Origin of the sequence: Butyrivibrio sp. XPD2002 (assembly GCF_000423945.1) — a bacterium.
In the GTDB taxonomy this organism is placed as follows: Bacteria; Bacillota; Clostridia; order Lachnospirales; family Lachnospiraceae; genus Butyrivibrio.
The window spans coordinates 173,014-230,684 of sequence record NZ_AUIY01000005.1 but is presented as its reverse complement, the minus strand read 5'-3'; the positions used below and the strand labels follow the sequence as shown (position 1 = coordinate 230,684).

47 protein-coding genes (2 of these 47 only partly in view) are annotated in these 57,671 nt (G+C 38.6%); 44 read left to right on the top strand and 3 right to left on the bottom strand.

Annotation, left to right across the window (positions count from 1 at the left end):
* The 20 genes from G587_RS0105090 to G587_RS0104995 all read left to right on the top strand — a co-directional run.
* Nucleotides 1-2,049, top strand: partial view of a hypothetical protein gene (locus G587_RS0105090; RefSeq protein WP_026491365.1) — the 3' portion only. The gene continues 72 nt to the left of window position 1, outside the view; the window shows 2,049 of its 2,121 coding nt (coding positions 73-2,121); the start codon falls outside the window, past its left edge; its stop codon occupies nt 2,047-2,049.
* A 46-nt stretch (nt 2,050-2,095) separates the two neighbouring features.
* The gene (locus tag G587_RS24195) at nt 2,096-3,322 is read left to right on the top strand and encodes a glycosyltransferase (protein ID WP_051200757.1); all 1,227 of its coding nucleotides are present in this window, start codon (nt 2,096-2,098) and stop codon (nt 3,320-3,322) included.
* Nucleotides 3,323-3,448: 126 nt separating this feature from the next.
* Nucleotides 3,449-5,812 (top strand): PEP/pyruvate-binding domain-containing protein, encoded by a 2,364-nt coding sequence (locus G587_RS0105080; protein WP_035785733.1) that lies wholly within the window; start codon nt 3,449-3,451, stop codon nt 5,810-5,812.
* The gene (locus G587_RS0105075) at nt 5,799-6,560 is read left to right on the top strand and encodes a class I SAM-dependent methyltransferase (protein ID WP_026491363.1); all 762 of its coding nucleotides are present in this window, start codon (nt 5,799-5,801) and stop codon (nt 6,558-6,560) included. Before G587_RS0105080 ends, G587_RS0105075 begins: the two co-directional genes overlap by 14 nt.
* Before the next feature lie 20 nt (nt 6,561-6,580).
* Nucleotides 6,581-7,189: a gamma-glutamyl-gamma-aminobutyrate hydrolase family protein gene (locus G587_RS0105070; RefSeq protein ID WP_026491362.1), complete on the top strand. Its 609-nt coding sequence runs from the start codon at nt 6,581-6,583 to the stop codon at nt 7,187-7,189.
* Between the two features lie 19 nt (nt 7,190-7,208).
* On the top strand, nt 7,209-7,988 hold the full coding sequence (locus G587_RS0105065; RefSeq protein ID WP_026491361.1) for a phosphocholine cytidylyltransferase family protein: 780 nt from the start codon (nt 7,209-7,211) through the stop codon (nt 7,986-7,988).
* Complete coding sequence (locus G587_RS0105060) at nt 7,989-8,510, top strand: adenylyl-sulfate kinase (RefSeq protein ID WP_026491360.1); 522 nt, start codon at nt 7,989-7,991, stop codon at nt 8,508-8,510.
* Nucleotides 8,511-8,595: 85 nt separating this feature from the next.
* Entirely contained in the window at nt 8,596-10,050 is a 1,455-nt protein-coding gene (locus G587_RS0105055) for a CDP-glycerol glycerophosphotransferase family protein (protein WP_026491359.1), read from the top strand.
* A gap of 39 nt (nt 10,051-10,089) precedes the next feature.
* On the top strand, nt 10,090-13,209 hold the full coding sequence (locus G587_RS0105050) for a glycosyltransferase (RefSeq protein ID WP_026491358.1): 3,120 nt from the start codon (nt 10,090-10,092) through the stop codon (nt 13,207-13,209).
* Nucleotides 13,196-14,590 (top strand): glycosyltransferase, encoded by a 1,395-nt coding sequence (locus G587_RS24190; RefSeq protein ID WP_051200754.1) that lies wholly within the window; start codon nt 13,196-13,198, stop codon nt 14,588-14,590. Before G587_RS0105050 ends, G587_RS24190 begins: the two co-directional genes overlap by 14 nt.
* A 40-nt stretch (nt 14,591-14,630) precedes the next feature.
* Entirely contained in the window at nt 14,631-16,127 is a 1,497-nt protein-coding gene (locus G587_RS24185; protein WP_051200752.1) for a glycosyltransferase family 2 protein, read from the top strand.
* 49 nt (nt 16,128-16,176) lie between these two features.
* On the top strand, nt 16,177-19,323 hold the full coding sequence (locus tag G587_RS24180; RefSeq protein WP_051200750.1) for a glycosyltransferase: 3,147 nt from the start codon (nt 16,177-16,179) through the stop codon (nt 19,321-19,323).
* Nucleotides 19,324-19,347: 24 nt separating this feature from the next.
* A complete protein-coding gene (locus G587_RS0105030; RefSeq protein ID WP_026491357.1) occupies nt 19,348-20,001 on the top strand; it encodes a class I SAM-dependent methyltransferase in 654 nt (217 codons plus the stop codon).
* Nucleotides 20,002-20,022: 21 nt separating this feature from the next.
* Nucleotides 20,023-21,033, top strand: coding sequence for a LicD family protein (locus tag G587_RS24175; RefSeq protein ID WP_026491356.1), 1,011 nt, complete (start codon nt 20,023-20,025; stop codon nt 21,031-21,033).
* A 6-nt stretch (nt 21,034-21,039) separates the two neighbouring features.
* Entirely contained in the window at nt 21,040-21,900 is an 861-nt protein-coding gene (locus G587_RS0105020; protein ID WP_026491355.1) for a DUF6270 domain-containing protein, read from the top strand.
* 75 nt (nt 21,901-21,975) lie between these two features.
* Nucleotides 21,976-22,701: a LicD family protein gene (locus G587_RS0105015; protein ID WP_196812514.1), complete on the top strand. Its 726-nt coding sequence runs from the start codon at nt 21,976-21,978 to the stop codon at nt 22,699-22,701.
* A 36-nt stretch (nt 22,702-22,737) separates the two neighbouring features.
* Nucleotides 22,738-23,577 carry an acyltransferase gene (locus G587_RS0105010; protein ID WP_026491353.1) on the top strand — a complete coding sequence of 280 codons (840 nt, stop codon included), beginning with the start codon at nt 22,738-22,740 and terminating at the stop codon, nt 23,575-23,577.
* 213 nt (nt 23,578-23,790) lie between these two features.
* Nucleotides 23,791-25,584 (top strand): AAA family ATPase, encoded by a 1,794-nt coding sequence (locus tag G587_RS0105005; protein ID WP_026491352.1) that lies wholly within the window; start codon nt 23,791-23,793, stop codon nt 25,582-25,584.
* Between the two features lie 30 nt (nt 25,585-25,614).
* Nucleotides 25,615-26,604 (top strand): metallophosphoesterase family protein, encoded by a 990-nt coding sequence (locus G587_RS0105000; protein WP_026491351.1) that lies wholly within the window; start codon nt 25,615-25,617, stop codon nt 26,602-26,604.
* Nucleotides 26,604-27,350 (top strand): glycerophosphodiester phosphodiesterase family protein, encoded by a 747-nt coding sequence (locus G587_RS0104995; RefSeq protein ID WP_026491350.1) that lies wholly within the window; start codon nt 26,604-26,606, stop codon nt 27,348-27,350. The genes G587_RS0105000 and G587_RS0104995 overlap by 1 nt, the downstream gene beginning before the upstream one ends.
* Nucleotides 27,351-27,369: 19 nt before the next feature.
* On the opposite strand, the gene G587_RS0104990 is transcribed toward G587_RS0104995, so the two are convergent.
* The gene (locus G587_RS0104990; RefSeq protein ID WP_026491349.1) at nt 27,370-28,914 is read right to left on the bottom strand and encodes a hypothetical protein; all 1,545 of its coding nucleotides are present in this window, start codon (nt 28,912-28,914) and stop codon (nt 27,370-27,372) included.
* Between the two features lie 184 nt (nt 28,915-29,098).
* Between G587_RS0104990 and G587_RS0104985 the strand changes: the two genes are divergently transcribed.
* The 4 genes from G587_RS0104985 to G587_RS0104970 all read left to right on the top strand — a co-directional run bounded on the left by G587_RS0104985 (nt 29,099) and on the right by G587_RS0104970 (nt 33,505).
* Complete coding sequence (locus G587_RS0104985) at nt 29,099-29,947, top strand: Uma2 family endonuclease (protein WP_026491348.1); 849 nt, start codon at nt 29,099-29,101, stop codon at nt 29,945-29,947.
* 100 nt (nt 29,948-30,047) lie between these two features.
* Nucleotides 30,048-31,331: an ATP-grasp domain-containing protein gene (locus G587_RS0104980; RefSeq protein WP_026491347.1), complete on the top strand. Its 1,284-nt coding sequence runs from the start codon at nt 30,048-30,050 to the stop codon at nt 31,329-31,331.
* Nucleotide 31,332: 1 nt separating this feature from the next.
* Nucleotides 31,333-32,562, top strand: coding sequence for an N-acylneuraminate cytidylyltransferase (locus tag G587_RS0104975; protein ID WP_026491346.1), 1,230 nt, complete (start codon nt 31,333-31,335; stop codon nt 32,560-32,562).
* Between the two features lie 70 nt (nt 32,563-32,632).
* Nucleotides 32,633-33,505 (top strand): N-acetylneuraminate synthase family protein, encoded by an 873-nt coding sequence (locus tag G587_RS0104970; protein ID WP_026491345.1) that lies wholly within the window; start codon nt 32,633-32,635, stop codon nt 33,503-33,505.
* A 111-nt stretch (nt 33,506-33,616) separates the two neighbouring features.
* Here the strand turns inward: G587_RS0104970 and G587_RS0104965 are convergent, their stop codons facing one another.
* Nucleotides 33,617-34,756, bottom strand: a complete 1,140-nt coding sequence (locus G587_RS0104965) for a DegT/DnrJ/EryC1/StrS family aminotransferase (protein WP_026491344.1) — start codon at nt 34,754-34,756, stop codon at nt 33,617-33,619.
* Between the two features lie 234 nt (nt 34,757-34,990).
* On the opposite strand from G587_RS0104965, the gene G587_RS26110 reads away from it, so the two are divergent.
* The 4 genes from G587_RS26110 (at nt 34,991) to G587_RS0104945 (ending at nt 40,511) form a co-directional block, all read left to right on the top strand.
* Entirely contained in the window at nt 34,991-36,568 is a 1,578-nt protein-coding gene (locus tag G587_RS26110; RefSeq protein WP_242830035.1) for a flagellin N-terminal helical domain-containing protein, read from the top strand.
* A gap of 92 nt (nt 36,569-36,660) precedes the next feature.
* Nucleotides 36,661-38,367, top strand: coding sequence for a glycosyltransferase family 2 protein (locus G587_RS0104955; protein ID WP_026491342.1), 1,707 nt, complete (start codon nt 36,661-36,663; stop codon nt 38,365-38,367).
* A 433-nt stretch (nt 38,368-38,800) separates the two neighbouring features.
* Nucleotides 38,801-39,133, top strand: coding sequence for a hypothetical protein (locus G587_RS0104950; RefSeq protein WP_022760825.1), 333 nt, complete (start codon nt 38,801-38,803; stop codon nt 39,131-39,133).
* A gap of 106 nt (nt 39,134-39,239) precedes the next feature.
* Nucleotides 39,240-40,511 carry a UDP-galactopyranose/dTDP-fucopyranose mutase family protein gene (locus tag G587_RS0104945; RefSeq protein WP_026491341.1) on the top strand — a complete coding sequence of 424 codons (1,272 nt, stop codon included), beginning with the start codon at nt 39,240-39,242 and terminating at the stop codon, nt 40,509-40,511.
* On the opposite strand, the gene fliD is transcribed toward G587_RS0104945, so the two are convergent.
* The gene (gene fliD / locus G587_RS0104940; protein ID WP_026491340.1) at nt 40,495-41,790 is read right to left on the bottom strand and encodes a flagellar filament capping protein FliD; all 1,296 of its coding nucleotides are present in this window, start codon (nt 41,788-41,790) and stop codon (nt 40,495-40,497) included. The two genes, G587_RS0104945 and fliD, sit on opposite strands and share 17 nt — an antisense overlap.
* A gap of 344 nt (nt 41,791-42,134) precedes the next feature.
* Here fliD and rpmG point away from each other — a divergent pair, with 344 nt between their 5' ends.
* The 16 genes from rpmG to G587_RS0104860 all read left to right on the top strand — a co-directional run.
* Nucleotides 42,135-42,284, top strand: a complete 150-nt coding sequence (gene rpmG, locus G587_RS0104935; RefSeq protein WP_026491339.1) for a 50S ribosomal protein L33 — start codon at nt 42,135-42,137, stop codon at nt 42,282-42,284.
* A gap of 50 nt (nt 42,285-42,334) precedes the next feature.
* Nucleotides 42,335-42,553 carry a preprotein translocase subunit SecE gene (secE, locus tag G587_RS0104930; protein ID WP_026491338.1) on the top strand — a complete coding sequence of 73 codons (219 nt, stop codon included), beginning with the start codon at nt 42,335-42,337 and terminating at the stop codon, nt 42,551-42,553.
* 126 nt (nt 42,554-42,679) lie between these two features.
* Complete coding sequence (gene nusG, locus G587_RS0104925; RefSeq protein ID WP_256379302.1) at nt 42,680-43,237, top strand: transcription termination/antitermination protein NusG; 558 nt, start codon at nt 42,680-42,682, stop codon at nt 43,235-43,237.
* A 174-nt stretch (nt 43,238-43,411) separates the two neighbouring features.
* Complete coding sequence (rplK, locus tag G587_RS0104920) at nt 43,412-43,837, top strand: 50S ribosomal protein L11 (protein ID WP_022760831.1); 426 nt, start codon at nt 43,412-43,414, stop codon at nt 43,835-43,837.
* Between the two features lie 14 nt (nt 43,838-43,851).
* A complete protein-coding gene (gene rplA, locus G587_RS0104915; RefSeq protein ID WP_026491336.1) occupies nt 43,852-44,541 on the top strand; it encodes a 50S ribosomal protein L1 in 690 nt (229 codons plus the stop codon).
* Between the two features lie 143 nt (nt 44,542-44,684).
* Nucleotides 44,685-46,139 carry a CapA family protein gene (locus tag G587_RS21450; protein ID WP_051200748.1) on the top strand — a complete coding sequence of 485 codons (1,455 nt, stop codon included), beginning with the start codon at nt 44,685-44,687 and terminating at the stop codon, nt 46,137-46,139.
* A 90-nt stretch (nt 46,140-46,229) separates the two neighbouring features.
* Nucleotides 46,230-47,276: a glycosyltransferase gene (locus tag G587_RS0104905; protein ID WP_026491335.1), complete on the top strand. Its 1,047-nt coding sequence runs from the start codon at nt 46,230-46,232 to the stop codon at nt 47,274-47,276.
* A gap of 21 nt (nt 47,277-47,297) precedes the next feature.
* Entirely contained in the window at nt 47,298-48,368 is a 1,071-nt protein-coding gene (locus G587_RS21445) for a hypothetical protein (RefSeq protein WP_196812512.1), read from the top strand.
* 140 nt (nt 48,369-48,508) lie between these two features.
* On the top strand, nt 48,509-49,570 hold the full coding sequence (gene hisC / locus G587_RS0104895) for a histidinol-phosphate transaminase (RefSeq protein WP_026491334.1): 1,062 nt from the start codon (nt 48,509-48,511) through the stop codon (nt 49,568-49,570).
* A gap of 226 nt (nt 49,571-49,796) precedes the next feature.
* The gene (locus tag G587_RS0104890) at nt 49,797-50,255 is read left to right on the top strand and encodes a COG2426 family protein (RefSeq protein WP_051200761.1); all 459 of its coding nucleotides are present in this window, start codon (nt 49,797-49,799) and stop codon (nt 50,253-50,255) included.
* A gap of 103 nt (nt 50,256-50,358) precedes the next feature.
* Complete coding sequence (locus G587_RS0104885) at nt 50,359-51,267, top strand: class I SAM-dependent DNA methyltransferase (RefSeq protein WP_026491332.1); 909 nt, start codon at nt 50,359-50,361, stop codon at nt 51,265-51,267.
* A gap of 89 nt (nt 51,268-51,356) precedes the next feature.
* Entirely contained in the window at nt 51,357-53,366 is a 2,010-nt protein-coding gene (locus G587_RS0104880; RefSeq protein WP_026491331.1) for an NAD(+) synthase, read from the top strand.
* 166 nt (nt 53,367-53,532) lie between these two features.
* The gene (locus G587_RS0104875) at nt 53,533-54,891 is read left to right on the top strand and encodes a hypothetical protein (RefSeq protein WP_026491330.1); all 1,359 of its coding nucleotides are present in this window, start codon (nt 53,533-53,535) and stop codon (nt 54,889-54,891) included.
* Nucleotides 54,892-55,056: 165 nt separating this feature from the next.
* Nucleotides 55,057-55,923, top strand: a complete 867-nt coding sequence (dapF, locus tag G587_RS0104870; RefSeq protein WP_026491329.1) for a diaminopimelate epimerase — start codon at nt 55,057-55,059, stop codon at nt 55,921-55,923.
* A 159-nt stretch (nt 55,924-56,082) separates the two neighbouring features.
* Nucleotides 56,083-56,535, top strand: a complete 453-nt coding sequence (locus tag G587_RS0104865; protein ID WP_026491328.1) for an ACT domain-containing protein — start codon at nt 56,083-56,085, stop codon at nt 56,533-56,535.
* A gap of 80 nt (nt 56,536-56,615) precedes the next feature.
* Nucleotides 56,616-57,671 carry the 5' portion of a homoserine dehydrogenase gene (locus tag G587_RS0104860; RefSeq protein ID WP_026491327.1) on the top strand. Its footprint extends 150 nt past the window's final position, so only the first 1,056 of its 1,206 coding nucleotides appear in the window; it begins with the start codon at nt 56,616-56,618; its stop codon lies off the right edge, out of view.

Below are 57,671 nucleotides of genomic sequence, written 5' to 3'. Positions count from 1 at the left end.
ATAGCCTTATATGGTATTGGACGAATGACTTCTGTGATATTGACAGAGCTTGGTATGCAATATAACTTTGTTGCTTTATTGGACAAGGATCCTGAGAATATCGGAAGGAATATTAGAGGAGTACCAATAGTTAGTGTAGAAAATGCTGAAAAAGTTGCAGATATTATAATAATCAATACTCATAGAAATTATTGGAATATTATTTTTCATAGGATAAGAGATGTAAAAATACCAGTTTACTATTTAGATGGGACGATAGCGAGAACAGAAGTGTTAGAGGAATCATCAGGAAATGAGTATTGGCAAAAGGACGTCAAAGATCTCGAGAGGGAAGTTGAAAACTACGATATCGTTACATTTGATCTTTTTGATACGCTTATAGCTAGAAGCATATTGATTCCTGATGACGTCCAAAATTTGTCTTCTGATAGATTAAATGACATAACTGATTCTTTGGGCAACTTTTATGATGAAAGGAAAAGAGCAGATTCTCTCTTGTCAAATAAATATATAAATATTGATGAGATTTATGACATTATATGGAATAAGAATTCCTATAGTGAAGAACTTAAAGAAATGGCCAAAAGAATAGAGCTTGATGTAGAAAGAGTTGTTTCATATCCACGGGCGGATATGGTTAAGCTGTGTAATAGAATCTCTGAGGAAAAAGAAGTGTATATTATTAGCGATATGTATTTGCCAACTTCTTTTTTAAAGGAATTGTGTTACAAAGCAGGTATAAGCGAAAATATTCCATTGATGATATCAAATGAATTGAAACATAGTAAAAAAGATGGGAGTTTATGGGAACAATTTGTAAAAGAGCATGAGAAATCTCAAATAATTCATATAGGAGATGATGTTATTGGAGACATAGAACAACCTAAAAGATATGGGATAGCTACAGCTTATGTAGCATCACCCAATAAAATTTGGGAAATGTCATCCATGAAGGAACTTCTGGTAAGCGTACAAACAAAAGCAGAATCCGTGTTTGCAGGTCTGTTGTGTAAACGTTTATTCGCAGATGCATTTGGGCTAGTCGCCACTCGAGGTAAAGTAATTCTTAAATCGTACGAAGACATTGGATATGTACTTTTTGGCAGTATGATATACACATTTTTGGAATGGATAGACGAGCAGACAAAAAAACAGAATATTAACAGAATTTTTTTTATGGCTCGAGATGGGTATTGGCTAATAGAGGATTACAATTATCTGAAAAGTGTCGCATGTAAAAAAATATATACTCAAGCACAGTATTTGCCAGTTTCGCGTGAGCTTTTACTAATAGCAGATTGTGATAGCGACAAGGAATGGAGTCCCCTATTAGAGCATCCATATTCTGGTCGTTTCTGTGATTATGTCAAGTCTAGGTTGCATTATTCTTTGCCTGAAAATGATGAACATAGTGATGAATGGATAGTACTTCCAAGTGAAATTAGTAAGATTAAAGAATGGTTAAGACCATATATTGACATGATTTTTCCTGGTTTGTCTAAGGAAGCTAATGAGTTTAAAGAGTATTTGAATGAATTACATTTATGCAAGGATGATGCATTGGTGGATTTATGGTATGCAGGCAGTAGTCAAAAACTACTATCGAAAATTTTGGGAATAGATTTACAAGGGTTTTATATGGTTGTAAGAAAACAAGCAAGTGATAATGATATGCATGCTTGTTTCCAAAAGAATAATGACTATAAGGGCGAAGATAGTTATATACGAAAACAAAGCATATTTGTTGAATCTTTTTTGACAGCTCCTTATGGGATGATTAAGTCCATAAAGCAAGATGGGACATTCATGACAGAACCTAAAATGACTAATCAGAAAGAATGGAATGCAAGAATAAGAATAAATAATGGAATTAAAGAGTTTATTAAGGATTATGAAAAGCTTGGTAATAGATGGATTGATACAGATTTTATTAATGAACTGTGGAAGCAATTTTACCTAGGTAATATAGAAATTGAAGAACAGTTAAAGTGTGCTTTTTATTATGATAACATCTTATCTAAAGTCCAGGAATATCCGGTATTCGAGTAGTTGCAAAGATTTTTTTAGAATCATTAAAAAAGATATGCAGGTGTCAATGAAGAACAATACTCCTTTTTTTTCAATTATAGTTCCGATTTATAATGTAGAAGACTATTTAGCTGATTGTTTAGACAGTATACAAAAACAGAGCTTTAAGGATTTTGAGATAATTTGTGTTGAAGATGAATCAACTGATAATTCAAAGAATATTTTGTATTTGTATGCGGATCGTTCTGATCTAGAAATAAGAATATATGAAAATACACATAATGTTGGGTTATCAGCAAGTAGAAATAATGGAATATTCAAAGCAAGAGGAAGATACCTAGTTTTTGTTGATTCTGATGATAAGATCGACATATCCATGTTAGATACTTTATATAATATTTTAAAAATAGATGATATGGATATCATCTATTTTAATAAAGAAAATTTAGGGAATGATGATTTTTCTATCAAGCTTGATTTGAGTAAATATTCTAAAGTTTATGCAGGCAATGAATTATTTTGCATTTTTGAAAAAGATAATATAACAAATATTACTGCGTATACAGCGGTTTATAATAAAGATTATGTTTTAAATAATAACATTTTATTTTATGAAGGTATTGTACATGAGGATTACTTATATTATGTTAAGGCAATATTAGGAGCTAAAAAGGTTCGAGTGATAGATGATGTTCTTTATTACTACAGACGACGAAAAGATTCTATAATGAGCGAAATAACTGAAGCAAGGCGCCAGTCTATTTTTGTTGTTATGATGGAAATAGCAAGGATATGGAGCGCGTATGCGACAAATAAGGAATTAGACGAAGCTTTTTACTCATATTTAAAGAAGAGATACCGAGTATATGAATATTACAATAGTGTACTTCCTAAGGAGAAATCACTTCATGTTGGAAGAGCGGTAGATGAATTTTTCTATGATATTATTCAATGTAAAGAGAATCTGGAGTATAAGATTATACCGTTAACGTATTCAGAGCAAGAACTTATAAAAAATGCTGCTAGAGTGTGGATATATGGGGCGGGAATGGTTGCTAGTGTAGCACTCGATTATTTGGATAATAATAAAATTAAGGTAGCAGGATTATTAGTTACAAATCTTGATAGAGATAAAGAAGTTGTTAAGGGGATAAAGGTGTTCAAATACAACAAACAAGATATATTACCGACGGATGTGGTAATAATAGCGATGAGAGAACATTTAATTCCTGAGATAGATGAAGTGCTAAAAAAAGATGGGATTACTAAAAAAATTATTTTACGTGCTCGATAAAGGAATATACGTAGTGATATTTAAAACTTATAAAAGAATTATTAGTTCGTGTAGTTAATGACTTGTACTGCTTTTGATTATATTTATAGGAAGTATTATAGAATAGACAAAGGGGGCAACTTCTGTATGATACATGGGTCTAAAGCTGATACTCTAAAGATGCTAGAAGGCATTATTCATAATGCCAAAATATTTCCTCAAGTATCTTTTACTGTTAAAGAATGGCTACAAGATAGTAAATGCATTATGGATAATATTATGAATGAATTTAATTCTACTGTAATTATTCGATCAAGTTGTCATGATGAAGATACTTCTGAAAATAGTAATGCTGGCAGATTTCTCTCAATTCCCAATGTGAAATTGAATATAGATGACCTTCATAATGCGATTGAAAAAGTAATAGGTTCGTACAATCGTACTGATTATTCGGATCAAGTGTTAGTACAGACTATGCTGAATTCTCCAGTTATGTGTGGGGTTGCTTTTACGTTAGATCCTAATACAGGAGGGGATTACTATGTTGTAAATTATGATACAACAGGTTCTACCGAAAGCGTGACGTCTGGGGATGGGAATGAAAACCACTTATTCTATTTTCATAAAAGCAAAAATTTTAATAATATTTGTGCATACTCAGATGATACACAGAACAAAAGGCTAAGTAAATTGTGCTCATGTCTTGCAGAACTTGAGGGATTATTTGAGGAAAATAATCTTGACGTTGAATTTGCATTTGATAAAAATGAAAATCTATATATTTTGCAAGTTAGACCCTTGGTTATGAGGAATAAATTATCAAATAGCGAATTACAAAAAAAGGAACTAGAAAGGATTTCAGAATATATAAATAATGCTCAGAAGAAAAGACCGTTTTTGTGTGGTAAAAACACGATATATAGTGTAATGACTGATTGGAATCCAGCAGAAATGATAGGCATAAGACCTAAGCCTCTTGCTTTGTCTTTATATAGAGAACTTATCACTGATAATGTTTGGGCGTATCAAAGAGACAATTATGGTTATAGAAACTTGAGAAGTTTTCCTTTATTGGTTGACTTTGGAGGATGCCCCTACATCGATGTAAGGGTAAGTTTTAACTCTTTTATACCAGCTACATTGAGCGATAGTTTAAGCGAGAAATTAGTAAATTATTATATCGATTTACTAAAAAAGAATCCTAAAGCACATGATAAAGCGGAGTTTGATATAGTTTTTTCATGTTATACATTTGACCTCGAGGAACGCATAAAAGTACTAAGAGAATATGGATTTTCTAAAGATGAGCTTTCGCAGATTGTGGATTCACTATGTCTCGTGACAAAGAATATTACAGATTTCGAGCGTGGATTATGGAGAAAAGATGAAAAGAAGATTGAAATATTGGAGAAAAGATATTATGAGCTAATGGATAGCAATTTGAATGATATTGATAGAATTTATTGGCTTCTTGAAGATTGTAAAAGATATGGAACGCTTCCATTTGCTGGATTGGCGAGAGGTGCATTCATTGCTGTGCAGATTCTAAAGTCAATGGTATCTGTGGGAATTATATCAGAAGATGAGTACTCAGCATTTATGAATAGTGTTAATACAGTTAGTTCTCGTATGAATGATGATTTTATAATGCTCTCAAAGGAGGGATTTTTAAAAAAATATGGGCATCTTCGACCAGGTACATATGACATATCTTCAAAAAGATATGATGAAGCCCCTGACATGTATTTCGATTGGATTCATGAAAAAGAGCAAAAACATGATAGAAAGATGTTTAAGCTATCACTTTCCCAAATGAAAGAACTGAGGAAGAGATTGCAAGAAAGTGGGCTTTCGACAGATGTAATTGAATTATTGGAATTTATTAAATGTGTTATTGAAGGACGAGAATTTGGAAAATTTGTATTTACGAGAAATGTTTCAGAGGCACTTCGAATTTTAAAACATGTTGGGAAAGAGTATGGAATATCTGAGGAAGAGATGTCTTATGCAAATATTCATGTGATTCAGGAACTATATTCTTCTACTAAAAATGCTAAGGAAATAATACATAAATATATTGAGGAGGGCAGAGCTTATTATGATGTTACTAAGCAGATTACCCTACCACCAGTAGTGACGTCAAATATTGATATTTGGCAATTCGAATATCCAGATACAGAACCAAATTATATAACTACAAAAAAAGCTTGTGCTGAGGTGGTGTGCCTAGATGATGATATTAATTCGGATATAGAAGGAAGAATAGTATTAATAAAAAGTGCTGATCCTGGTTATGATTGGATCTTTTCACATGATATTAAAGGATTTATCACTATGTATGGGGGAGCTAATTCTCATATGGCAATACGTGCTGGTGAATTGGAAATACCAGCTGCCGTAGGGGTAGGAGAAAAGTCATTTTTTAGATTAAAACAGGCAAGTATTGTTGCGTTAAATGCACTTGAGAAAAACATACAAATAATAAGGAGAGATAAAAATGAAGCAAGGTGATTTTACAGAATTAGCTAAATACTATGTGGACAGACCTGGTTATTCAAAAGAACTTTTACGCTATGTAAGTAATAGAGTTATGGTGGAATTTGGAGATGATATAGTTGTTGCTGATGTAGGTGCCGGTACTGGCAAGTTAACAAGTAACTTATATGAAATTGGAATGCGAGGATATGCGGTTGAACCTAACGATGCGATGAGAAATGAAGGAATAAAAATCTTTTCTAAAATCCCTGAATTTCAATGGAAAAAGGGGGCAGCGGAGGCTACGGGATTAGATGAACATTCAGTCAATTGGTTATTGATGGGATCTTCATTTCATTGGGCTGATGCAACGAAGGCATCTATAGAATTTAAGCGAGTATTAAAAGCCAATGGTTATTTTACTGCTATTTGGAATCCAAGAGATGTTCAGAGGAATGAGCTGTTTGTCGATATAGAAGAAATGATCCATCGGATTGTACCTGAATTGAAGAGAGTATCATCAGGGGCTTCTGTTACGACGGAGATTATCAAAAATAAGTTAGGTGGAAACTTTAAAAATATAGTTTTTATGGAAGCTGAGCATGAAGAAATCATGTCTAAGGAACGGTACATCAATATATGGAGATCGGTAAATGATATTCAATCCCAGGCAGGACCCGAGCGGTTTGAAATGATCTTAAATAATATAGATAAAATGTTAACTGGTATGAAAGAGATAGCAGTGCCTTATAAATCAAGAGCATGGACAGCTCAAGTATGTTAATTGAGAATGATGGGTGAATAATGAAAAAAGTGATTTTTACGCAGAGAGTTGAGATTATTGAATCTTATAATGAGCGGAGAGATTGTGCGGATCAAAATATTGCAAATTTTATTTTGAAGTGTGGATATTGTCCAATACCTATTCCAAATCTTCCAGAACTTGTTGAAGATTATTTACATGAAGTGAAACCGATAGGAATAATCCTTTCCGGAGGGAGTAATCTCGCAAAATATGGGGGAGATACAATAGAGCGTGATGAGACTGAGAAAAGACTTGTGGATTTCGCTCTAAATAATAGTATTCCAGTTTATGGTTTCTGTAGAGGTATGCAATTTATTCTAGATTATTATAAATGCTCATTAAATAAGATATCTGGTCATGTGGCTGTTAAACATAATGTATCTGGTGAAATAGGTAATCGTATTGTAAATAGTTATCATAATTATGCATGCACAGATATAGATGAATGTATGCGTAACGGAGTTAATGTTGTGGCAGTTTCTGATGATAAGATTGTGGAAGCAATAAAAGTGAAAGATGCTAATATTGTGGGAACGATGTGGCATCCAGAAAGAAATATACCATTTGAAGAGAGTGATATAGAAATGCTTAGATGTTTATTTAAATAGCGAAGGAGATTATAAAGGTATGAAAACAATTATTTTGGCTGCAGGTCAAGGTACAAGATTAAGACCACTAACTGATGATAAACCCAAATGTATGGTTGAAGTAGGTAAGAAAAGTATTATCAGAAGGCAATTGGATGTTATGAGAAATTGTGGTATTAAGGAAGAAGATACAATCATTGTATGCGGATATAAAGCTGATACTTTGATTGATGAATTAAAAGATACGAAGATAACATTAGTAAAAAACGATGAATATGAAAATACAAATATGGTTTATTCACTTATGTGTGCTAAAAACGTAATTGAAAAGGCAGAAGATATTTTAATATCTTATGGAGATATTATATATGAGAAGCATGTATTAGCCGAAGTGCTACAGTATAGAGGGGATATTGGAGTTGTAGTTGATGATGGGTGGTATTCATACTGGGCAGCTAGATGTGATAATCCACTAGATGATGCGGAGACATTAAAGTATGATGCCGGTGATTATCTAACAGAGATCGGACAAAAGACTACTGATTTAAAAGATGTAATGGCACAGTATATAGGACTTATGAGATTTGTTGGCAAAGGGATTAAAGATATGCTTGAAATAGTTGAAGAAGCATCCAGAAGATCTGAGGTAGGCGAATCACTTTGGAGAACAAAGCGAAACTATAGAAAAATGTATATGACAGATTTGCTTCAAGGGATGATAGATGAAGGCAAGAAACTTAAAGCTCTTCATATTGATAGGGGATGGTATGAAGTGGATGATAAGGATGATTTAAAGCTTGCTGAAGAAGGGATTATTTAAGTGGAGAATACTAAACAAAAGGGAATGGTATATTGGATAACAGGTCTGGCTGGTGCGGGTAAGACTACTATTGGTAGTTTGTTTTATGAAACATATCATGAGGAACATCTAAATAGTGTTTTTTTTGATGGGGATACATTAAGAAAGGTATTTGGAGATGATCTGGGCTATTCTAAAGAGGACAGAAAAAAGTGTGCAATGCGCTACTCTAAATTATGTAAGCTCTTGTCTGATCAAGGTATAAATGTTGTTATATGCACGATTTCAATGTTTGATAGTATAAGAGAATGGAATAGAGAAAATATTAGAAATTATAAAGAAATCTATATACGTGTTCCATTAGAAATATTAAAAGATCGTGATCAAAAGGGGTTATATAGTGGTAGTTCCTCTGAGGAAGATACTACTGTCGCTGGGGTGGATTTCATATTTGAGGAACCAAAATCTCCGGACTTGATATTAGATAATGATGGTCTCAAAAAACCTACAGAAATGGTATTAGAGATATTGCGCAACATTTGATCATAAGGTAATGCCATTTCAGTCCTTGTATGCAAAAAATGATTACAAGGAGCATTATGACATTTCAAATTTGAAGGAGTGATTAATGAGAAGGACTGTTATATACGGTGCTGGATTAATTGCAGAAAATATCGACTATACTGAACTAAGAAAGGTTTTTGATGTTTATGCCTTTTTTGATCGTGATGTCCAAAAACTTGGAAAGCAAATAAGTGGGTATACCATCTATTCTGATAAAGATTTAATTAAATATGTTTTGGAGAACAACATAGAGTGTGTATTAGTTGCAATCGGAAACATACAGATGCAGAATGAGATAATTGCTGAAATATCTGAAAAAATAAAAAAACATGCAAATGTATATGTGACAGGTTATCAAGAGGCTGTATTTTATAATTCATTGGAATGGGATGAGCTAAATGAATTGTTATCTTCGCAGAATATTGACGATTGTTTATTTGATGCAGGGTTCTTTTGGTCATCATATTCGTATTTTTATTATAGTAATTCAAAATTGGTTGAGATATTTCACCAAAGAGGTAGCAGGTGTATTATGGTTTTCCCTGAAAAGGACTCATTAGAATGGTCGTTTGCGGGAGTGGATAATTTAAGACGTATTATTAGAATAATCAACGATCTGAAGAAAAAAGATATTATTTGTATTTTTAAATCGAATCATATATTGGAGAAGTGTGAAATTAAATTGTGCTTCGGTTTGGGATATGATCATCATTACATTCCATTTGGGATGGATTTTGGGCCTGATCGTAAAAATGTACTGATACAGGTGACACCAATTAGAACACATTTATATCATTCAGGAATGTCGAAAAAGGAAACTAAAAATTCAAGTTATAATGAACAGGTATTACGTAGTATTGATTATTATATAGGGAGTGAATATTTTTGTGATTGGATATGTAAGAATAATGAATTATGGCAGAAAAAAGTTTTGAGATTTGGGTATCCTAGATTAGATAATTTGTATGAATCGATTAACGAGGATGTTGAACTGCCAGATAATTGGAAAGAAAGGTGTAAAGGGAAAACCGTTTTTTTATCTACAGTCATTGATCCAAGACCGTTATTTAAATTCTTTACCGCGGAGAATCCGGAAAGGGTTATGATATGGAGACCTCATCCACTTACGTTAAAGAGAGAGAATTACATTGATGAGATAATGAAATATGAGGAAGAATATTCAGTTATTATTGATATGTTGCCGAATTATTATGCGAGTTGCTCTATTTCAGATGCTTTGATTTCTAATCTTGAAGTGTCTTTAAATCTCAATTATTTGTTTTATAATAAGCCTATTTTATGCATATTACGAGGTACAGAAGATGGCGATTATGAGGAACAAGCATGGTATAAAGCTATGTATAAAGCAACTGGAATGCAAGAAATCGGCGATTTTATTAAAATGATAGGTGATGGTAAAGATTATCAAAAGGAGGAAATGCAAGTATATAGAGATTATATGACAACTGGTTTTGATGGTAAAGTTTGTGAAAGAATATACTATTTTTTCCAAAATTAGTAATTAGATATACCTTATTGCAATAAAGAAAGGTTGATGATGAAAAAGATTTCAGTAATTGTTCCTATATATAATGTTGAAAAGTACGTTTCCAGATGTATTAGTAGCATACTTAGTCAGACTTATAGAAATATCGAGTTAATTATTATTAATGATGGCTCAGTGCAAAATGAAGATAAACTGATTCAAGAATATTTGGAAAAGGGATGCGATTTTGATATTAAGTATATTAAGAAAATGCAAAACGAAGGTTTATTTAAAGCTAGAATAACAGGAGTAGAGAACGCAACAGGTGATTACATAGCATTTGTTGATGGAGATGATTATATCGATAATGATTTTTTTAGGAGCTTGGTGCGTAAAATTGAAGAAAGTGATGCGGATATTGTTTATTCGTATACTGCAATGTTTAGTGCTGAAGGGAAAAATACAGTATTTCCTATTATGAATACTGTTTTTGAAAAGTTTCCTTTATATGGAAATGATTTTAAACAAGAATATTATAAGCAAGAGGGTACTGCATACGTATGGCATACTATTTGGAACAAACTATATAAAAAAGAGTTATGGATGAAAGCTTTGCCCTTTTTTAAAACTGTTGATAAGCATTTGGTGATGCTTGAAGATTTCTTGTTTTCATCAATTCTTATTTACTATGCGCAGGGTGCTGAGTTTGAGCAGGATGCAGTATATTATTATTGTCAACATAATGATTCTTCTACTGGAGTTGGAAATCTTAGTTGTCAAAAATATATTAAAAATGTGCAGGATATTACCTGCGTATTTGATAAATTAGATGAGTTCTTTGATGAACGAGAGAAGTGGATTAGTGATCATATATATAGAGTAAGACAAATGTATTCTCGAATTTGGTTTAATTCAGTAAAAATGGTAGAAGAAAAAGATCGTAAAGAATGTCTGAAGATTTTAGACACTCTATGCGGTGACAGAGGGCTATCTTCAACTTTTGGGGATAGCTATTTTTATAGTGTTCATGCAGAATTTGACAATGTATTAAGTACAATAAAAAACAGATTATTAAACGGAAAAGAAGAATATGTCAGCTTTGATATTTTTGAAACCGCTGTAAAAAGACCATTTTATAATCCATGTGATTTATTTTATCTTTTGGATGAGACGTTTGAAAAATTATATCGTTGTAACAGTAGCTTTCACACATTGAGAATAGATGGTGAGAATGGATGTAGAGCAGTATCAGAAAAGGAAGATATCAATTTGGATGATATATATCATTATATATCAGTAACATATCGTATTCCTGAAGAAGTGTGCTTGTCACTAAGGAATGCGGAGATATGTTTGGAACAGAAATATAATTTAAAACGACGCTTTGTTTATTCAATTTATTCATACGCTTTAGATATTGGTAAAAAGGTAATTTTTACGTCGGATATGTATCTTGATGAAAACGATGTAGAAAATATTTTACAAAAAAATGGTTATACAAATTACGAAAGGATATTTGTATCATCTAAAACTGGTAAGCTTAAACGTACGGGAAGTTTATATAAAGAAATAGTTCGGCAATTAGCAACGGCTCCAGGTAAAATTATCCATTTTGGAGATAATTATTACAGTGATTATGATATGGCAATACAGTGCGGGTGGAATGCTTTTTATATACCCAATTGCATGGATGCCATGGAAAAGTATGTTTTGATCGATAAAGATAGAGCCGGAATAAATGGGTATGGTTGCATGATTCAAATGGTAGCAAATTATTATTTTGACAATCCATTTAGACCATTTAATCCACTCACAAAATATGGGGCAGATCCATATTTTATGGGATATTACGTTCTAGGAATGAACATTGTGGCTCAAATTATTAAATTGAACAAAGTTCTGAAAGCTTATAAAAAGAAGAGAGTTGTATTTACTTCAAGAGACGGATATCTGTTAAAGAAGGCTTACGATGAATATATGTCAATATGCAAGAATAAAGTGGTAACTGATTATAGATATACATCAAGAAAAGCAATGTTACCAATGATAGTAGCCTATAAATCTGATTTTTATAATCTGCCAATTGTCTATAGTAAATATACCCCACTAATGATTTGTGAATTACTTAGTTTTTGTTCGCGTAAGATAGGAGTTAATTATCTGAAAGCGAATGGATGGAATCCATATGAGAAATTCAGTTCAATTGACCAATATCATAACTTTATTAGTTTTTTCTTGGATAATTGCTATAGTAAGAATAAACACACAAAATCTCAAAATGTAATTCGTAAATATTATAAAGATATTTGCTCAGATGATCTTATTTATGATATGGGATATAGCGCGGCAATACATAGTGCAATCACCGATGCTTCCGGAAATAAGCCTATGGCTTTATTTGTCCACACTGATATTGATAAACATATGCATTTTATGCGTGCTAATCAATTTGATATTATCAGCATAATGGACACTATACCACCAGTATCAGGAGTTATTCGTGAATACTTTTTCTCGGAGCAGGCCCCATCTTGTATTCAATATAAAAACACCAATAATAATATTGAACTCGTTTTTGAGGAATATGAGAAATCATATACGGATTTATTTCCCCTTTTAATGATGCAAGAAGCTGCTTTAAGATTTAATAGAGAATTTTGGAGACTCTTTTCAGAATATGAAAACTATATTGATTTTAGAACTGATGATATTTTGTTTCCATTTGAGGATTATTTAGAAAAGATTACCAAGAATGATCTTAAGGCTTTCTGTGCCTCGTTTTATGAAGATAAATTATATGGAGCTGTTGATAGTATAAACGTAACACAGTTTTGGGAACAGAGATTGGCTTATATTGGTAAGGATGATAGGGGAAATGTAGAGTCGGAAATTGAGAGACTAAAACACAACCTTGGGAAGGATAAACTTGCATTTTGGGGGACTGGAAAAGTGTGCAGACGCTTAATTGCTCAACATGGAACTTTACAAGTGGATTACTTTTTTGATAATTCTGAGACTAAAGAAGGAATGATAATTAATGGGAAGAGAGTAATTAAACCAAAAGATTTCAGTAATTATGAAGATACTTTGATTATTGTTGCTTGTAAAGCAAATTTAGAAATAGAAGAGCAACTAGAAAAGAATGGATTAAAAAAGTATAAGGACTTTTTTGCATACTATGACGTATTCTAGAAGAGAAAATAAGATTTATAATAATAATCTAAATGCTGTATCAATCATTATGCCTACGTACAATAGAGCCAATACAATTGGTAGGGCTATTAACTCAGTATTGAGTCAAAGCTATAAGTATTTTGAACTTATAGTTGTAGACGACGGATCAAATGATGGCACGGAAGAATTAATCATGAAAATTCGTGATAAAAGGATTCGATATATAAAGAATAAAAAGAATAGTGGTGCTTGCTATGCCAGAAATGTAGGAATGGCAAATGCTTATTATAATTATATTGCATTTCTTGATTCGGACAATGTATGGAGGGAAGAATATCTATCAAGTAGAATGACTACATTGCTAGAATTGCCAGAGGACGTGGGCGGAGTATTTGGTGCAACAGCTTTGGTAGATGCAGGTAATGAAGAATGTTTTCCATCAAAAGAAATATGTGAAAGAATGGTTGGGTATTCTGATAATGAACAGTTTTTAAAAGAGATGCTATATGGGAATGTAATTGATACTAATACTATTGTTATTAAAAAGCAGGCAATAGAAGGATTAGGAGGGTTTAATGTAGCATTAAAGAGGTTTCAAGATTGGGATTTTTTTTTCCGTGTATTGTTGAAATCAAAATATAAAATCATATTTTCAAATGATTATTTAGTTAAAAATTTTTTACAAAGTGATTCATTAGGCAAAAATGATAAAGAATATTGGAAATCCTTAATATATTTTTATACTACATACAAACAAGAATACAAAAAAAGAAATTGTTGGTATGAGTGTATAATAAACCAGTTTGTTAATCAACGTGTTAAAGCAGATAAGCAAGATATTATGGATTTTATTGTGGTAATCGATGAAGATGAAAGAGAAGAAACTATCGTGTATTTAAGAAATGAGTTATTTAAAAAAGAGGAAAAAAATATTGGTTTATGGAAAGATAATTTAAAGCTTTGGGAAGACTACTCAAAACTTAGAGAGGATTATAATATTCTTTGTGACAGATTTGAGAGGAATAGAAGAATACGAAATGTACTGTTTAATTGGGTTTTACTACTTCAAAATGAAAAATTTTTAAATTCATTTCTTGATCAAAATAATTATCATAGATTAGTTATATATGGTTATGGTATTCTTGGAAAACTGCTAATATCTAAGCTTGAGAATGAAAAGTATGATATTATCGGTATTATAGATAAAAAATTGCATGAATCAACAGTTAATGGCTATAATGTCTTGAATAATTACCTGAGCATGCTGGATGAAGCTGATGTTGTTATTGTGACAGCGATATCGGATTTTGATGAGATAAAGAACTTGTTTAGTAGTGAAGTTAATATTATTTCGCTAGAAACAATTCTTGAAAGTTTGGTCAACGATATGAAAAAATGAATTATCCAATAATGGAATTTCAGAAAGTGAGATATTACAGATGACATTATTAGATGAAGTCAAAAGAATTTTTGTTGGACACCATCATATATATATGTATGGTGCAGGTGTGGTAGCTCATAATGTTTATACATATTTAAAACAACATCATTTGCAAATGAATATTGAGGGGATTATTGTTTCTGAGCTAGCCGATAATCCGCTTTTTTTTGATAATTATTTAATCAATTCTTTTGATCAGTTGGATAAAAAAAAAGATTTGTATATTTTGATAGCAGTAAGTAAAAATAAGCAGCAGGAAATTGTTAGCTACTTGAAGACGGAAGGAATAAGCAGTAATAATATATATATTTTTAATAATGATATCTACCGGAGAATCAGGGAAGAATTGGTTATCGATAATACACTTTCGGCAAATATACGTGATATAGAGAGGGTGGAGAATGAAATAAAAAATGGGTTGCATGAGATAAATAAAAAGTTAGGCAGACTTGATCCGGTTATTACGCTTTCTTTACAGAATTCAGATATGATTGGATATATTTATGAAAAGATTGAAAAAGGGGTTAATATACAAGTTAGACAAAATAATATCCAGTGCATATATACTGCATCAACAGTTTTATTGCCATGCATATCTGTAGTTATACCAGTATATAATTGTGAAAAATATATAGAATCAGCGCTTTGTTCTGTAATACAACAAACGTTATTTGAAATTGAAATAATATGTGTTGACGATGGTTCTACAGATAATTCATTATCCATTTTAAAAAAGTATGCTGAAGAAGATGGAAGAATCTCGATATATCATCAGGACAATAGAGGACAATCAGCTGCTAGAAATATTGGAATAAGTAAAGCAAAAGGAGAGTACATTTATTTTATGGATGGTGATGATTTGATTGATATTACAGCATTGTCAACTCTTTACAAGTATTCAATGCAACGGGGGCTTGATGTATTATATTTTGATGGAGAGACGTTTTATGATGATAGTTATATCCCGCTGGAAAATGAGTTTTATTTTTCACTTTATAAAAGAAATAATCATTATGATGAGGTGTATCTAGGAGAGGATTTACTTACGCTTTTTATTAATAATGGAGAATTTTTGGCTTCGCCGTGTTTGCAATTGATTAGACGAAGATTCTTAATTTCTCAAAGTATAGATTTTGTAGAAGGAATAATACATGAAGATAATATTTTCTCTGCCCGAGTAATTTTAGAAGCTGGAAGAGCAGGGTATCTTCCGGTTCCTCTGTTTAGAAGGAGAATAAGGAAAGCATCTACGGTCACTAAATCGGTTTCACATGAAAATGTTATTGGTTATTTTATGTGTTTTATTAAATTATTGGAGTTGGTAAGGAGTTTATCAATAAATGAAAAAAATCAAGTGACTGTATCTAAATTGGGTCGTCACTACTTAAACATGGCGAGGGAGAAATATTCAGAGCTAAATGAAGACGAAAAAAAGGAATGCTTGAATTTACCATATTACTATAGCCTTATATTTGAGGAGCTAGTTGCTAAATGATTAATTTGCAGAGCATCGGAAAAAGATCATTAAATAAGAGTGATAAATCATGAATTCAATCAAAATAGATATTTCAATTATTGTACCAATATATAATGTGGAAGGATATTTATATGAGTGTCTAACTAGTTTAAAAAATCAGTCTTTTTTTACAAGTATTGAATTCATTTGTATCAATGATGGTTCTACCGACAACTCAAATAACATTCTTCGTGAATATGAAGCAGATGACAGATTTGTTGTTATGGATAAAGTAAACGAGGGATATGGAAAAACAATGAATCGTGGGCTGAATATGGCACGGGGAAAATATATCGGCTTTTTGGAAAGTGATGATTTTGCCGATTCTGATGCGTATAAGAAATTATATGATGCCATAGAAGAAACGGGTGCGGATTTTGTTAAAGGCAATTTTCGAACGTTAATAAATAATACAGTAAGAGAGGAATCACTATATAGAGATGATTTGTATGATAAAGTAATCAATCCTAAGGCTTATCCTGAGTTTCTATATGAATATACAGCTATTTGGTCAGGCCTATACAGAAGAGATTTTCTTATTTCAAATAATATCAGGTTTAATGAGACACCGGGTGCGTCTTATCAAGACACTTCATTTTTGTTTCAGGTGTGGTTCCACGCTAAAAAGATATTCCTTATAAAAGACAGTTTAATAAATTATAGAAGAGATAATGAGTGCTCATCGGTAAATTCAAAAGGAAAGGTATTTTGTTTATGTGATGAGTTTAAAAAGATAGAAAATGTTCTGGAAGAGAATAAAGCTGACTTAAGCATCTATCAGACTGAAACCGTTATGAAGTTTAAGAAGTATGAGTGGAATTTAAAAAGACTTGCTGAATGTTATAAGGATGAATTCAAAAATCAGATGGAGAAAGAGCTGTTTTTTGCAGAACAAAGAGGATATATCGATAGGTGTAGATACTCAGAGAGTGAATATGATAGGCTGAATAGCTATTTATGGGAATATGCACGAAGAACTCATGAAGGCAATGGTAATGAATTATCAAGACAATTAGAGAGACAGTTATCACAAGGAATTCTAGCCTGGTACAAGTTTAAGGAGAAGGCAAATGTTCTTTATTTAGGTGCAAGTGGAGACTCTTTATTTGATTTACTAAAAACACGAAAGCTTGAAGTGGAAACAGATACATGGGAGCACATTTGTGATTGCAAATATAATGATATTGATGAAAAACAATATGATTATATGCTGCTCTCTTATGACGAGAAAAAGCAAGAGGAGTCAGAAAGGATATTAAAGTATTTAAAGGGGAGACTTAATCCTGAAGGAGTTCTCTTTATATATGCCAATAATCCTCTTGGAATTAGTATGATGTGTGGGGATTGGGTGCCTGAAGATTCTGTTTACAATGTTGATCCTGCAGATATCGAAGAGTGTCTTAAAATGCAAAAAATCTATTTTCAAAGATTTTCGGTATTCCCCAGAAAAAATGAAGCAATACATTTATATAGAGATGGTTATATTCCGGCAGAGGATTTATCTAATAGAATTATGCCAAGTTATTACCATCCGGATAGCGTTTTTGCATCGGAGCGTAGACTATATGACAGATATTTGAAGAATGATATTTTTCATCAACATGCAAATGCATATCTCTATATTTGTTCATTAAGGGCTGAATGCTTATCAAATGCTCTACAAATTACAACTTCTATGGAGAGAAGTAGAGAAAATGCTATGGTCACTACACTCTTTGAAGATGAGCATGTAGAGAAAAGAGCGGCTTTCATTGAAGGAGAATATAGAATTGACGCCATTAAGCTTTATGAGGAACAGCTAAGAGAACGAGGAATAAGAATTGTTCCGATGCAAATAAACAATGGTGTGTTATCTATGCCTTTTAGGAAGGCAAAAACCGGAGCAGCTGCTTTAAGAGATGTTTTACTTGCTGGTGATATAAGTAAATTCCTAGAAATGACAGATGCTTTTAGAGAATTGATTTATAAATCATCTGATTCAGAAATTGTTGAAGGTATAGGAAAGGTTTTGAAGAATGGCTATTTTGACCTAATTCCTATCAACAGTTTCTATGATGAGGAAGGTTTTGAAATATTTGATCAGGAGTTTTGCTTCTCGGACTATCCGGCTGATGTAATAGTTTCTAGGATGATTGAAAGTATCTATTCTGCTGATAAGAGACTGATGGATGCATTTCCTCAGGAAAAGCTGTATGAGAGATATGGCATTTTGCAGGACAGAAGCAGGCTGATGAGGCGTGCCGCAAGAGATCTTGCTGTAATACGGAATGAAGCAGAACTCCGAGATTACCATTTAAAAACTCGTGCTGATGTAAATGTAGTTGTTGAGAATGCATTTAGAAATCAGTTTGGATGCAGAGAACAAAAAAAAGTTTTTGATGAGCTCTTTGATGACATCATTGGTAAAAAGATATTTCTGTTTGGCTCAGGAAAATATGCGCAGCGTTTTATAGAGCGGTATGGTAATGTTATAAGAGTTGAAGGAATAGTAGATAATAATAATGAGAAATGGGGACAAAAGCTTCAGGAAATAACAATAATAAATCCTGAAGAAATGCCAGATAAGCAGATAGATAATATCAAAGTAATTATTTGCATCAAAGATTTTGAGGCACCATATAGACAGTTATGCAGGAGGGGAATAAGGAATATTGGAATATTTAATCCTTCCAGAACATATTTTATCCCTGAAGAGATGAAAAACGTCAATAAGGTTATTTCAAATGATAAAGGTTTTTCTGATGGTAAAAAGTATGGAATAGGTTATTTGGCTGGTGTTTTTGATATGTTTCATGTAGGTCACCTAAATGTAATACGAAGAGCTAAAGAACATTGTAATCATTTAATTGTTGGAGTTTGCTCAGATGAGTGGGTGAGAAATACAAAGAAAACGGAACCGATAATGTCATTTGAAGAACGAATAGAACTCGTTCGCGCCTGCAGATATGTTGATGAAGCTGTCAGGATTCCACCTGAAGCACCATCAACATGGGATGCATTTCAGAGGTATCATTTTGATGTTCAATTTTCGGGAAGCGATTATGAGCATAATCCTGGATGGTTAAGGGCAAAAGAGTATCTGGAGAAAAATGGATCAACTATGGTTTTCTTCCCATATACTGAATCGACTTCATCAAGTAAGCTTAAGGAAATGATAAGCAAAAGATTGATTTAGTTAATGCTTTAGGAGATTAGGTAAATGATAGAGAAGATAGGAACAGCGGATTATCTGGGAATTTCAAAGCCCTGTGAAGATGCGGTGAAAATTCTTGAAAAATACAGAACATCTGCAAATGGAAATATAGCAGTATGTGAGATTGGAGTAGGTATTGGGGCTACTGCCATTGAAATGGTAAAACTATTGGGAGAAGATGATAGTTATTATTTTTTTTCTTTTGAAGAAGAAGTAAATGCTTTATATGAGGATTTACAGAAGCTGGATTACTGCGTATGCAATTTGCATCCTATGGCAAATACCAAAAGGACTTATGATTCATATAGCTGGAATCTGGCAAAGATGATTCTAGATGAGAAAGAGAACAAAGATTTTTTTGATTTTGTATATTTAGATGGGGCACATACATTTATCCATGATGCCATAACAACGGTACTTCTTAAAAGGATGATTAAAGTTGGAGGGATTCTGCTATTTGATGATGTTGATTGGACGTTAGCAACGTCACCAACAATGAGTCCTTCGGTTAATTCTAATACAAGCATGAGATATAGTGATGAACAGATTGAAGCATGCCATATTTCCATGGTGACAGAATTATTCATGGAAGATGATGAAAAATGGGAGAGAATATCTGATGTATCAAAAGGACGTCTAGCATATAAGAGATTAGCTTGAAAATAAGTGTGAGGGAGACATATGATTGATAATGTTGCAAAATTAAGAGAAGTTCAGCTTGAATTATTAAGAGAGTTTTCAAGAGTTTGTGATGAGCATGGATTAAAGTGGTATGCCTTTTTTGGCACATTATTGGGAGCTGTTCGATATGAAGGATACCTGCCTTGGGATGATGATGTGGACGTTGCAATGCCCGAGGCTGATTATTTTGAGCTATGTCGGCATAAGGAGTGGTTTGGTGAGAGATATTTTCTGCAGACTCCACTGGATGAAGGATATGCTCATTTTGCAAAGCTTAGAAAAAATGGTACAACGGCATATAATTTAGGCCTTTGGTATGAACTTAGAAAAGGGGGGCATCAAGGGATTCCCATTGATATAATTCCACTTTCTGAGATGTTTGGGAGTGGTTGCTATCATACTCCGTGTCTTGGTTCAATTAAGAGAAATGCAGTTTATTTAAAGGAATGGTTCGAGCCTGCAGGACAGATTATGTTTGAAGGTTTGACATTAAGAAGACCAGCAAAACATAGGAAGATTCTTACTGAAGTATATGAGAATTGGGATTGGCCTCAGGGAGCTGAATACTGTCATCCTACGTTTTGGTTTTTTGATACTGAGACTGGATACGAAGTTTACAAGAAAAGATATACAGGGATGCTTGAGGGGATAGAAGGAAAGAAGCTTCTTCTTTTTGGCGCAGCAGATAGTCTCAGAGTTTGGCTGGAGAGATTTGGGCTTGGTGATCAGGTTGTATGTACATTTGATAATGATCCTGGGAAATGGGGAAAGAAATATTATGGGATTGATGTTAAGAATCCTGCAGATATTCCTAATATGCTTGATGACGATAGCAGGCTAATTATTGTTAGTTTGTGGCATCAGGAAATAGGACGACAATTAGAGAGCATGGGGATAAAAGATTACTATGTTTATATAAATACATACTATGATGAGAAGGTTGGAAATAAGGTTGTTTATAAGGAGGATATACCACAGGGACAATCAACTATACAGAGATGGGAAGGCTAACTTCATATGCTTGATAAAAATGTAAGTTTGAGCCTGATAGGATGCTGTGCCATAAGAGATATTTTTGGACTTCAGGAGAATGATGGTGACTATAAGATTAAGAAGTATGTTCAAAATGTTAGCCCTATTTCAGCTGTGATGAATTCTCCGCTTTTAAGAGAGCTGACAGATAATGATGCAGCTTTGTTTTCTGGGAAGCGAACCTTTATAACACGATGTCAGAGATTGGAACTTGAAAAGAGAGTATTCGAGTATATAGCTGAGGATATGGCTGATTATTTGGTTATTGATGCTGCGGAGTTTAGAAGAAAGCTTTTTGTTTTTCCGGAAAATAACGGATATTTTTCTGAAAACTATAATCTTAAGGCTTTGTATGACGGATATATAAACGCGGGAATAATACCGGGTGTTTATGATGTAGTAGATCCGATGTTGATTGAGAAGAATGGTAGGGAAGCACTACTACAGAAATATTGTGATAGACTATGTGATTTATATGAGCCAGATAAAATTATTCTTGTTGAGATAAAAGCAGGGGGGCATCATGTTATAGATGATGAAAGGCTTTGTGCTGCTGAAGATGTAACGGCAGATATTTTTAATGAACGTATTTCTTATGCGTATGATTATTTTAAGAAGCACTTAATAGGAACGCATATTATAGAATTTCCTGATTATGTTTCAATTGATCCCAACCATAAATGGGGCAGAAATCTTCTTCATTTTGTGAAGGAGTATTATGATTATGCCTTATCCTCAATGAATATCATTACGTCTCAATCAATTAGTAGGAATGAGGAAAAGAATGCTATGGCTGAGCTGAAATCGGAATGTGAAAATAAGTTATTAGATATATATTTTGGTTAAAGATTTATATGAAGTGAGTACGATATGGTCAATTCAAATAATAATGTTAAAAGATCTCAGGAAAGACTTTTATATATGGCAAAAATAATTGCCAGAATAATGGAAAGGAACCATATACCATATTCTATGGTATATGGTTCCTTTTTAGGAGCTGTACGTCATAAAGGATTTATTCCATGGGATGATGATTTTGATTTCTGCATATTTGATGAATATTATGATGATGTAATTAGGAGCATGAAAGAAGAGCTACCTGATGATTTGTTCTTGGAATATGATGAGACAGAACCACTTTATTTTCATGCATGGCCTCATGTGAAGGATCTAAGGACAGAGACTGCATGCAGTAAATATCCGCAGGATAATGCATATGCTCATAAAGGGCTGTCAGTCGATTTATACAGGTTCAAAAGGGTCAGGCTTGTAGATGTGACCGATGAAGTTATTTTTCAAGGGCATCAGTATATGGAAAGGCGGAGAAGTAAAGGGCTAATTTCGGATAGTGATTACAACAGGTATGCAGCAAGATTTGAAGCAATGCATAGCTGGTTCAAGAATATGTATCCTAATGAGACAGAGGATTCTGTGAAAAGAGAAGTATATGCAAATGTGTATACGTCCTTATTTAGTGTTGATGTGGATGATATGTTTCCATTAGAGAAATACAAGTTTGAAGATACAGAGTTTTATGGACCTAATAAGGCAGATAAGGTTTTGAAACATTGGTATGGTGATTATATGAAATTGCCACCTGAGGAGAAGAGAGTTAGTCATTTTGATTTTGTGAAGTTCTTGGAATGACTTTTACTAAGACACATTTTCTATGGCAGAGGGAATATGAATAATATAACTGAGATAGATGAAAAAGGAAATAAAATAGTTGGATACTTTCCTGGAGTGTATCAGTCAGCAATTGTATGGGGTGGAAGCAATAATGTCCTTTATTGCGAGAAGGGCGTTAACCTCAAGAACTCTAAGCTAACTTTTAATGGGGACAATTCTCTAATATACCTTCATTCTAATATGCCAACATTTAATTCCTTAGACTTAAGCATATTTAGTGATTCTGTGATACATATCGGCAATAGATGTGGAGCTATGCAAACAGTGAAAGCAATAATAGGGGAAAAGAAACATTTATTTATAGGTAATGATTGTCTTTTTTCATATGGAATCACAATTAGAAATGCAGATGGACATCTGATTTATAGCACAAATGATTATAATAGGACAAATAGGGCAAAAAGCATTTTTATTGGTGATCATGTGTGGGTTGGCCAGGATGCGCTCATTTTAAAGGGTACATACATTGATTCTGGATCAATAATCGGAGGCAGGAGTGTTATTTCCAATAAGAGGATAGAGCACAACTCCCTTTGGGCAGGTAGTCCGGGGAGATTGCTAAAAAAGGATGTATTTTGGGAAATGCCTATGCCAAATAACTATAGTGAAGAAATGTTAGCAAGCGCAGATGATTATGTTGATTTTTTGAGTAGTCAGAATAGAGATTATGAAGAAAAGGATAATTGGATTTATAAATTTGCAGAGGAGCAAGAAATATCTTGGAATGAAATAGAATTGAATTTTTCTAAAGGAACAGCTTTGGAGAAATGTAATTATCTGATTAAGTTGAATGAGCGATGTAGTAAGAACCGGTTTGTGCATGGTATCACTTGAATGCGGAAGGCAGTGCGGAGTATGAAAAAATATACTCAGAATTAAGTGAGTATTTTGCAAAGCTCAGAGTAGCGTATGAAAATAATGTAATCTCTGAAGATAATGTCAGACAATTATCACTTATTTAAGAGATATGAATCATTTTAACCTTTTTAACCTCAAATTGAAAAATGAGGTTAAAAAGGTTAAAATATTCTTAGGGGTATAGTTGATATGAACAGCGAAGATATTAATAGAGTTAAAAAGCAAATTGGTAGCCTGCCTCCTGGGAATATCGTGATAAAGCGGATAAATGGCAAGGAATATGAGTACTGGCAATACAGGGAAAGTGGCAGACAGATAACAAAGCGAATTAAAGGCGAGGAACTTGAAATTCTGCGTAAGCAGATTGAAGAGAGAAAACGCCTTGAAGTTATGCTTAAAGCGGATAATGCTTCAAAACTTCCTGCTGAAATAATTGGTAAAGTGTTTGTAGGACATGGCGTTTTGGCAGATTCTTTCATAAGGGTAGGAGATGAATTAAAGGAATTTTCTGCTCCGGTGAGAGATTACAAGAAAAGAGATTGCTTTAGCAAACTTGAAGACTACCTTTATTCGCCGGTAAATGATAGAGTGTTTATTCTTTATGGCCTTCGGAGAACAGGAAAGACCACTATGATCAGACAGGCTATCAACGACATGGATGCGAACAAATTATCCAAAACAGCTTTTATTCAGGTTAATGCTGGGGACGATATTTCATCCTTAAATAAATATATTCGCGAACTTGAGAAGAGTGGATATAGATATCTTTTTATAGATGAAGTTACCCTTATGGATGATTTCATTGAGCAGGCAGCTCTTTTTTCCGATATATATGCCAGCAGTGGTATGAAGATAGTTTTGTCGGGAACGGATTCTCTTGGATTTTTGTTTTCTCAAGACGAGCAGCTTTATGACAGGGCAATAATGCTTCATACAACCTTTATCTCCTATGGTGAATTTGAACGTGTGCTGGGGATACAGGGTATTGATAATTACATAAAGTATGGTGGAACAATGAGTCTTGGCGGAGTGAACTACAATCAAATGCCAACGACCTTTTCAAATGTAAAGAGTACCAATGAATATGTAGACAGCGCTATTGCCCATAACATCCAGCATTCTTTGAAGAACTATCAATATGAGGGGCATTTTAGAGGATTGGCAGATCTTTATGAAAAGGGGGAGCTTACAAACGTAATTAACAGAATAGTAGAGGATATGAATCACAGTTTTGTTCTGGAGGTTATTCAGAGGGCTTTTGTATCTCATGATTTGGGAATAACCAGAAATAATCTTAGAAAAGATAAAAAAGCTCCTTCAGATATTCTGGATGATATTGACACATCAATGGTTACAGAGAGATTGATGGCTAAACTGGACATTCATGATGTTAACGGAAAGACAGCTATTGTTGAGACTACTCATATGAATGAGGTGAAGGAGTATCTCCTTTTGCTTGATCTTATCGATACAATTGAAGTGGTATCTTCTTCAGGGAGTAACAAGAACAAAGAGCGAATAGTGTTTACCCAGCCGGGGCTTCGCTATTCACAGGCAGAAGCGTTGGTTTCATCCCTTCTCCAGGATGATATATTTCGTGATATAGGTATAAAAGACAGGCTAAGAATTACGGAAAGGCTACTTGATGAAGTTAGGGGAAGGATGATGGAAGATATCATCCTGTTAGAAACTAAAAAAGCATTCCCTGATAAAGAAGTGTTTGTCCTGCAATTTCCTGTAGGTGAATTTGATATGGTAGTATTCGACCGTGGAAGTATTAGTTGCCAACTATATGAGATAAAGCATAGTGACAAAATAGTTTCAGAACAGACAAGACATCTTGTGGATAAGGAAAAATGTGAATATGCCCAAAAGCAGTATGGAGACATTGTGGGGAAATGTGTTATCTATAACGGAGTTACTTCGTGTGAAAACGATATTAAATATACTAATGTCGAGGACTACCTCAAGTTTTCTACATAATGACCGATCTGGCAAATAAAGTAATAACTTATGGAAATGACTAATAACAAAAACTATAAATGGATATACACATACGATTATGCTCCTGAATCCATCTGGGATCCATGGCGTGATGGCATTGAGTCAGGCTGGATTCGGGATGAGGCGGAGGCAGTAATTGGCAGGCTCCGTAGCGGTTTGCCTTGTTATATTCTGTTGACTGATTCCCACTATGTTATCAATGGAACCTGGGATGATACTTTTGCAAGTATGAAGGCAGTATTCGAGAAGCTGCAAGAGAAGGGACTGGGTGCTCTTGCTGGTATTATTCACCTTGGGGATCTGACAGATGGGCTTTTGCCATTAATTAAGACCAGGCAGTTTGAAGATAGATGTATCAGTGATATGCAGAGCCTTGGTGTGCCGCTTTATCTGGTTCCTGGGAATCACGATTACAATTATTTCAGGGGGAATCCGGAGGTTGTTTATCCCGATACTCCGCAATTTTACGTTGATAAAGAAGATGAAAAGCTTCGAATGATTTTTATTGATTCCTTTGATCCCAAGGAGCAGGTGAGGTATGGCTTCACGGATTATTGCATTAATTGGCTTGATGCAACTCTTAGCAATATGCCGGAGGATTTGCATGCGGTGATTTTTTCCCATGTCACACCTCTTATAAGGCTTCAGGCCTGGGCGAAGGATATTAGAAACAGAGCAAAATTGATTGATGTTCTAAATAAGCATGCGGAAAAGATTCTTGCCTTTATCAATGGGCATAATCATTGTGATCACTTGTTTAATGACCTTAACAATGGTATGTTTCCGATTATTTCCATCAACTGTGCAAAGTGTGAATATTTCCTTGAACACAAGCCTGAAGGTTCGGTTGTTCCGGAGAGGGCTTTGGGGGATAGAACACAGGAGAGTTTTGATATTTTACAGATTGATGCAGAGAATGGGAAAATGTATTTCACTAGATTTGGTGCCGGAAGTGACAGATATGTTGAAAATCACAAGGCTTATTGGAGGAATATTTAATGAAGATATGGGCGCACAGAGGCTGCAGTCAGAATTATCCGGAGAATACTTTGACTTCCTTTGAGAAGGCGATGAATATTGAGGGTCTATCCGGGATTGAACTTGATATCCAGCTGACCAAGGATGGCGAGCTTGTTGTTATCCATGATGAGAAGGTTGACAGAACTACTGATGGTATCGGATTTGTCCGGGATTTTACCCTTTCTGGACTTAAGGCTCTGCATATTAGAACCGGAGAGGAGAAGGCTGAGTCTATACCTACAATGAGGGAAGTTTTGGAATTGCTACGCTCTAGGTTGCAGAACGGTTTGAAGCTGAATATTGAGCTTAAGAACAGTGTTTATCCATACCCGGGGATGGAAGAGAAGATTGTAAAGTTAGTCGCTGAGTATGGGCTTCAGGATGCAATTGTGTATTCAAGTTTTTATCCTAATTCATTGTTGAAGGTTCATGAATTAGAGCCTGACGCTAAGTTGGGAGTTCTTAATGGCTCATTGTCCAATTGTCTGTTCATGGCGCTTGGAATTGAAGATTTGCTTAAGCTTGAGAGAGGAAGCATTGCTCTTCACCCCAGTGGGAATGGTCTGGATATCCCTGCCGATATGGTTAGCGGGAGAACTGTCAGGGCGTGGTTTGGCGGCCACCTTTATCCATCTAAGCCTACAGGTGGCAGGATGGATTTTGTGCGATTTGAAAATGCCGGAGTCACTAATGTATTTATAAACGAACCTGAGGTATATTTGTAATATAAAAGACGCAGCGTAATCACTGCGTCTTTGCTATTTCTAGAATCTTATCAATTACTATCTGCATATCACTCTTGATATCATTTGAAAACAGTGTGCCGAAATGTCCTTTGGCATTGTCTGACTGTTTCTTGTAGTAATCCGGGTCAGTTATGTAATGGAGTACGTCACTTATCATTTCCTCGTAGTCTTTACAAATGAAATCATCTCCTGCGAAGGATGCAACATCGCTGTCTGCAAGGGTTGTTACTGGGATTCCTATGCGCATTGCTCTTGTGGCACCGCCGGCACCACCGGAACGCTTGGGGTTAATGAAAAGGTCTATTATCTGTAAGGCACTAAGGAAGTCTTTTCTATATCCAAGACGGGTAGAACGTTTTTCTAGTATGTCTGGAAGCTTTTGTTCAAAGGGACCTATGAAAACAAAATGGGCTCTTGGACTTTGCTCGGCGATGGATATCATTACCTGTCTGAATTCTTCGGTTACTTCACGTTCTATTCTGTTTCCGATAACGCCGATTGTGAAGGCGTCTTCGGGAATACCAAAGGCTTTTTTTGTGTATTTGTCTTCCGTTGTTTCCTCTTTATAGCCAAAACCAGTCATTTTAAAATATATGGTTTCCTGCCTGCAGGCTTTGACATATTCTGTGGTTTCGGGAAGGATGTCACCTGCCTGATATCTTGCAAGCAGATGCGCGTCTGATACTTCAAGTCCGTGAGTTACAGGCATGGCAGCGTAGGTTGTCATTGAGCGCCAAATTTGATCCATGCGAGGAAGACCGTTTATCTGCCAGATGAATTCCGGCCGCATTCCATAGATTTCGCCGATGAATGAGAGCATGTCAGTTCTTGATGCTTTATTTATATCAATTTGGTAACAGTGAATTATCTGATCGTGATAGTTGATTCCGTATTCTCCCCAAGTGTCAGTGTAGTTGGGCATTACAAAATCGCCTGTCCAGATTTTTGAAATTTCATTTGAATCTATAGGCTCGCCGATGACGACCATGAGAACTTCATAACCGAAATAGTTCTGAAGATGATGGCAAACAGAAAGCACGATATTTGTAGGAGCGTGTCGCTCGCCAAGGAGCTGATAGGTTGTTACAACCGCAAACTTATGATTTCTCTTTTCATACGGAATCATCTCGATGTTGGCATCGAGTTCTTTCAAATATCTCTGTGAAATGTACCTGTGGAGGGTTCTTCTGATTGCGTAGTCATCAAGTGCCCCATTTATGAATCGCTGGTGATAGGTCTGAAAATGAACAGCCGCAGTAAGATTCATGTTCAGAGCTCCGGTCATGATGACTTCTTCAGCCTTGAACATGTACTTCATGTCTGGAGCAGCCCAGTAAACAGCAGACAGCACCATGAGATAGAGCTGGGCATCTGTTGCAAAGCTCTGGTCAAAAAGAGGCAGCAGCTCATCAGCTGTCCAGCCCTCCTGCTTTAATGTGTCGCCAAGCTTCTTTGTAAGGGGCTCATAGGCCTCAGTTCTATATGGAAAATCTGCTTCTATGACTGTTGAGATCAAGTTGCATAATGCTTCAAAGTTCTTCATTTTCCCCCTCCGATAATGAAAACTGTTAATGTAATTATATCAATAAATAGACGGCGTGTGAGATTATTTTTTATGAGAAAATGGCGTCTTCCCGCTGCTTTGATATTGACTAAAGATATTATGAGATATAATATGATATCATAATAAGTCTTATGATATGGTTTGAAATGAAAAGAGGTGCGATATGACTATAGATGAAATGAATAAGATAAAAGAAACAAGAGGATATAGTTTCACGCAGCTTTCAGATTATACCGGAGTTCCGGTTGTGACTTTGCAGAGAATTTTTACTGGCGTAACTAAAAGTCCCAGGAAGGCTACTCTGGATGCCATTGAGAAAGTTCTTAAGGGTGATGAATCGATATTTAGTGGGAAGGCTTATTCCTATGGCGAGAAGAGTTCAGTTTCATATTCGGATTATGAAGGAAAGACAGGGATGCTCTCAGAGAACGAGCCTATTTACGGGGCTAAGAAGAATGGAGAGTATACGGTAGCAGATTACTACGCTCTTCCGGATGATAAAAGGGTTGAGCTTATAGATGGCTATTTCTATGATATGACCGCGCCGAGGACTATTCATCAGATAATCTGTGATCTGGTTTTTAACTCGATATACAATTTCATTAGGGAAAATAAGGGGTCATGTATACCTATTTCATCACCGATCGATGTTCAGCTTGACTGTGATGACAAGACTATGGTTCAACCAGATATCATTATCGTGTGTGATGAAGATAAGATTAAGGACAGAGTTGTTTTTGGGGCACCTGATCTTATTATAGAAATATTGTCTCCTTCGACCAGGCGAAAGGATATGTTTGTTAAGACAGACAAATATTGTAATGCAGGGGTAAAAGAGTATTGGATGATTGATCCCAAGAAGAAAATCCTTATTGCCTACAATTTCACTGATGAGGATGTAGTACCGGTTATTGTTCCGCTCAAAGGGGAATTTGCAATGTTTATGTATGAGGGAAAATTGAAGGTTAATCTTGATGAAATTGCCCAGATGATAGATAGGTTTACAAGATAATCCTAACCATGGTCAGGGTGGTTATTTTATCATGAATGTAATAAAATACTAATATAGATGGTTTATTGTTTCTTGCGTGTTAGCAGTGCGAGGGGGCATTGTGCAGAAAAATATACTTATATTCCCGGCTGGGACCGAGATTGCATTCGAAATACAGAATTCTTTGAAGTATTCCAAGTTTGTGAAAATCTATGGTGGGACAAGTGCGTCCGACCATTCTGAGTTTACCTATGCCCATTTGATAGACGGTTTTCCGTTTGTTGATGACGATGGGTTCCTGAGTTATCTCAACCAAGTAATAGATGAAAATAGCATAGACTGCGTATATCCTGCTCATGACAGTGTTTGCATGTTTTTTAGTGAACACAGAAATGAGATTCATGCGCAGGTGATAATAGCTGATGAAAAGACCACTGGCATTTGTCGTTCCAAAAAGAAAACCTATGAGTATTTTCAGGGTGAGGATTTCATTCCGAAAAGCTATGGCTCAGCAGATGAGGTGGATAGCTTTCCAGTGTTTGTAAAACCTGCAGTGGGGCAGGGCTCAGTTGGTGCATCTAAGATAAATAATAAAGAAGAATTAGAGATTGCGTTATCTTCCGGAAAAGAGCTTGTTATCTGCGAGTACCTTCCGGGAGTTGAGTACACTGTGGATTGCTTCACAGATGGTGACGGCAAGTTACAATTTTGCAGGCAGAGAAATCGTGAGAGGATACGAATCGGGATAAGTGTCAGAACCAGAAGTATGGAAACTGATGTGGAAGTAAAGCACATAGCAGATACACTTAATTCCAGGCTGAACTTTAAAGGTGCATGGTTTTTCCAGGTGAAGAAAACTGCTGATGGAAAATATAAGCTGATGGAGGTCTCTCCAAGAATCCCAGGAACAGCGGGACTTTACAGGAACAGCGGCGTGAATCTTCCGATGCTTACGCTATTTACCTTCTGGGGATATCCTGTATCGATAATTGAAAATGATTATGACATCGTTCTGGACAGGGCTTTTTACAGTGCCTTCAGAATAGATTTTGATTATAACACGGTTTACCTGGATTATGACGATACGCTGACGCTGGAAGATAAGGTGAATGCAGATGTCATGCGCTTTATATACCAGGCAAGAAATGCCGGAAAAAGAATCATCTTACTAAGTAAGCATTCTACTGATCTCTATGTAGATCTTAAGAAGGCAGGAATCTCGGAAGAGCTGTTTGAGGAGATTAGCGTTCTTAGCAGAGAAGAGGAAAAGAGCGATTACATAAAGGAAAAGAAGGCGATTTTCATAGATGATTCCTTTGCAGAAAGAAAACGAATTAAGGATAAGTGTGGAATCCCTGTTTTTGATGTGGATATGATAGAGAGTCTGATTGACTGGAGAACATGATATGAACGTAGCATTTATTCCCGTGCGTGGGGGTAGCAAATCAATACCGCTTAAAAACATAAAGCCAATATGTGGAAAACCACTTGTGTATTGGACTGTTAAGGCTGCCTGCGAGTGTGATGCAATTGATAAGGTGTACGTTGCAACGGACAGTAAAGAAATTGAAAAGGCGCTGGCAGAAAACTGCGATTTCCCTAAACTCCAGGTAATCGGTCGTTCAGCAGAGTCTGCCTCGGACACTGCATCCACTGAATTTGCAATGCTTGAATTTGCAGAGAACTATGACTTCGACAACATAGTTCTTATACAGGCTACATCTCCGCTTCTTACTGCGGATGATTTAAACAGAGGGTTTGATGCGTTTAATGAAGAGGGCACAGACAGTGTGTTGTCAGTTGTTCGTCAAAAGAGATTTAACTGGAGTATTGATGAAGACGGCTTTGCGCACCCGTCTAACTATGATGTTTTTAATAGACCGAGACGTCAGGAGTTTGATGGATATTTTGTGGAAAATGGAGCTTTTTATATTACTTCCAAGGTTGATCTCATGAAGACTAGGAATCGTGTGTCGGGAAATATCAAGGTAGTTGAGATGCCGGAAGATACTTTCTTCGAAATAGATGAGCCCTCTGACTGGGAGATAATAGAAGGACTCATGAAAAAGCGCATGACAAAGGGACTTAAGGATGTAGCGGGCAATATTCTTGAAGGAGTAAATAGGTTATACACAAGTAGTGATGATAATGAGCTGAAATCTGAGAACGACATTCCTGAAATTAAGATGTTTCTTACAGACTGTGATGGTTGCCTTACCGATGCAGGCATGTATTATTCTCCTGAAGGTGACCTCCTAAAAAAATACAACACCAAGGATGGAATGGGGATCCGCCTTCTTAGAGAACACGGAATTCTTGTGGGTATCGTAACCGGAGAAAATGTCGATATAAATAAGAGAAGAGTTGAAAAGCTCAAGATGGATATCTATGAGCCCGGATGTAGAGATAAGAAGAGCGTAGTTGAAAGGCTATGCAGGGAACATGGCATCAGTCCTGAAAATGTGGCTTTTGTCGGTGATGATGTAAATGATCTTGAGGCTTTGAAATATGTGGGATATCCCTGCACTGTTGCGGATGGACATAAATCAGTTAAGGAAGCTGCGAGATATATCGCTAAGGAACCCGGGGGACATGGAGCGGTAAGGGATATAATTGACCATATTCTTGGACTATAAAGGCTTTTATCACTTGGCTGATAAAGTAAATATTTGCAAATTATTGTTTTGACAACTACTTGGAGGCACTATGGAGTACAGAAAACCAATAGTTATAGCTGAAGCAGGTTGTAATCACATGGGACAGATGGATATCGCCCATGAGCTGATAAATGTGGCGGCCTATTTTTGTAAGGCTGATGCCATCAAGTTTCAGAAGCGTTGTCCGAAGGAGCTTCTGACTGAGGAGCAGTACAATGCCCCTCATCCAAATCCCTATAATTCCTACGGGAAGACCTACGGTGAGCACAGGGAATTTTTGGAATTCGATGTGGATCAGCACGCTCAGCTAAAAAAATGGTGTGAGGAGGTTGGAATCATATATTCTACTTCCGTATGGGATATGACCAGTGCAAAAGAGATTACGAGCCTTGATCCAAAGTTTATCAAAATCCCATCTGCCTGCAATACTCATTTTGAGATGCTGGAGTGGCTCTGTGATAACTATGAAGGTGAGATGCAGCTTTCCTTCGGAATGACAAAGCGTGAAGAAGAGGAGCAGATAGTTTCTCTATTTGAGAAGAAGGGACGAGCAAAGGATCTTGTACTCTATAACTGTACTTCGGGGTATCCTGTACCCTTCAAGGATGTCTGTCTTCTCGAAATCACACGTATGCGTGAGCAGTATGAAGACAGAGTAAAGGCTATCGGTTTTTCCGGACATCATCTTGGTATCGCGGTGGATGTGGCTGCCTATACTCTTGGAGCAAACTACATCGAGCGTCACTATACCCTTGATAGAACCTGGAAAGGCACTGATCATGCGGCTTCCCTTGAACCGGACGGAATCCGTAAATTAAAGAGAAATCTAGACGCTGTCTACGAAGCGCTTCGTTACAAGGATTCAGAGATTCTTCCTATAGAAGAAGAACAGCGGAAGAAATTGAAATACAGAAAGCATTGATTTACAAAAACATTCCAATACAAAAGGCACTAACATAATGTAACCAATACGGAACATCAAAAAATTAGCCATAGATATCATCAAATAGCGATGAATCTATGGCTTTATTTTTTAATATTTTTGCGGATTAAGAACTATATCAATAATTCTATCCTGATCTTCCGGACTAAGATCCTCAAATATAGGAAGCATCAGTACGTGGTCTGCCATATCTCGTGCACAATCAAGAGCGCAGTTTTTGTACTTGTTCTTGAAGCATGCCTGATCGGATGTTATGGGATAGAAATATTTTCTGGGATAAATTTCATGTTCCCTCATCTTAATGTATAGCTCATCTCTGGTACATTTGTATCCATCACCAATGATAATGGGATAATAAGCGTAGTTCCTGGTCACGTCATCTCTTGGGGTGAGCAGCCTTATCTTGGGTACGCGAATAAGTACGTCTGTGTATCTGTCATGGCATTTTTCGCGGGCTTTTATTGCGGTTTCTATATGTTTTAAGTTGCAAAGTCCCATGATGGCACATAACTCGTTCATCTTGGCATTGGCTCCGACTTCAACAACAAGCTCCTCGCCTCGGATTCCGAAGTTCTTTAAGTTGTAGAGCTTTTCATATAATTCGGGATTGCTGAAAACTGAGCAGCCACCTTCTACAGTATTGAACACTTTCGTCGCATGAAAACTGAAAACTGATGCGTGTCCAAGATTTCCCACGCCGCGATAAGTCTGATTTCCATTTGCATCGGTGGTTATCATTTTTTCACCAAAAGCGTGACAAGCATCATATATGACTTTTAGGTTATATTTATGAGCGATCTTTTCGATTTCTTCATCGTTGCAGATGTTTCCATATACGTGAACAGGCATGATGGCAACGGTGTTTTCTGTTATCAGATCCTCAATTTTACTTTCGTCAATTGTTCCATCCTCTGGTTTTACATCACAAAACACAGGATTCAGTTTGTTTCTTACGATAGCGTGGGTGGTTGATATGAATGTGTATGGAGTGGTTATGACTTCTGATCCTGCAGGAAAACCGAAAGATTGTAATGTGAGCTCCAGTGACAAATGTCCATTAACCATCAGTGATACGTAAGGCACGTCAAGATATTCCTGGAGCTGTTTTTCCAGTTCTTTGTGGTATTGGCCCATGTTGGTGAGCCAGTGTGAATCCCACAATGGCTTGATTGCTTCTATATATTCTTCATAGGATGGCATTGAAGACCTTGTCACAAATATTCTTGCCATGAGTTTTTCTCCCCCTGCAATAATGCGTACAAAATGGCATAGTTCTGCCTATATTCTAACAAATTGATATATGTAAATGTACGAATTTTAGTTAAATAATTATTAAAACTTTATAATATTATTCTATTTTGAAAAAACTAATCATTTTTGCAAATATGTCCGAAATAATTATCAGGAAAATGAATTGCTGGACATGGACGTCGTGCAAACGAGATCGGGTAAGGAAGTGGGAATATGAGAATTCAACATAACCTTCCGTCTATGAATAGCAATAGACAGCTTGGAATAACTACATCAGAAAATGCAAAGAGTGCTGAAAAGCTCTCTTCAGGATATAAGATCAACAGGGCAGCAGATGATGCGGCCGGTCTTTCTATTTCCGAAAAAATGAGACGTCAGATTCGTGGTCTTGATAGGGGATCACAGAATTCTTCTGACGGTATTTCCATGGTTCAGATTGCAGATGGTGCAATGGCAGAAATTCACGATATGCTCCACAGAGGCTCAGAGCTCTCGATTCAGGCAGCAAACGGAACAATGAGCTATGAGGACAGGCTTGCCTGTCAGAGAGAAATCGAGCAGATTAAAAAGGAAATTGATGCAATCCAGGAGAGGACATATTTTAATGAGATTCAGGTGCTGAAGGGCTCTGAGATTGAGTATCAGTATAAGATGATAGAACCCGGATACAAAAAGGGTGATCTTATAGTAGAGGGAGGAGTTTTGCCTACATGGCTTAGCGACACAATTGATGAGGAGTCATTAAATGGAGGCGTGCTTGGGTCACAATATTATAAAGAATATGAAGATGGATCAACTGATGGACCCTATACAGCAACATTCATGGACTTTGCTGACTTTTCACCATCGAAGCTGAGCAGTCTTAATGGACGAGGCTTTCATACGACATGTTGCACATGTAATAGAAGATTTAGTATAAAATTTGATGCGACATCTAATAAAAATAACAGGGATGTCAGTGGAGAGCATTTTGTCTATACCATAGGAATAAAGGATTGTAAAAATGCCGATGATGTTATTGATAAGATAATAGATGGAACTCAGGGTGGAAGGCCTGAAAGTCATTTTACGATATTTGAAAAGAAAGGAACACAACTTGTAATTTACGATAGAAGAAAAAATAGAAAACCTAATCGTGAGCAGCAAAGGGGTATTTTTGGAGAAGGCTTTGCCCACATTGCCACTGAGGATAAGGATCCCGTATATGAATGGAGATACGGACCTAAGTATAAAAATGCCAACGTTCATGCCGGTGCTGATGCGGATATGACTAACAAGATTTTCATGCAGCTCCCCTGCGTATCAACAAAGGTGTTAAATCTTCAGGATGTAAATGTTGCCGCGGATGAAGACTGGAAAGGTAAAATGACAGTTGAAACCGAGGATGGAAGCATAATGAAGTATTCCGACCTTTCACCTGGTGAGAGAGCCAGCATTGTAATCGGACGTCGCCCCGGAGAGTCATTAAAGGCCTACAGAGCAAGACTTGAAGAAGAAAATACATGTACTGGTGCAAGACTTGGAATTCAGAGATTTAGTGAAGCACTCGCTTATGTCAGCTCTGAGCGTTCCAGAATGGGAGCTTATCAGAACCGCCTTGAACACACCATAAGAAATCTCGATAATGTGGTGGAAAATACTACCTCAGCAGAGTCCAGACTTAGAGATACGGATATGGCAAGTGAGATGGTGACATTATCAATGAAGAATATTCTGGTACAGGCAGGACAGTCAGTGCTTGCGCAGGCGAACCAGACCCCTCAGGGTGTAATGTCTCTGTTGCAATCATAATTTGGTATTAAAAAATCCGTTCTCCCGTGAATTTATCATGAGGTTGCGCTATAATAATTACTATAGCTATTGATAAAGCTTTAGGGGGGAATATGAAAGTTCATACTATCAAGGAACAACGTGAATCTGCGGAGTCTTTCATTTTACGTGCAGGAGAGTTCGAACAGCAGGGAAGCAGTGTGGATGAGTATGCTGTGCTGATCGAGGGGCTTCGTGCGCACTATGATAACTATGAATTGTATTTTATGCTTGGTTTGTATTACCGATACCGTAATGCAGACCAGGCTTTTTTATGCTTTGAAAATGCCCTTCACTACTGTGATGAGCCCGAGGACGAGAAGATAATCCGTGAAGCGATAGAGGATGTCAGGGACAGAGTAAGTGTCCGCGGAACATCGATAGTCGTGGTGGCCTACAACGATATGGAGCTTTGCAGGGAGTGTCTGCATGCTATCAGAAGATATCTTCAGACAGACAGCTATGAGGTTATTGTCGTGGACAATGCTTCGACAGACGAGGGGCTTTTGAGATTCTTAAGGGAGCAGGCAGAAGGTGACAGCCATATTAAGCTTATAGAGAACGAAAAAAATGAGGGCTTTCCTGTGGGCTGTAACATCGGTCTCACCGCAGCGAATCCTGAAAATGACGTATTTTTCCTGAATAACGATGCGATACTTATGCCAAATGCGCTGTTCTGGATGAGAATGGGACTCTATTCTGACAAACGAAATGGGGCAGCAGGTGCAGTGACTAACTGTGCGCCTTCCCAGGAGGTGTCCATGGAGTCTGTGGAGCCTTATCTGAAAAAAGCGCCAATGGAGGAGTCACGCCCGTTATCTAATCTTTCAGCCAATCTTATAAAAACATCGGACAAGCAGGAAGAGTCAGAGAAAACACCCAAAATAGACAAGAGTGCTTCAAGCGATGTGACTATTACAGGAGATTTTGCGGATCTCCCAGAGAAGAAGCATACTGAGGAGCACCGCTGGTGGAGAACCATAAGTCTTGACACAGCGCTTGAAACTGCCAAAAGCTACGCCAAGGATCACAATGTTCCTATGTGGAATCCCATTGAAGTGAGGTGCAGACTCACAGGCTTTGCCATGCTATTAAGGCGCGAAGCCATAAATGGGTTGCTTCTAAAAAATACTGATGAAGAACAGAGCGGCAATAATGAAAAACTCATTCTTTTTGACGAGCGCTTCTCTCCCGGGTATTTTGAGGATGATGACTTAGGAATCCGTCTTTGCCTTGCAGGCTGGAGACAGATACTTTGCCACAATGCCTTCATATATCATAACGGTGGCAGCGGCTTTGCGGATAAAAAGGATGCAATGGAAGCCGGACGCGACAAATTCAAAGAGAAGTGGGGCTTTGATATCTGGAATTACACCCTTCCGGAGGATGAGAAGATCACGGCTCTGATGAGCGCCATCGCAGAGCGGGATGTGACAAAATCAGACAAGAAACTAAGGCTCTATAACAGGGTGTTCAGAATCCTTGATATTTCAGCAGGCATGGGAAATACCTTATCTGCCATAAAATATCAGATGCCGGACAGCTTCACTGCAGGAATTACAAATGCGGACGTTTTTGCAGGGCTTTCCAAGTTCATGGCGGATGACATGATCTCCGGAGATCCTGAGCTTGTGACGTTCCCCTGGCCTGAGCACAGCTTTGACTATATTCTTGTAGGGGATATGTCTGAAGGCGCAGAGAGCCCGGAAATGCTTCTTCGTAAACTGAGAACATATCTTAGATATGATGGGCAAATTATCAATACAGGTACGGAAACGTGATAACTTTGTGGAACGAAAAAACGCAAAAATAATTCAGATTATTTTCGAAAAGTTGTATGTAATTCCGTTAAATATTTTGAAATTTACTAATTATTCTAAATATTTTTCTGTTTTATTGTCGAATGAGTAAATATTTAAGAAACGAAAAAGAGTGTATGAGTTCTGAACAGGACACAAAAAGTTCAGATTTCATGCACTTTTTGTCATTATGTCCAAAAATCGCTGATAAATTTATTGAATTTTATTATAAAATTTAAGAAAAAAATAAGTGACGAAAAACCGTTCATAAGGTATACTTGAAACTGCTACAAAATGACGCAATAACATTTAGTGTCCTTTTGCATGTTCGGATTGGAGTTTTTATACAGGGATGTATTTGTCAGGATTTCGGTCTGAATGAGAAATATAATAGGAATAGATAGGAGGTAAAGATATGACGAAGGCTGAAATACTTAAGCGAGAGATCTTAGCGCAATACAAGAGTGTACGACAGTTCGCAATAGACATGTCGATTCCATATAGCACACTGGTAACAGCATTAGACAGAGGTATTGAGGGTATGGCATACGGTACAGTAATCCGCATGTGCGACAAGCTCAATTTGAACCCTGTTGATTTCAGTACTCTTGAGAAGGGTACAGACCTTGGCAACAAGATTGTTGAGAACCGCGTTATGCAGCAGTATGTTAAGCTCAACAAGGTTGGACGCAAGAAGGTGCTTGATTATATGAGCGATATGACAGCTCTTGAGAAATATCAGGCATAAGATTTTCTATTATAATATGTAGAAATATGTAACCCGGAAGGCGATATATGCTTTCCGGGTATTTTTATGGTACAATTTCATACAGTAAAAGATTACGGAGGAAAGTATGAAGTACGATTATTTGGTAGTTGGGGCAGGATTATTTGGCTGTGTTTTTGCACATGAGATGGCAAGAGCCGGTAAAAATGTCCTGGTTATAGACAAGAGAGCGCATGTAGGTGGAAACATTTACACAGAGAATCGCATGGGAATCAATGTTCACATGTATGGCGCTCACATTTTTCATACATCTGATAAAAAGGTTTGGGAGTATATAAACAGATTCACGGAGTTTAATCAGTATATCAACTCACCTGTGGCTGTTTTCCATGATGAGCTCTATAACCTTCCTTTTAATATGAACACATTCAGTAAGCTGTGGGGAATCCGCACTCCCGACGAGGCTCGCGCCATCATTGATGAGCAGGCTAAGAAGGAGGTTAAGCGCATCCTGAAGGAGCGTGCTGCGAATGGAGATGAGGCAGCAGCCGAGGCACTTGATGTGTCAGCAGCCAGTGGACAGGATATCCGCGAGGGCTTTGAAGCAGCTAACCTCGAGGAGCAGGGACTTTCACTTGCCGGACGCGATGTTTTCGAGAAGCTCGTAAAGGGCTACACCGAGAAGCAGTGGGGTAAGGATTGCAAAGAGCTTCCTGCATTTATAATAAGAAGACTTCCCTTCAGATTCATCTATGATAATAACTATTTCAATGACAGATACCAGGGAATCCCCATCGGAGGTTACACTTCTATTATAAAGAAGCTTCTCCTTCAGGAGTCTTCTGAGAACGCTTCTGAAAATAACTTAAGCGGCAGTATCACTGTTAAAACCGAGACTGATTTCAAGAGCTTTATGAAAATGGATGGCGATGTTCCTGCAAAGCCCTTTGCTTCTGTATCCGGTGATACCTTCGATAAGATTCTTTACACAGGTATGATCGATGAGTTCTTCGGTTACAAGCTTGGTAACCTTGAGTATAGATCCCTCAGATTCGAGACAAAGGATCTTCCCGAGGTGGATAATTACCAGGGTAACGCCGTAGTAAATTACACTGAGCGCGACATTCCTTATACAAGAATAATCGAGCACAAGCACTTTGAGTTCGGTCAGGGAGAGGGAACCATCATTACCAAAGAGTATCCTGCAGACTGGAAGCCGGGAGATGAGCCCTACTATCCGATGAATGACGAAAAAAACAACGAGCTCTTTGCTGAATACAAAAAGCTCGCTGATAGATTTGGCGACGTTCTGTTTGGAGGACGTCTTGGTCAGTACAAGTATTACAACATGGACCAGGTTATCGCTGCTGCACTTGAGATGGTCAGCAGTAATTGTTAAACATCATACCGCTATACTCACTTGTGATATACGGTGAAGGATTATCGGTGCTATGCGGGTCTTTGTAATTGAAAACAGGCCGTTCCACATATTTCATGGGATCTACGGATATTTCATCTGTTTTATTTACAAGGGCCTTGGCGAAATCCTTAAGCGGTGCAATAACTTCTTTCGGGGGCTCTGCTCCCGATTTTTCTCTTAGTAGCTGTGCATTATAATCTATTCTGCCATCCTCTTTTAAGGCTATTCCGAATTCGGCTGTTCCCTTCAGATGACTTTCTGCGATTGCAACTGTTTCTCCCACCAGCTTGGTGTTCTTTACACCTGTGCTCTGGACGTTACTTACGCTGTCGATAAAGGTGTTGTAGCCATTTACGAGAGATCTTACATTTTCTACAAGGGCATCACTTTCGTTTTTAACACCGATTGTAACAGGAGAGCCTTCATCAGTAGGTGCTCTCAGGGTTATTTCGAACTCGTTTCCAACCGTAAATCTGTTGGAGGAGGAGCTGTGCTCTGTTCCGTTTAATGAAAAACGGGCATTTGTCGGTTCCTGAGCTATCAGGTTAAGTCCGAAATAAGATACGCTGCCACTGTTTTCAGAGGTCTTGGACTCTGCGACTTCGAATCTGAGATTCTGTCCGGGCTTAAGTCCGGTGTCGCTGGAACCTATGATAAGAGTACTCTTGCCATCGGCGCTTTCCTGCATGCCTGCGATGAGTCCGATTCCTGCCTTATTAATAAGACGGGAGAGCTTAGCCTGAATATCGTGGTTGGTGTCGCCTTCTCTGATACTGTACTGGAACTCGTAATCGTGTCCGTTGATTCCAACATTGAATGCGTAGCTTCCTTTAGGAAGAGCAGTTTCTTCATCGGGAACAAGGAAGTGACCGGCGTTTATCTGGTTGGTAGCCAGATGACTTACTTCCATATTAAATTCGGAAGTTCCGCCATCACCTTTTCCTACATATTCTACTGATACCTTTTCGGGATCGGATGAGACTGCTGACTTTTTACCAAGAGAAGCACTTTCTTCATTATTTATAGATTCAAGCTGACTTTTCAAAGCCCGGGCATGCTCTTTAATACCCACGGCCTCAGCCTGAGCATAGTCATCCTGTTTCAAAACATGAAGAGGGGATTCTTTGTTGATCTTTGCAATAGATTTGTAGACACTCTGCAGTTCGCTCTTCTTATGCTTGTCTACATTTGCATTTTCTTTTGCGACGTATGTTGACGCGAAATGGTTATAAGCTTCATTAATACCAATGCCTGCCATGCTGCCCCTCCTTTCTTCCTTGATGTCGTGCGAGTGCTTCTGCCAATCCTTTGGCAACCGACACGAGGGCATACAAAGACATGTTTTATTACTATAACATTATCATCCGGTAAGCAAGAGCGTCAATTAAATAAGTATAAACATATTATTAAAAAAGAAAGTATGCTATAATATAGAAGATATTCGTGACCGATAATAAACTGTTGGAAAAGGTTCTGAAAAAAACCAGTTGACGTAGCATGACAGTCATGCTATATTATACAAGCGACAGAAAATTTAGGTCTTTTTTTTATGCCTTAAAATAGGTGGTAAAATTGATAGAACAACGCACGGAGGAATGAACAATGCGTACAAGAATCACACTTGCTTGCACAGAGTGCAAAAACCGTAACTATGACACAACAAAGGATAAGAAGACTCATCCTGACAGAATTGAAATCAAGAAGTACTGTCCTTTCTGCAAGAAGCACACACCTCACAAGGAGACAAAGTAATTCCACTGTAACATGGAAAAAGTCCATGAGTTGAAGGGAGTTTAGGTGATATGAGCGAAAATACTGCTACTAAAAATGCACAGGAGAGCAAAGTATCTTCCTTTATTAAAGGTGTAAAGGCTGAGTTTAATAAGATTATGTGGCCTACCAGAGAAGATATTACAAAGCAGACCACTGCTGTTGTTATCATTTCCGTTATTATTGGTGCTCTTATAGCTGTGTTTGACTATGCTTTTGGTTATCTTATTAACTTTATAACCAAGATTTGATAAAGGAGTATTATGGCAGAAGAGATGCAGAATGAAAATGAACTCGATCTGACTTTGGGCTCTGCTGAAGAGGAGAATGCACAGGCTGCAGAAGCTGTTAATGAAGACAGCGCTGTTAGCGAGTCTATTGATGCAACCGTTGAATCTTCAGAGACTCCTGCTCACCAGAACGCTCACTGGTATGTTGTACATACATATTCAGGCTATGAGATGAAGGTTAAGGCCAACCTTGAGAAGACGATTGAGAATCGTCATCTGGAGAACCAGATTTTTGAGGTTCGTGTACCGCTTCAGGACGTTGTAGAAATGAAGAATGGTGCGCGTAAGACTGTCAGCCGCAAGATGTTTCCAGGTTATGTCCTTGTAAATATGGATATGAACGATGAGACATGGTATGTTGTCCGCAACACCAGAGGTGTTACAGGATTTGTAGGACCGGGAAGTAAGCCGGTACCGCTGTCAGATGCTGAGATTAAGCCTCTTGGAATCAAGACTGAGAACATGTCTGTTGATTTCGGTGTAGGCGATGAGATTGCAGTTGTTGCCGGCGTTTGGAATGGTACAGTTGGTATCGTTCAGCGTATGGACTTCGGTAAGCAGAGTGCTACTATCAATGTTAATCTGTTTGGTAGAGAGACACCTGTTGAGATTGGATTCACAGAAGTTCGTAAGGTAACAAGCTAAAGATTGGTATATCGTAGATTTATCTACTATATATAGATGGGTTGAAATTAAGATATTTCAATTCATGGGAACTGGAGTGGGAGCATTTGTGTATAACATTTGCCTTGTCTGGGCAGATGAGTGATTTATACACTCGGAATGCGCCTGACCACATTATTTCTAGGAGGTGCCATTATGGCAAAGAAAGTCGAAGGATACATTAAGTTACAGATCCAGGCTGGTAAAGCAACACCAGCACCCCCGGTTGGACCGGCACTTGGTCAGCATGGTGTAAACATCGTTGAATTCACAAAGCAGTTCAACGCTAAGACAGCTGACAAGGGTGATGTCATCATTCCTGTTGTCATCACAGTTTATGCAGACAGAAGTTTCACATTCATCACAAAGACTCCGCCTGCAGCAGTTCTTATTAAGAAGGCATGCAACATCCAGAAGGCTTCTGGTGTTCCGAACAAGAACAAGGTTGCAACAATTTCTAAGGATAAGATCCGCGAGATCGCAGAGACAAAGATGCCTGACCTGAATGCAGTTGACATCGAAGGTGCTATGAGCATGATCGCTGGTACTGCACGCAGCATGGGTGTTGTAGTAGAAGACTGATGGAGGACTAAGAGATGAAACACGGAAAGAAGTATGTTGAAGCTGCTAAGCTCATCGACAGAGCACAGCAGTATGAAGCTGCAGAAGCAATCTCTTTAGTAAAGAAGTCTGCTACTGCAAAATTTGATGAGACTGTTGAAGTACACATTCGTACAAGCTGCGACGGTCGTCATGCGGATCAGCAGATCCGTGGTGCGGTTGTTCTTCCGCACGGAACAGGTAAGAGCGTAAAGGTTCTTGTATTTGCAAAGGGAACAAAGCTTGACGAGGCACAGGCTGCCGGAGCTGACCACGTAGGTGGCGAGGAGCTCATTCCCAAGATCCAGAACGAAGGTTGGCTTGACTTTGACGTTGTAGTTGCTACACCTGATATGATGGGTGTTGTAGGACGTCTTGGTAAGGTTCTCGGACCTAAGGGTCTTATGCCTAACCCGAAGGCTGGTACAGTAACAATGGACGTTACTAAGGCTATCAACGATATCAAGGCTGGTAAGATTGAGTACCGTCTTGACAAGGCTAACATCATCCACTGCCCTATCGGAAAGGCATCTTTCTCAGAGGAGCAGCTCGAGCAGAACTTCACAGCTCTTATGGATGCTATCGTAAAGGCTAAGCCTGCAACTGTTAAGGGCCAGTACCTTAAGAGTGTATCACTTGCTACAACAATGGGACCTGGTGTCAAGGTTGTTGCTAACAAGTATTGATTTACGATTGAGAATATCAATATAATGTGAGCTTTGAATGGCTATTGCACTATGTGCAGTAGCCATTTTTTTTACGTTTTTAACAATATGTGGTATTCTAAAAGTGGGAGTTTGCAGGGATATAGTTGTTCCTGTGGTATATTATGAAAAAAGATTTGTATGATGATGAGATAAATGAAAAAGGGGGCTTCTTTTCCGGGGTAAACACTGCGGTGGTAGCTTCAGTATGCGCATTTTTACTGACTATTACAGTGGGGGCTGTGGTTTTATTTACAATGGCGGCAAAGTCGACATCCCGGATTGAGGCTGCTGATGATGTAACGGAAATACAAGCGGATTTGAGGGTTCCTTTGGCTGAGAAGATCGGTGGTGAAGAGGAGAAATCATCCGATATAGCGGAAGTTAAAGGCGATTCAAGACTTCCGGGAGCTACGAAGCTGGATAATAATGATATAGAAGCTGCCAATGATGGTGAAAACACAGACCTGGCTCTTGCTGATAAGCAGAATGGTGAAAACGGACAGGGAATATCAGATCAGGAACAGGCAGAGGGACAGGAAGCAGGAGCTTCGGACCAGAATCAGGATAAAGTAGAGGTAGAGATCACTGATGCCAATTGGGAGCATGCATTAACTCCGGCTAATCAGGATTATGTATCGATGGCCTTTGCGGGAGATATTCTCTTTGATCCTAATTATGCGATCATGAACAGGATTCGCCAGAACGGCGGTGGTATTGAAGGTGTGATAGGTGGAAGTCTCCTTTCATATATGCGAAGCGCGGATATCATGGTGGTAAACAACGAGTTCCCCTATTCATACGGTGGAAGTCCTACTGAAGGAAAGACCTTTACTTTCAGGGCTGATCCTTCCTCCGCAGAGCTTCTTAATCAGATGGGAGTTGATGTTGCTACACTTGCCAACAATCATGCGTATGACTATGGACAGACCGCACTTTTGGATACGCTTTCAACAATTGACAGCGTAGGAGTTGCAAGGATAGGTGCAGGTGCTAACCTTGAGGAGGCATCACATCCTGTATATTACATTGCGGATAACGGCATTAAGATAGCCATTATCTCAGCGACAGAGATTGAAAGAATTGATAATCCTGATACTAAAGGGGCTACAGACAGTTCACCCGGAGTTTTCAGGTGTCTTGATATAACAAAGCTCGTCAGCAGGATTAAAGAGGCGAAGGCTACAGGTGCTTTCGTTATCGTATGTGTCCACTGGGGAACTGAAAATAAGGAAGAAATTGACTGGTGGCAGGAAAAGCAGGGACCGGAGATGGTCGAGGCAGGAGCTGACCTGATTGTCGGTGCCCATCCTCATATTTTACAGAAGATTGGCTACATTAACGGCGTTCCGGTTGTGTACAGTCTTGGTAACTTCCTCTTTAATTCAAAGGAACTGGAAACAGGACTGCTTAGAGCCAATATTTATAAGGATGGACAGGTGAAGCTTCAGTTTATACCTGCCATTCAGAGTGGATGTACGGTATCCGAGGCTACAGGCGAAAGAAAGGCCGCGGTTCTGAACCATATGAGGCAGATGTCCGCAGGCATTTCTATTGACGATGAAGGTAATATTCAATAAGATATAAGTATATAATTGTCGATATTTCGAGAAAATAGTGCAGATAGGATGATAATTGTAGTTTAGCAAAGATTTAGTGAGGGGCGCTCTATGATTACAATAAGCTTATGCATGATCGTTAAGAATGAAGAGGAAAAACTCGGCACCTGTCTTGATTGTATAAAGGATCTGGTGGACGAGATGATAATTGTCGACACAGGCTCAACCGATAGAACTATGGAGATTGCCAAGTCCTATGGAGCGAAGGTTTTTGAGTTTGAGTGGACGGGAAGCTTTTCTGATGCCAGAAACTATTCATTTGAGCAGGCGACCTGCGATTTTATCTATTCTGCAGATGCGGATGAGACAATAGATGAGGAAAATCGCGAGCGCTTTAAGCAGCTCAAGAAGGATATAGATGAGCTTGATATCGATGTGGTTCAGATGTATTACTGCAATCAGCTAAGCCACAACACGGTTTATAATTTCGACCGTGAACTCAGGCCCAAGCTTTTCAGAAGAATTCGTAAGTATGTATGGCATGATCCAATCCATGAGATGATCAAGCTTGATTCCACGGTGTGCAACAGTGAGGTTGAGATTCAACACAATCCCACTGAGGATCATGGCGAGAGAGATTTATCGGCCTTCAGACGTGCCATTAGAGAGGGCGAGTATATCAGTAAACGTCTCCACAACATGTATGCCAGAGAGCTTTTCATGGTTGGAACGGAAGAGGATTTCATGCTTGCTAAGGAGTTCTTTGAGAGCTCAATTGTGGATACCGGAAGAGATCTTGATCAGATTAAGGAAGCTGCCTGTGTGCTTGCGCATATAGCAGTTATAGATGGGAAAACAGATGAGATTCTTAAATATTCCCTTAAGGATCTCACCACGATTCCGTCCAGTGAGATGTGCTATGAGCTGGGTAATCATTATAGGAACAAAGGGGATCTTGATGAGGCCATTGTGTGGTATTACAATGCGGCCTATGAGACTTCGCCGATTCTTGATGTACACAGGAGCGGAGACATGGCGCTTCACAAGATAGCTGAGTGCTATCGCGAGCTAGGCAATCTGGAGCTGGCAGCTGATTATGAAAATGAAGCCAATAAGTGGCAGGTTCCCTCCGGAGAACAGCAGCAGACAATATTGTAAAAGGTACTGACATAGTAGAAAATGCGTAGATTTACTGCGATTTTAATAGGAATAATTATGAGTATAAGCGCCATAGGCTGCGGCAGAAATGCCGATAATAAAGAGCCTATGGCGCAGCTTCAGTCTTCGGAAGAAAAAGTGGCATGGAAGGCTGATAGCGGATATATTAGTGAATCCGAGAAGGTTACGGATGGTGCTGTAAGCGGCGAAGCTAATACAGAGTTTTCGCTTAGTGTTCCCACCTATGTGACCAGGATAGACGGGATGTGGTTCATTGTGGACTGCTACCATGATCAGATTATTTATAACGAGGATATGACCGCGCCCATTAACGAATGGAAGGTTCTAACAAAGGCTGCCAAGCAGCCCCACACCATGGCGGGAGACGGCAGCGTTATTATGGTGGATGATACGGAGAATAACAGGGTTCTGGTCTTTGAGAACAGAGACGGAGCCTATGTTAATACTCAGCTTTTTAATAATATAGGGAAAAGACCTCACTATACGGTGTACGACGAAGAGGATAAGGCTTTCTATGTGTGGAGCTCAACTACCGGGGAGATGTATATCTTCAGGCATGAGGAGGGCTCTACTGATATGTATCTGACAGAGGTCAGGAAAGCCGGAGGAGGGGAGACAAGTCCTCTTGACGGGACATATATCAGGTCCTTTTATTTAAATGGCGACGAGATATATTTTGTTTCCGGAATAGGTGCTGACGGAAAGCCTTCAGGTATTCTCATATGCGACAAGAACACCTTGGAAATTAAGGAAAAGATCGAGGTGCCTGACCAAATGGCAGGCATGGTGGCGCTGTATCGTGACGGCGGCTATTTTTATATAACTGTATCTACGGATATCAGTGGAAATCAGGACGCGGCTACCATGATAAGGACCAGGAACCTGAAGCGGCTAATGAGCGGTGACTATGAAGAAATCTACAGTACGTACTTTGTGGGAGGAGGAACTCCTTACAATGTTACGCAGGTAGATGGAACCTATTATCTTACGGAGCACAGAGTTCCCGGACATTCTGTATGGAGCTACAGGATAGAGAATGATGAAATAACCGATGTACAGGCTGTGTATTAAGATGTCAGAAAAAAGGGTTGCTTTAAAACACTTTAGTGTGATAACATGGTAAAGTGTTAAAAAGCAACCTTTAATTATTTGGAAATATTTCTTTATATTTATAAAAGATGAGATATTTCTTCATTTAACGGAGAGCAGATATGAGCTGGGAAAAAATAGTAAGAAAGGTAACTCCCTATGTTCCGGGAGAGCAGCCTAAGGATAAAAACATAATCAAATTAAATACAAACGAGTGCCCCTATCCGCCGGCACCGGGAGTAAGAAAGCTTTTGGATAACATCAAATATGAGGATATGAGACTTTATCCTGATCCGGAGGCTTCCGTTCTGGTGGATGCACTTTCAGATTATTACAATGTGCCAAAGGACCAGATTTTTGTAGGTGTGGGTTCAGACGATGTACTTTCAATGGCTTATCTTACTTTTTTCAATTCCGATAAGCCCCTGCTTTTCCCGGATATAACCTATTCCTTCTATGATGTATGGGCAGAGCTGTACAAGGTGCCTTATAAAAAGATTCCTTTAAACGATGATTTCAAGATCAATTTTGAGGACTATTATGAGGAGAATCAGCCAAATGGCGGAGTGATAATTGCAAATCCCAATGCCCCTGTGGGAATATCTGAGCCTGTGTCTGAACTTGAAAAGTTAATTCAGCACAACAGGAATTCTGTGGTTATCATAGATGAAGCATATATAGATTTTGGCGGAGAAAGTGCGCTTCCTCTCATAGAGAAATATGAAAATGTTCTGGTGGTACAGACCTTCTCCAAGTCCAGAGCAATGGCAGGAATGAGAATTGGGTATGCCTTCGGCTCCAAAAAGCTTATTAAGTATATGCAGGATGCGAAGTTTTCCTTCAATTCATATACAATGAACAGACCTTCACTTGAGCTGGGAGTTGCTGCAATAGAAGATGATAAGTATTTCAAGGACACCTGTGCAAAAATCGTTGCCACCAGAGAGCGTGTGAAGAAGGAGCTTTCCGGGCTTGGATTTACATTCCCTGATTCCAAGGCGAACTTTATCTTCGCAAAGCATGAAAGAGTCTCCGGAGAAGAGCTTTTCCTTGCGCTTAAGGAAAAGGGTATTTATGTGAGACACTGGAGCGCTGATAGAATCGCCGATTACCTAAGGATAACCATCGGAACTGATGAGGAAATGGATAAGCTTATCGCATTTTTAAAGGAGTATCTTGCGTAAAGCGGACAATTGAAAAAATGAGTTTTGACGTAAATTATTATACGAAAAAACAATTATACTTGTAGGATTAACAGCCTTTTGATACAATCGTGTACTGGAATGTTTTATATGTTCACCAGCATCTGATGATTTGCCCGGTGAACGGATTGTAAGAAAGGCTGTTTTTATGCTTACTTTGTTTAAAACGTCACTTATTGGTCAGTATATTTTTGTATTTATTCTTTCCATGGTTCCTATGGTTGAACTCAGAGGCGCTGTACCCGCTGCCCATGGATTTGCACATACAGCTACAGGCTTTAACTTGCTTTTGGGATATATTATTATCGCAATCGGTAATATGATTCCTATGCCCTTCATTTTCTTCTTTGCAAGAAGAATCCTTGAGTGGGGTAAGGATAAGCCGGTTATCGGTCGTTTCTTCAGCTTTTGTCTTAACAAGGGTGAGAAGGGCGGAATGAAGCTTCAGGAGAAGGCCGGAAAAGGTGTTTATTGGGCACTCCTTCTGTTTGTTGGAATCCCGGTTCCCGGAACAGGCGCATGGACAGGAACACTGGCTGCTTCAATCCTTGATATGGACTTTAAGAAGAGCGTTATCGCTGTCGTATGCGGAATTGCCCTTGCAGGTACAATCGTAGGACTAGTCAGCTACTTGGGTGTTGGTGCGATTTTTGGTTTCGCAGGCTGATAGATGAAAATTGTAGAGAGCGGGTTTGTACATTAAAAGTGCAAGCCTGCTCTTTTTTTGATAAAATGTGTGTGAAGTAAGTTATTTTCATTGGGAGATGACTATGGAAGCCTATACAGATTTTGCAAAAGTATATGATGAGTTTATGGATGAAACCCCATATCACGACTGGGCGGCGTATATATCGCGTCTTATTTCGGGATATGGGATTTCTGCTCCTTATGCTAATAATGGTGCTGCCACCACAAAAGGGGAAGAGGAGCCTGAAACTGAATATGAGGATGCTGAAGATTCTGTAGAGGACACAGAGGAGCTCCTGCTCCAGGAAAAGAACCTTGTGGTGGAGCTAGGCTGCGGAACCGGAAGCTTTACAGAAGAGATGGCAAAGCTTGGTTTTGATATGATCGGGATTGATAATTCCGGTGATATGCTAGGGATTGCCAGAAGCAAGATGGAAAAAGCGGGGCTGGACATCATGTATCTTGAGCAGGATATGTGCGAGCTGGACCTTTTCTGTACCGCGGGCACTATAGTCAGCGTCTGTGACAGTATCAATTATCTTATCGAGGACGAACAGATAAGGAAGGCTTTTACTAAGGTAAATAATTATCTTTATCCCGGCGGACTTTTTCTGTTTGATTTTAATACCCTGCATAAGTACAGGGATGTTATCGGCAATGTGACGATAGCGGAGAACAGAGAGGATTGCAGCTTTATCTGGGAGAATTTCTTCGATGTTGATACGAATATCAACGAGTATGATCTTACTCTTTTTGTGAAAAAAGGTGCAGGAACGGATAAGGCTTCAGTCGATGCTTCTGAGGAGCTTTTCGAGAGGTCAATCGAAACACACCTTCAGAGGGGATATACCCTGGATGAGATGAAGGCGTTTGTTGAGCAGGCGGGCATGACCTTTATCACGGCCATTGATGCTGATACTCACGAGGAGCCCACTGAGGATAGTGAGAGAATATACGTCCTTGCAAGGGAACATGGCAAGGATATGAATTGAAATAAAAATTCTTGAGAAGCCCGGAGAATCCGGGAGAAAGGAGTAATCCAATCATTTTTTCACATATGATTGGATTATACGTGAATTGCATGAAGGATGGTTTCATCAAGGTTGCTGCGGCAACACCGAAAATAAAGGTTGCAGATCCGCTCTATAATGCGGACAGAATAATAAAGCAGATGAAGGAGGCTTGGGAAAACGGAGTAAAAATACTGGTCTTTCCTGAGCTTTGCCTGACAGGCTATACCTGTAATGATCTGTTTTTGCAGGATGCGCTGCTTGAGGGAGCATACAAGGGACTTCAGAAGATTATAGATTTCAGCGCAGGCAGGGATATGATCACCTATGTGGGTTCGCCCATTGAGCATAGAGGTAAGCTGTATAACTGTGCGGTTATAATTCAGGACGGCGTCATACAAGGCATTGTGCCAAAGTATAATATTCCCAATCACGGTGAGTTCTACGAGCAGAGATATTTTGCCAGTGGAGCAGATTTTGGTGAAAATGACACGGTTAAGCTTAGGGGAATAACCTGTCATTATTCCTATGAGGATGATGAATGCTATGAGCACGATTCGGATGAAGCGGAGAATGGAGTAGACGTATACTGGGCGCAGTTTGGCAAAATCATGCTTGACTTAGAGGACTCTGTAAAGGGGCTTAAGGTTGGCTGCGAGCTCTGTGAGGATCTGTGGGTTCCTGATACACCGGGAACTCTTCTGGCTGAGTCAGGAGCAACCCTTATCGTTAATCTGTCTGCTTCCAATGACCTTGTAGGAAAGGATACCTATCGCAGGGATCTTGTTAAGATGACAAGTGGAAGACTTGTATGTGGATATATCTATGCTTCAGCCGGAGATGGTGAATCCACTCAGGATATTGTTTTTGGAGGTCATAACATAATTGCAGAAAATGGCACGGTACTTGCCGAGCAGCCACTTTTCCAAAACGGTATCACCTACGCGGAGATAGATGTTGCAAGGATCTGTCATGAGCGAAGAAAGATGACGACCTTCAATACAATAAATGCTTCAGACTGTGGAATAATGGAAATTGAACCTGGGAATCTTTCTATTGATGAGACAAAGCTTTCAAGAATTTTCCCGAGAAAGCCCTTTGTTCCTTCAAACGAAGCAGAGCGCGCAAAGCGCTGTGAGCAGATTCTTTCTATTCAGGCAATGGGACTTAAAAAGCGTCTGGAGCATACAAACTGCAAAACAGCGGTAATCGGCGTTTCCGGCGGCCTTGATTCCACGCTGGCACTTCTTGTTGTGGTGAGAGCCTTTGATGCATTAAAACTGGACAGAAGCGGAATAATCGCCGTGACAATGCCCTGCTTTGGAACAACTGACAGGACCTATAACAATGCCTGCAGACTTGCAGAGTCTCTTGGGGCAACACTTAAGGAAGTAAATATCAAAAAGTCTGTGATGCAGCACTTTGAGGATATTGGGCAGGATCCCGATAAGCATGATGTGACCTATGAAAACTGTCAGGCCAGAGAACGTACCCAGGTGCTTATGGATATCGCCAACATGATGAATGGCATGGTAATAGGAACAGGCGATCTGTCTGAGCTGGCTCTTGGATGGGCGACTTACAACGGAGATCACATGTCCATGTACGGCGTAAATGCCGGAGTTCCCAAGACCCTGGTGAGACACCTTGTAAAGTACTATGCGGATGCACTTGGCGTAGATGGAGCCAAAGAGGTGCTTTTGGATGTTCTGGATACCCCTGTCAGCCCTGAGCTTCTTCCGCCCACAGATGGCAAGATATCCCAGGAGACAGAGTCTATTGTGGGGCCTTACGAGCTCCATGATTTCTTCCTCTACTATATGCTTAGGTGGGGATATCCCAAGGAGAAGATTCGCCGCATTGCAAGGCTCTCCTTTGGAACTAAAGATGGAGATGATTCTCCGGTTTATGATAATGAGACCATCGATAAGTGGCTTGATATCTTCTGCAGGAGATTTTTCGCTCAGCAGTTTAAGAGGAGCTGTCTCCCTGACGGACCGAAGGTCGGATCAGTTGCGGTTTCACCAAGAGGAGACCTCAGAATGCCCTCAGATGCAAGCTCCGTGCTCTGGATGAACTGATAAAAATTAAAAGACTATAAAAAAACTATGCGTGATACTTAAATGTCGGTGACATTTTTGTAACACGCATTTTTTTTGCCTTCCTGAATGCTATAATGGCATCACAGGAACCGGAAAACCAGCAGGAAAGCGAGTTTTCCCTAACCAGTGAAGAAGGAGTTATCTTATGAGGAAGAAAATTTTTGCAGGCATTTTGAGTTTGCTACTTAGTGTTTCAATTTTGCCTGTTTCGGTAAATGCAGCTGAAAACAAAGAAGCAATGTACACTGACGGCTTCGAGAAGGCTGCAGATTATGCCAAATATACAGCAGGAACCGATGAATCCCTTAACGGCAGGGCTATCTGGATCGAAGGCGTAGCTACTAAGTATGACACTAATACGAATTCAATTATTGTAAAAACAAATGAAGGAAACTGGGCAGTATTTTGCGGAGATGGTGGAACTGACAATTACAAGTCTCTGGTGCAGGAGTCAGTTGGGAAGAATATAAGAGTTTTCGGAAAATACTGCGGCATTAATACCACCCTTCAGCTTCCGAGAATAGATTTTATTCAGAGTGATATTTACGAGCGTGCATACAGACTTGAGACTGCGGATAACGACTTTAGAATTTCTTATCCGGACTACGTGATCGATGTCCCCGCATTAGACAGTGAGAATACTTATGGAAATCTAACCTATAAGGATTCGTCTCAGATGATAAAAAATGCGGACGATGATACACTGTTCTACTATTTTACTGAAAAGATTCCTGTTTTCATGCTGATCCATGAGGAGGAGCTGACCAATTCAATTTATGACGGTAAAAGTGACGAGGAGATTCTCAATAACTTTGAAAATTACTACAACATGAATTCCAAGTATGTAGTAAGAAAAGAGAGAACAAAAATTGGCGATACAGAGGGTATTATCTGTGAGTCTTCCTTTAAGGATGACGATATGCCTTCAAGCATGTGCCTCTACTGCTACATGACGATAATTGACCGTCACTACTATTACTTTGGATTTACGCAGCCTTATCTGGCATCTGAGACTGTAAAGAGACTTATTCCCCAGATGCTTGCAGATGTAAGGTATGATAACGGATCAGCTCCGGCACCCACAGAGGATATAGAAGAAACAGAAGAGTCTGCGCCTGCGGAAGCGTCCGAAGATGTTGAAGCGCCTGCAGATGTGGAAGCACCCGCAGAGCCGGAGGATACCACAGAGGCTGAGGCACCTGCAGCACCTGAAACTGCGAAGAAGTTCCCCACTCTCGAAGAGGCCAAGGGCCGTTATACAATGACGGTTGAAATGGTACAGGATAAGGGCGGCAACAAAAAGCAGACCGGTGAGAACATTTACTGGGGCGAAAATGAGCTGGCAAATTATAACGAAGAGACAGGTGTATGCACACTTACCCAGGATGATTTCATTGCAGTTATAACCTTTGGATATGACCAGAATGGCAATGTTGTATGCCATGGAACAATCCAGTCAGGTAACAATGTGGGCTCTGTAATAGGTATCAGAACCTCAGATTAAAACAGAACTTTTTTCTGAACGAGAAAATCATTTGGTCAGGATCCCCGGATTTATTTCCGGGGGTCCTTTAATTTTGGTGCTTAAAATTGCACATTTCTTTTTGACATGAAAAAACATCTGCGAGTATAATCACAATATATTACTGACGATTGGAGACATCTATATATGCACTTTACAAAAATGCACGGCTGCGGCAACGACTATATTTATGTCGATGGCAGCAAGGAAAAAATTGCAAAAGAGGATAAGTCCGATCTTGTAAGACTGCTTAGCGACAGGCATTTCGGCGTTGGCGGAGACGGTGTTATTTTCATAAATAAATTCGAGGATGACCTGGCTGATTTCGAAATGGAGATGTACAACGCAGATGGCTCATACTCTGAGATGTGCGGTAACGGAATTCGCTGCGTTGCCAAGTACGTTTATGACAAGGGACTTACAGATAAGAAAAAGCTTCGCATAGTCAGCGGAGGAAGAGTGAGAATCCTTGACCTCAAGACTGAGGATGATATTGTTACGAGCGTAAGAGTGAATATGGGTGCTCCTATACTTACACCTGCCGAGATTCCGGTTTCACTTCCGGATGAGAGAGCTATGGCTGCAAAGCAGGTGATAAATTATCCTATAAAGGTTATGGACAGAGAGTATTCCGTAACCTGCGTGTCCATGGGTAATCCACATGCCGTTGTTTTCCTGAACAGGGGCGTTGATATTGATGCCCTTGACCTTGAGAAGATAGGACCAAGATTTGAACACCACTCATTTTTCCCTAAGGGCATCAACACAGAATTTGTAACCATCGATGACAGGGAAAATGTGCATATGCGCGTATGGGAGCGCGGAACAGGAGAGACTCTTGCCTGTGGAACAGGATGCTGTGCCACTGTAGTAGCCTGCGTTCTTAACGACCACACCTCTGACAACATAACAGTTCACGTCAGAGGCGGTGAGATAAAATGTAAATGGGACAGGGAAGAAAATGTAGTCTACATGACCGGTCCTGCAACAACGGTTTTTGAAGGAGATGTTTAATACATCTCCTTTTGTTTCGCTACTTTTTCAATTTAATACGTTAAAGTGCTTGCGTTAAATTCTGTTCTGTGATAATATCGTTCATGGACGCACAAATGTCCGCCATACAAGAACAAAATTCGCAAATGTCCTTACAGGGACGAAAACAGGAAACAGAATATGAAGGAAGATACAGCGTACTACGTGCTGAAAAAGCAGGCAGTTCCGGAGGTTTTGCTAAAGGTTCTGGAAGCGAAAAAGCTTTTGGATACCGGTAAATGCAAAACTGTAAATGAAGCTTCAGAACGCCTTGGAATCAGCCGTAGTTCTTTTTACAAGTATAAGGATGATATCTACGAATTCCACGACAGTCTGCAGGGTACGACCCTGACGCTGAATTTGCAGATGGATGATGAGCTTGGTGTGTTGTCTGAGGTCCTTAGGATTATTTCAGGCTGCGGAGCCAATATACTGACGGTGCATCAGGCCATACCCTATAACGGGGTTGCAGCGTTGTCGGTAGGCATACAGGTTTTGCCTACAACAAGTGATATGGCAGATATGATCGGGAAGCTTCAGTCGGCACCTAAGGTGCACAACGTGCAGATTATCGGACGAAGCGCAGAGGTTTAAAGCAGAGGTTTAAATAATAATCACTTAGCCGTTTATCCGGCTTGGTTTATGGAAAAATTTATCTACAGGAGGAAGTCAAAATGACAAAGATTGCAGTATTAGGTTACGGCACAGTGGGGAGCGGTGTCGCAGAGGTTCTGGATGTTAACGCAGCGTGCGTAGAGGATAGCGCCGGTGACAAGATAGAGATTAAGTATATACTGGATCTTCGTGATTTCCCCGGAGATAAGTATGAAAATAAAGTGGTTCACGATTTTGATGTGATCTTAAATGACCCTGAGGTCGAGGTTATCTGCGAGACCATGGGAGGAATCGAGCCCGCATTTACATTTGAGAAGAAGGCACTGGAGAGCGGCAAGAGCGTATGTACCTCCAATAAGGAGCTTGTTGCAGCTCACGGACCTGAGCTTGTTGAAATAGCTAAGAAAAACAATGTAAGCTATCTGTTTGAGGCAAGTGTAGGTGGCGGTATTCCGGTACTTCGTTCCATGAATGATTCCATTCGCCATGAAAAGCTCGACTCCATCACAGGGATCTTAAACGGAACAACCAATTACATCCTGACCAAGATGGATCAGGAGGGAGCAGATTTTGACAGCGTACTTAAGGTTGCTCAGGATAAGGGCTACGCTGAGAGAAATCCCGAGGCTGATATCGAGGGACATGATGCCTGTAGAAAGACAGCAATCCTTGCTTCCATAATGAGTGGTCAGTTCGTAAAGCATGAGGACATCTATACTGAAGGAATTACCAAGATCACAGGTGAGGATTTTGAGTACGCAAGAGAGCTTGGAATGGCTATTAAGCTTCTTGGAAGCTGCAAGAGAGAGGACGGAAAGTTCTTTGCAATGGTTGCACCTTTCCTTATTCCTTCCGATGATTCACTTGCAAATGTAAACGGCGTTTTCAATGCAATCAATGTTCATGGCAATATGCTTGGCGACGTAATGTACTACGGTAAGGGCGCAGGTAAGAAGGCCACAGCTTCAGCTGTAGTTGCAGACGTTATCGATATCGTTCGTCACAAGGGTAAGCACATCGACTGGAATCTGAAAAATGTTCCCGCTGAGGTTGCTTCCACAAAGGATGATGTTAGAAACTTCTTCGTAAGATGCGATGCATCAGGCGAGAGCAGT

What these genes read in the sequence shown, in the direction of transcription:
- G587_RS24195 (WP_051200757.1), top strand. Translation starts at nt 2,096, where the DNA reads ATGAAGAACAATACTCCTTTTTTTTCAATTATAGTTCCGATTTATAAT.
- G587_RS0105080 (WP_035785733.1), top strand. Translation starts at nt 3,449, where the DNA reads ATGATACATGGGTCTAAAGCTGATACTCTAAAGATGCTAGAAGGCATT.
- G587_RS0105075 (WP_026491363.1), top strand. Translation starts at nt 5,799, where the DNA reads ATGAAGCAAGGTGATTTTACAGAATTAGCTAAATACTATGTGGACAGA.
- G587_RS0105070 (WP_026491362.1), top strand. Translation starts at nt 6,581, where the DNA reads ATGAAAAAAGTGATTTTTACGCAGAGAGTTGAGATTATTGAATCTTAT.
- G587_RS0105065 (WP_026491361.1), top strand. Translation starts at nt 7,209, where the DNA reads ATGAAAACAATTATTTTGGCTGCAGGTCAAGGTACAAGATTAAGACCA.
- G587_RS0105055 (WP_026491359.1), top strand. Translation starts at nt 8,596, where the DNA reads ATGAGAAGGACTGTTATATACGGTGCTGGATTAATTGCAGAAAATATC.
- G587_RS0105050 (WP_026491358.1), top strand. Translation starts at nt 10,090, where the DNA reads ATGAAAAAGATTTCAGTAATTGTTCCTATATATAATGTTGAAAAGTAC.
- G587_RS24190 (WP_051200754.1), top strand. Translation starts at nt 13,196, where the DNA reads ATGACGTATTCTAGAAGAGAAAATAAGATTTATAATAATAATCTAAAT.
- G587_RS24185 (WP_051200752.1), top strand. Translation starts at nt 14,631, where the DNA reads ATGACATTATTAGATGAAGTCAAAAGAATTTTTGTTGGACACCATCAT.
- G587_RS24180 (WP_051200750.1), top strand. Translation starts at nt 16,177, where the DNA reads ATGAATTCAATCAAAATAGATATTTCAATTATTGTACCAATATATAAT.
- G587_RS0105030 (WP_026491357.1), top strand. Translation starts at nt 19,348, where the DNA reads ATGATAGAGAAGATAGGAACAGCGGATTATCTGGGAATTTCAAAGCCC.
- G587_RS24175 (WP_026491356.1), top strand. Translation starts at nt 20,023, where the DNA reads ATGATTGATAATGTTGCAAAATTAAGAGAAGTTCAGCTTGAATTATTA.
- G587_RS0105020 (WP_026491355.1), top strand. Translation starts at nt 21,040, where the DNA reads ATGCTTGATAAAAATGTAAGTTTGAGCCTGATAGGATGCTGTGCCATA.
- G587_RS0105015 (WP_196812514.1), top strand. Translation starts at nt 21,976, where the DNA reads ATGGCAAAAATAATTGCCAGAATAATGGAAAGGAACCATATACCATAT.
- G587_RS0105010 (WP_026491353.1), top strand. Translation starts at nt 22,738, where the DNA reads ATGAATAATATAACTGAGATAGATGAAAAAGGAAATAAAATAGTTGGA.
- G587_RS0105005 (WP_026491352.1), top strand. Translation starts at nt 23,791, where the DNA reads ATGAACAGCGAAGATATTAATAGAGTTAAAAAGCAAATTGGTAGCCTG.
- G587_RS0105000 (WP_026491351.1), top strand. Translation starts at nt 25,615, where the DNA reads ATGGAAATGACTAATAACAAAAACTATAAATGGATATACACATACGAT.
- G587_RS0104995 (WP_026491350.1), top strand. Translation starts at nt 26,604, where the DNA reads ATGAAGATATGGGCGCACAGAGGCTGCAGTCAGAATTATCCGGAGAAT.
- G587_RS0104990 (WP_026491349.1), bottom strand. Translation starts at nt 28,914, where the DNA reads ATGAAGAACTTTGAAGCATTATGCAACTTGATCTCAACAGTCATAGAA.
- G587_RS0104985 (WP_026491348.1), top strand. Translation starts at nt 29,099, where the DNA reads ATGACTATAGATGAAATGAATAAGATAAAAGAAACAAGAGGATATAGT.
- G587_RS0104975 (WP_026491346.1), top strand. Translation starts at nt 31,333, where the DNA reads ATGAACGTAGCATTTATTCCCGTGCGTGGGGGTAGCAAATCAATACCG.
- G587_RS0104970 (WP_026491345.1), top strand. Translation starts at nt 32,633, where the DNA reads ATGGAGTACAGAAAACCAATAGTTATAGCTGAAGCAGGTTGTAATCAC.
- G587_RS0104965 (WP_026491344.1), bottom strand. Translation starts at nt 34,756, where the DNA reads ATGGCAAGAATATTTGTGACAAGGTCTTCAATGCCATCCTATGAAGAA.
- G587_RS26110 (WP_242830035.1), top strand. Translation starts at nt 34,991, where the DNA reads ATGAGAATTCAACATAACCTTCCGTCTATGAATAGCAATAGACAGCTT.
- G587_RS0104955 (WP_026491342.1), top strand. Translation starts at nt 36,661, where the DNA reads ATGAAAGTTCATACTATCAAGGAACAACGTGAATCTGCGGAGTCTTTC.
- G587_RS0104950 (WP_022760825.1), top strand. Translation starts at nt 38,801, where the DNA reads ATGACGAAGGCTGAAATACTTAAGCGAGAGATCTTAGCGCAATACAAG.
- G587_RS0104945 (WP_026491341.1), top strand. Translation starts at nt 39,240, where the DNA reads ATGAAGTACGATTATTTGGTAGTTGGGGCAGGATTATTTGGCTGTGTT.
- fliD (WP_026491340.1), bottom strand. Translation starts at nt 41,790, where the DNA reads ATGGCAGGCATTGGTATTAATGAAGCTTATAACCATTTCGCGTCAACA.
- rpmG (WP_026491339.1), top strand. Translation starts at nt 42,135, where the DNA reads ATGCGTACAAGAATCACACTTGCTTGCACAGAGTGCAAAAACCGTAAC.
- secE (WP_026491338.1), top strand. Translation starts at nt 42,335, where the DNA reads ATGAGCGAAAATACTGCTACTAAAAATGCACAGGAGAGCAAAGTATCT.
- rplK (WP_022760831.1), top strand. Translation starts at nt 43,412, where the DNA reads ATGGCAAAGAAAGTCGAAGGATACATTAAGTTACAGATCCAGGCTGGT.
- rplA (WP_026491336.1), top strand. Translation starts at nt 43,852, where the DNA reads ATGAAACACGGAAAGAAGTATGTTGAAGCTGCTAAGCTCATCGACAGA.
- G587_RS21450 (WP_051200748.1), top strand. Translation starts at nt 44,685, where the DNA reads ATGAAAAAAGATTTGTATGATGATGAGATAAATGAAAAAGGGGGCTTC.
- G587_RS0104905 (WP_026491335.1), top strand. Translation starts at nt 46,230, where the DNA reads ATGATTACAATAAGCTTATGCATGATCGTTAAGAATGAAGAGGAAAAA.
- G587_RS21445 (WP_196812512.1), top strand. Translation starts at nt 47,298, where the DNA reads ATGCGTAGATTTACTGCGATTTTAATAGGAATAATTATGAGTATAAGC.
- hisC (WP_026491334.1), top strand. Translation starts at nt 48,509, where the DNA reads ATGAGCTGGGAAAAAATAGTAAGAAAGGTAACTCCCTATGTTCCGGGA.
- G587_RS0104890 (WP_051200761.1), top strand. Translation starts at nt 49,797, where the DNA reads ATGGTTCCTATGGTTGAACTCAGAGGCGCTGTACCCGCTGCCCATGGA.
- G587_RS0104885 (WP_026491332.1), top strand. Translation starts at nt 50,359, where the DNA reads ATGGAAGCCTATACAGATTTTGCAAAAGTATATGATGAGTTTATGGAT.
- G587_RS0104880 (WP_026491331.1), top strand. Translation starts at nt 51,357, where the DNA reads ATGAAGGATGGTTTCATCAAGGTTGCTGCGGCAACACCGAAAATAAAG.
- G587_RS0104875 (WP_026491330.1), top strand. Translation starts at nt 53,533, where the DNA reads ATGAGGAAGAAAATTTTTGCAGGCATTTTGAGTTTGCTACTTAGTGTT.
- dapF (WP_026491329.1), top strand. Translation starts at nt 55,057, where the DNA reads ATGCACTTTACAAAAATGCACGGCTGCGGCAACGACTATATTTATGTC.
- G587_RS0104865 (WP_026491328.1), top strand. Translation starts at nt 56,083, where the DNA reads ATGAAGGAAGATACAGCGTACTACGTGCTGAAAAAGCAGGCAGTTCCG.